This is a genomic window from Pseudomonas resinovorans NBRC 106553, from assembly GCF_000412695.1.
Taxonomy (GTDB): Bacteria; Pseudomonadota; Gammaproteobacteria; order Pseudomonadales; family Pseudomonadaceae; genus Metapseudomonas; species Metapseudomonas resinovorans_A.
The window spans coordinates 2,317,645-2,374,075 of sequence record NC_021499.1 but is presented as its reverse complement, the minus strand read 5'-3'; the positions used below and the strand labels follow the sequence as shown (position 1 = coordinate 2,374,075).

The window sequence follows — 56,431 nt, the reverse complement described above, 5'->3', positions numbered from 1 at the left end:
CACCCAGCAGGTGATGAACCAGATGATGGCCAGCAGGTGGGGCCAGTTGCGCAGAATGATCGACATGCCAATTCCTTGTAAGAACGCGGCGGATTATAGCGTTGCGTATGTATGTCCCTGTAGAGCGCGAGTGAAATCCCTGGGGCCCCTTAGAGGGCTCAGATGACGCTCCGGACAATTTTATATGGGCGCACTTGCCTGGCTCTGAGCCAGCGGACGCCGCCCTCTCCCCCCGCCCCTCTCCCGGAGGGAGAGGGGTGACGCACGCCGGCAGGCGCGAAACAGTCCTGATGCCTATGCCGGTCTGAAACGAAGCAGAGTGGATGACGCCGCGCAAACTGCCCCTTCAGGAGGCCGAGTGGAATCCATGTGGAGGGAGACGAGCGGCATGGATGCCGCGAGAGCCGCGCAGGGCCATGGATGGCCCTTCGCGGCGGGCTCCCGGAGCAAGGATGGAACGAGGGAAGTTTGGCGAAGCCAAACCCGGATGTCGGGGCAAGCCTTTTGCTTCCTTTGGGGCGACTGCCAAAGGGAGTCGCCCGGGAGGGCGAAACAGAACCCCATCACCCACTCGGCAATGAGCGAAAACCAACAAAAAAGGCCGCCCGAAGGCGGCCTTTCTGATCCATTGCGGCAGAATCAGGCGGCAACTTCCGCCGCCTTGCCCAGCACGTAGTCGCAGATGCTGGCCACGGCCAGGGTGGCGACGGCCGGCAGCAGCCAGGCCAGGCCCTGCTCGGACAGCGGCAGGTGGCTCAGCCACTGCGGCATCCAGCCGGCGAGGCCGGCGCCCTTGAGCGCGTCCACCAGGCCGAACAGCAGCGACACCAGCATCACCGGCGCCACCACTCGGCCCGGGGAATACCACAGCCCCCAGCAGAAACTCAGGGCCACCAGCACGATGCACGGCGGGTAGATGGCGGTGAGCACCGGTATGGACACCTGGATCAGCTTGGTCAGGCCGAGGTTCGACACCACCAGGCTGAAGCCGGCGAGGATCATCACCAGGCTGCGGTAGGACAGCGGCAGCAGGCGGCTGAAGTACTCGGCGCAGGCGCAGGTCAGGCCGACGGCGGTGACCAGGCAGGCCAGGGAGATCAGCAACGCGAGGAAGATGCTGCCCAGGTTGCCGAAGGTGTGTTGCACATAGGCATGCAGCACCGCGGCGCCGTTGGTGGCGTCGCCGGCGATGTCATGGCTGTTGGCGCCCAGGCGGAACAGGCTGATGTAAACCAGCGCCAGGCCGACACCGGCGATCAGCCCGGCGATGATGGCATAGCGGGTGATCAGGCGCGGCGACTCGACGCCCCGAGAGCGGATGGCGTTGACGATGACGATGCCGAACACCAGCGCGCCCAGGGTATCCATGGTCAGGTAGCCATTGATGAAGCCCTGGGAGAACGGCGCGGCCTGGTAGGCCGGGGTGGCGTCGCCGATTTCGCCCAGCGGCAGCATGAAGGCGGCGATGCCGAGGATCGCCAGGGCGACTATCTTCATCGGCGCCAGCACGCGGCCGACGGTGTCCAGCAGGCGCCCCGGGTAGAGCGAGACCGCCATAACCACCAGGAAGTACACCAGGCTGTAGGCGAACAGCGCGATCGGCGTGTCGCCGGTCAGCGGTGCCAGGCCCACTTCGAAGGACACGGTGGCGGTACGCGGGGTCGCGAACAGCGGGCCCACCGACAGGTAGCAGACCGCCGCGAGCAGTACGCCGGCCTTCTTGCCGATGGGGCTGCTGAGCGAATCCATGGCGCCGCCGACCTTGGCCAGGGCGATCACGGTGACGACCGGCAGGCCGACCGCGGTGATCAGGAAGCCCAGGGCCGCCATCCAGACATGGGGACCGGACTGCAGGCCGACGATGGGCGGGAAGATGATGTTGCCAGCCCCGACGAACAGGGCGAAGGTCATAAAGCCAAGCGCCAGGACATCCTGGCCTTTCAAGGATTTCATTGGGGAATTACCACATCGCTGAAACAGGGTTTGCCGAAGGGGTTTCCCGATTGGTTCGGGGGAAACGTCATCCATCCGTTTGGGATAGACCGCTGATGCCCGGCCCCTGCCCTTGTGGAGCGCGCCGTGCGGGATAGTTGCAAGCCTACCGATTTTACTGCGGGAATCAGCTGACGTGGGTCAGGTTGTCCTTGTAACAACCATTTCTGTCGCCTCTCCGACAGGCGGTTGCACTCCACGGCAAAAATGGTTGCACCAGAAACGACAAAGGCCACCCCGAGGGGTGGCCTCTGCTTCAGTCAGAATGCCTTAGGCTTTCTTGACTTCCCAGCCGGTCAGCTCGGCCAGGGCCTTGCCGATGTCGGCCAGGGAACGCACGGTTTTCACACCAGCGTCTTGCAGGGCGGCGAACTTCTCGTCCGCAGTGCCCTTGCCGCCGGAGATGATGGCGCCGGCGTGGCCCATGCGCTTGCCGGGCGGCGCGGTGACGCCAGCAATGTAGGACACCACCGGCTTGGTCACGTTGGCCTTGATGAAGGCAGCGGCTTCTTCTTCAGCGGAACCGCCGATCTCACCGATCATGACGATCGCTTCGGTCTTCGGGTCGTCCTGGAACAGCTTCAGGATGTCGATGAAGTTGGAGCCCGGGATCGGGTCGCCACCGATGCCCACGCAGGTGGACTGGCCGAAGCCGGCGTCGGTGGTCTGCTTCACGGCTTCATAGGTCAGGGTGCCGGAACGCGACACGATGCCTACTTTGCCCGGCAGGTGGATGTGACCCGGCATGATGCCGATCTTGCACTCGCCGGGAGTGATCACGCCCGGGCAGTTCGGGCCGATCAGGCGTACGCCCAGCTCGTCGCACTTGACCTTGGCTTCCAGCATGTCGATGGTCGGAATGCCTTCGGTGATGCAGACGATCAGCTTGATGCCGCCGTTGGCCGCTTCCAGGATCGAGTCCTTGCAGAAGGGAGCCGGAACGTAGATCACCGAAGCTTCGGCGCCGGTGGCTTCAACGGCTTCCTTGACGGTGTTGAACACCGGCAGGCCCAGGTGGGTGGTGCCACCCTTGCCGGGGGTCACGCCGCCAACCATCTTGGTGCCGTAGGCGATGGCTTGTTCGGAGTGGAAAGTACCCTGGCTACCGGTGAAGCCTTGGCAGATGACTTTGGTGTCTTTGTTGATCAGGACGCTCATTACTTGCCCTCCGCGGCCTTGACGACTTGCTGTGCAGCGTCGGTCAGGCTGGTCGCCGCGATGATGTTCAGACCGCTCTCGGCCAGTACTTTGGCGCCGAGGTCGGCATTGTTGCCTTCCAGACGTACGACGACCGGGATTTTCACGCCGACTTCCTTCACTGCGCCGATGATGCCTTCGGCAATCATGTCGCAACGAACGATACCGCCGAAGATGTTCACCAGAACGGCAGCTACGTTGCTGTCGGACAGGATGATCTTGAAGGCTTCGGTCACGCGCTCTTTGGTAGCGCCGCCGCCGACGTCGAGGAAGTTGGCAGGCTTGCCACCGTGCAGGTTGACGATGTCCATGGTGCCCATGGCCAGGCCAGCGCCGTTGACCATGCAGCCGATGTTGCCTTCCAGCGCGACGTAGTTCAGTTCCCACTTCTGCGCATGGGCTTCACGAGCGTCGTCCTGGGACGGGTCGTGCATGGCGCGCAGCTTGGGCTGACGGTACATGGCGTTGCTGTCGATGTTGATCTTGGCGTCCAGGCAGTGCAGGTTGCCATCGGCCTTGATCACCAGCGGGTTCACTTCCAGCAGAGCCAGGTCGTAGTCCTGGAACAGCTTGGCCAGGCCAACGAAGATGTGGGTGAACTGCTTGATCTGGTCGCCTTGCAGGCCCAGCTGGAAAGCCAGCTCGCGGCCCTGGTACGGCTGAGCGCCAACCAGCGGGTCAACGGTGGCCTTGAGGATCTTCTCGGGAGTCTCGTGGGCTACTTTCTCGATGTCCACGCCACCTTCGGTGGATGCCATGAACACGATGCGGCGGCTGGAACGATCTACCACGGCGCCCAGGTACAGTTCCTTGGCGATGTCGGTGCAGGATTCAACCAGGATTTTGCTGACCGGCTGACCGTTGGCGTCAGTCTGGTAAGTCACCAGACGCTTGCCCAGCCAGTTGGCGGCGAAGGCCTTGGCGTCTTCTTTGCTCTTGACCAGCTTCACGCCGCCCGCTTTACCGCGGCCACCAGCGTGGACCTGGGCCTTGACGACCCACTCGCTGCCGCCGATTTTTTCGCAGGCTGCTGCGGCTTCTTCCGGGGTGTCTACGGCAAAGCCCTTGGATACGGGCAGGCCGTATTCAGCGAACAGCTGCTTACCCTGATACTCGTGGAGATTCATGCTTGTCTACCGTCTTCGTTTAGGTATTGCGCATTCGGCGCTGCATTCGTGGTGCCGCGCCACCTGTGACTGCCTTGAAAGCAGTCCGGCGGGCTTTCCGCGGTGAGCCCCGAGGGGCTCACGGCACGGGCAGTCCGCCGTGGTTCTTCTTTGCTCTTAGCGCTTCTTGCGGTTGGCGATGTGGATGGCGTGGCCATTCACTGCCAGGGCCGCTTCGTGCAGCGCTTCGGACAGGGTCGGGTGGGAGAAGACCATCATGCCGAGGTCTTCGGCACTGGTGCCGAACTCCATGCCGATCGCGCCTTGCTGGACCAGCTCGGCGGCGCTCGGGCCGATCACGTGAACGCCCAGCACGCGGTCGGTCTTGGCATCGGCGATGACCTTGACGAAACCGGCGGTGTCGTTGGCAGCCATGGCACGGCCGCTGGCGGCGAACGGGAAGGTACCCACGTTGATTTCAACGCCTTCGGCCTTCAGCGACTGCTCGGTCTTGCCGACCCACGCGATTTCCGGGTGGGTGTAGATGACCGACGGGATCAGGTCGTAGTTCATCTGGGCTTTGTGGCCGGCGATACGCTCGGCAACCATGATGCCCTCTTCCGACGCCTTGTGGGCCAGCATGGCGCCACGTACCACGTCACCGATGGCGTATACGCCCGGAACGCTGGTCTTGCACTGGTCGTCGACGAAGATGAAGCCACGCTCGTCCAGGGTCACGCCGCTGTCGGCGGCCAGCAGGTCGGTGGTCACCGGGCGACGGCCCACGGCAACGATCAGCTTGTCGAAGACCAGCTTCTGCTCGCCTTCGGCGTCGGTGAAGCTGACGGTAACCTGCTTCTTCTTCACTTCGGAGCCGGTCACGCGGGCGCCCAGGCGAATCTTCAGGCCTTGCTTGGTGAGGACCTTCAGGGCTTCCTTGGCGACCTGGTCGTCGGCAGCCGGCAGGAACTTGTCCAGGGCTTCCAGTACGGTCACTTCAGCGCCCAGGCGAGCCCAGACGGAGCCCAGCTCGAGGCCGATCACGCCGGCGCCGATCACGCCCAGCTTCTTCGGCACGGCCTGGAAGTCCAGGGCACCGGTGGAGTCGACGATGACGTCCTGGTCGACCGGGGCCGGCGGGATGTCTACCGGCTTGGAGCCGGAAGCGAGGATCACGTTTTCAGCTTCGACGATCTGCACCTTGCCGTCGGAACCGGTGACTTCAACCTGCTTGTTGGCCAGCAGCTTGCCGTGGCCTTCCAGCAGGGTCACGCCGTTGGCCTTGAACAGAGTGCTCACGCCGCCGGTCAGGTTCTTCACGATGGTGTTCTTGCGACCGACCATCGCCGGTACGTCGATGGTGACGCCCTTGGCTTCGATACCATGGATTTTGAAGCCTTCGTGGGCCTCATGGTACTTGTAGGAGCTGTCCAGCAGCGCCTTCGACGGAATGCAACCGACGTTCAGGCAGGTGCCGCCCAGAGCGGTCTTGCCTTCCTTGTCCTGGTACTTCTCGATGCAGGCGGTCTTCAGACCGAGCTGGGCTGCCTTGATGGCGGCAACGTAGCCGCCGGGGCCCGCACCAATCACTACCACGTCGAATTTCTGGGTCATAACTCATTCCTTCTCGGATAAAACCGGACGACCCCTTTCACAAAGGGGTCGCCGTGGGAGAGGTTGGCGATCAGATGTCCAGCAGCAGACGAGCCGGGTCTTCCAGCAGGTTCTTGATGGTCACCAGGAAGCTCACTGCTTCCTTGCCGTCGATCAGGCGGTGATCGTAGGACAGGGCCAGGTACATCATCGGACGGATAACGACCTGACCGTTGATCGCCATCGGGCGCTGGATGATGTTGTGCATGCCGAGAATGGCCGCCTGCGGCGGGTTCACGATCGGGGTCGACATCATCGAACCAAAGGTACCGCCGTTGGTGATGGTGAAGGTGCCACCGGTCATCTCGTCGATGGACAGCTTGCCGTCACGGGCCTTCTTGCCGAAGGTGGCGATGCCGCTTTCGACTTCGGCCAGGCTCATCAGTTCGGCGTTACGCAGTACCGGTACCACCAGGCCACGGTCGCTGGATACGGCAACGCCGATGTCCTGGTAGCCGTGGTAGACGATGTCGGTGCCGTCGATCGAGGCGTTGACCGCCGGGAAGCGCTTCAGCGCTTCGACCGATGCCTTGACGAAGAAGGACATGAAGCCCAGGCGCACGCCATTGTGGGTCTTCTCGAACAGGTCCTTGTACTTCGAACGCAGGGCCATGACTTCGGTCATGTCGACTTCGTTGAAGGTGGTCAGCATGGCCATGTTCGACTGGGCTTCGACCAGACGCTCGGCAACCTTGGCGCGCAGGCGGGTCATCGGCACGCGCTTCTCGACGCGATCGCCAGCGGCGAAGATCGGCGCCTCGCCAGCCGGAGCGGCGGGCTTGGCGGCGGCCGGAGCGGCAGCCGGAGCGGATTTCTTGGCTTCAACGGCGGCAACCACGTCTTCCTTGGTTACACGACCGCCTTTGCCGGTGCCGGCGATGCTGTTCGGGTCGATGCCGTTCTCTTCGGCCAGCTTGCGAGCTGCCGGGGAGAGGATGGCGTCGTCACCGCCAGCGGCGGCGGGAGCAGCGGCAGCCGGAGCGGCAGCGGCTGCAGGGGCGGCGGCGGCGGTAGCGCCGGCGTTCAGCTTGCCGAGCAGTTCGCCGCTGAGGACGGTGTCGCCCTCGTTCTTGACGATTTCAGCCAGGACGCCGTCGGCCTCGGCCAGGACTTCCATGACCACCTTGTCGGTTTCGATGTCGACGATCGGCTCGTCGCGTTTTACCGCTTCACCCGGCTTCTTGTGCCAGGTGGCGACGGTGCCGTCGGCAACCGATTCCGGGAAAGTGGGGGCTTTGATCTCGATAGCCATTGTGTCGGGTTCCTATCTAATTCGGTTTCTTCAGCGCGAAGGCGTTAAACAGTAAAGGCGTCTTGCAGCAGTTTTTCCTGCTGCTCGGCGTGCATCGAGGCGTAGCCGCAGGCCGGGGCCGCGGAGCCTTCACGACCGGCGTACTCGAGGAACAGACCCTTCTTGTGGGCTGCCGCGACGCGACGCATGTGGTGCTGGCTGCAGTACCAGGCGCCCTGGTTCATCGGCTCTTCCTGGCACCAGACGATGTGCTTGAGGTTCTTGTACTGGGCCAGAACCTCCGCCAGGTCGTCCTCGGGGAACGGATAGAGCTGTTCGAGACGAACGATGGCGATGTCTTCGCGACCTTCGGCACGGCGCTTTTCCAGCAGGTCGTAGTAGACCTTGCCGCTGCACAGGATCAGACGCTCGACTTTCTTCGGTTCGATCGCATCGGTCTCGCCGATGACGGTCTGGAAGGAGCCTTCCGCCAGATCTTCCAGGGTCGAGATGGCCAGCTTGTGACGCAGCAGCGACTTCGGCGTGAGCACGACCAGCGGCTTGCGCAGCGGACGGATCACCTGACGACGCAGCAGATGGTAGATCTGCGCCGGGGTGGTCGGTACGCACACCTGGATGTTGTGCTCGGCGCACAGCTGCAGGTAGCGCTCCAGACGCGCGGAGGAGTGCTCCGGACCCTGGCCTTCGTAGCCGTGCGGCAGCAGCATGGTCAGACCGCAGAGACGGCCCCACTTGTGCTCGCCGCTGGTGATGAACTGGTCGACCACGACCTGCGCACCGTTGGCGAAGTCGCCGAACTGGGCTTCCCAGATCACCAGCGCGTTGGGCGTGGTGGTGGAGTAGCCGTATTCGAACGCCAGCACGGCCTCTTCCGAGAGGAAGGAGTCGTACAGGTCGAAGGTCGGCTGCTCGTTGAACAGGTGCTGCAGCGGCAGGTAGGTGTTGCCGTCCTTCTGGTTATGCAGCGCCGCATGGCGGTGCGAGAAGGTGCCGCGACCAACGTCCTGGCCGGTGATGCGTACCGGGTGGCCTTCGAACAACAGGGTGGCGTAGGCCATGGTCTCGGCGTAGCCCCAGTTGATCGGCATGGCGCCCGCGCCCATCTTCTGGCGGTCTTCGAGGATCTTGGCGACCTGGCGCTGAACCACGAAGCCTTCCGGGATCTCCAGCAGCTTGGCGGACAGTTCCTGCAGGGTCTTCAGCTCGAAGCTGGTGTCGTGACGCGCGGTCCAGACGTGGCCCAGGTAGGGGCGCCAGTCCACGAAGAGCTCCTTGTTGGGCTCCTTGACCAGGCTCTTGACCACGTGCTGGCCGTTGTCCAGGGCGGTGCGGTACTCGTCGACCTTGGCCTGGATGGCCGCGGTGTCGAGCACGCCGCCTTGGCTCAGGGCGTCGGCATAGAGCTCGCGAGTGGTGCGCTGCTTGGCGATCTGCTGGTACATCAGCGGCTGGGTGCCGTTCGGCTCGTCGGCCTCGTTGTGGCCGCGACGACGGTAGCAGACCAGGTCGATGACCACGTCACGCTTGAACTGCATGCGGTAGTCGACGGCCAGCTGGGTCACGAACAGCACGGCTTCCGGGTCATCGCCGTTCACGTGCAGGATCGGCGCCTGGATCATCTTGGCGACGTCGGTGGAGTACTCGGTGGAGCGCGAGTCTTCCGGACGGCTGGTGGTGAAACCAACCTGGTTGTTGATCACGATGTGGATGGTGCCGCCCGTCTTGTAGCCACGGGTCTGCGACATCTGGAAGGTTTCCATGACCACACCCTGGCCGGCGAATGCAGCGTCGCCGTGGAGGGAGATCGGCAGAACCTTGTCACCGTTGCTGTCCTGGCGACGGTCCTGACGGGCACGCACGGAACCCTCGACCACCGGGGAAACGATTTCCAGGTGGGACGGGTTGAACGCGAGCGCCAGGTGCACCTCGCCGCCGGAGGTCATGACGTTGGAGGAGAAGCCCTGGTGGTACTTCACGTCGCCGGAGGACAGGCCTTCGGTCTTCTTGCCTTCGAACTCGTCGAACAGGTCGCGCGGGTTCTTGCCGAAGGTGTTGACCAGTACGTTCAGACGGCCACGGTGGGCCATGCCGATGACGATTTCCTTCAGGCCGTAGGAGCCGGAACGCTGGATGATCTCGTCAAGCAGCGGAATCAGGCTCTCGCCGCCTTCCAGGCCGAAGCGCTTGGTGCCCGGGTACTTGGTGCCCAGGTACTTTTCCAGGCCTTCGGCGGCGGTCAGGCGCTCGAGCAGGTGGCTCTGCACTTCCGGCGAGAACGCCGGACGGCCGCGCACGCTTTCCAGGCGCTGCTGGAACCACTTGCGCTGCTCGGAATCGACGATGTGGGTGAACTCTGCCCCGATGGTGCGGCAATACGTCTCGTTGAGCGTCTGCTGGATCTCGCGTAGGGTCGCCTCCTCCTTGCCGATGTACAGCTCACCGGTGCGGAAGGTGGTATCGAGGTCGGCATCGGTCAGTCCGTAGTGACGGATCGACAGGTCAGCCGGAGCCGGACGCTGCCACAGGCCAAGCGGATCGAGCTTGGAAGCCTGGTGGCCGCGCATGCGGAATGCCTGGATCAGGCGCAGGACTTCAACCTGCTTCTTCTCGTGCTCACTGCTCACTGTCCCAGCGGAAACCGGCTGAGCACGGCGCTGGTTCTTGGCGAGCAGAACGAAATGATCGCGGACGGTGGAGTGCGAAACGTCGGTGGCAAGATTGCCGTCGGTCGGCAGCTTCTGGAAGTAGGTGCGCCACTCTTCGGGCACAGCGTTGGGATCGTGCAGGTAGAGCTCGTAGAGCTCCTCCACATAGGCAGCGTTACCACCGGATAGGTGGGCACTGTTCCACATGCGCTGCATTTCGCTTTCTTGCATGCTTTGTCACCCTCGATAAGGGGACACCATCGGCATGGACACTAGGGCTAAGAAGTCCTGGCACAGCGACTGAAGCCACCAAGGATCCCGCAGATAGTCCGGGCACCAGCCCGGTTGCCCCTGCTGGTCATCTATATATTTTTCAGATGAGGAACACGGCTTTGTGGGCTGCGTTCCTGGTTTTACTGCGGCGCCGACAAAGCCGGCGCCGCAGGTGTTACGGGTACAACGTCGTATCAGGTACCGCTTTGCAGCAGCATGTTACGTACGTGACCGATGGCCTTCGTCGGGTTCAGACCCTTGGGGCAGACGTTCACGCAGTTCATGATGCCGCGGCAACGGAATACGCTGAACGGATCGTCCAACGCAGCCAGTCGCTCTTCGGTCTTGTTGTCGCGGCTATCGGCCAGGAAACGATAGGCCTGCAGCAGCGCGGCGGGACCGAGGAACTTGTCGGGGTTCCACCAGAAGGACGGGCAGGAGGTCGAGCAGCAAGCGCACAGGATGCACTCGTACAGACCGTCGAGCTTCTCGCGCTCTTCCGGGGACTGCAGACGTTCGATGGCCGGAGCCGGAGTATCGTTCTGCAGGAAGGGTTTCACCTTCTCGTACTGCTTGTAGAAGATGCTCATATCGACGACCAGGTCACGAATGACCGGCAGGCCCGGCAGCGGGCGAATCACCAGCTTGCCGCCCTTCAGGCCGGCGGCGGACAGCGGAGTGATGCACGCCAGGCCGTTCTTGCCGTTGATGTTCATGCCGTCGGAACCGCAGACGCCTTCACGGCAGGAACGACGGTAGGAGAAACCCTCGTCCTGCTCTTTGATCAGCGCCAGTACGTCGAGGACCATGATGTCCTTGCCGTCGGTGTCGATCTGGAAGTCCTGCATGGCCGGAGCGCTGTCGCGCTCCGGGTTGTAGCGATAGACGCTGACAGTGAGAAGTTTGGACATGTCGGCCACCCTTAATAAGTACGTACTTTGGGTTCGAACGCCGGAACGGTCTTCGGCGCGAAGTTGACGGCGCGCTTGGTAACGCGCTTATCACCCGGGAAGTACAGGGTGTGGCACAGCCAGTTCTCGTCGTCGCGATCTTCGAAGTCTTCACGGGCGTGGGCGCCACGGGATTCCTTGCGAACTTCCGCAGCGATCGCGGTGGCTTCGGCGACTTCCAGCAGGTTCTGCAGCTCCAGCGCTTCGATACGCGCGGTGTTGAAGGCCTGGGACTTGTCGTTGATCTTGACGGTCGCGATGCGCTCACGCAGCTCGGCCAGCTGGGCGATGCCCTTCTGCATGTATTCGCCGGTACGGAACACACCGAAGTAGTTCTGCATGCACTGCTGCAGCTCGCGCTTCAGCGGAGCGACTTCTTCGCCGCTGGTGCGCTCGTTGACGCCGGACAGACGCTTGAGCGACAGCTCCAGGTCGGTCTCGCTGGCACCGCGAGTCTCGATGCCTTCCTTGAGCGCTTTTTCCAGGTGCAGGCCAGCTGCACGGCCGAATACAACCAGGTCGAGCAGCGAGTTGCCGCCCAGGCGGTTGGCGCCGTGTACCGACACGCAAGCCACTTCGCCCACGGCGAACAGGCCTTCGACGATGGTGTCGTTGCCGTTGGCGTCCTGGGTGATGGCCTGGCCATGAATGTTGGTGGCAACGCCGCCCATCATGTAGTGGCAGGTCGGGATAACCGGGATCGGCGCGACGACCGGGTCGACGTGCGCGAAGGTCTTGGACAGTTCGCAGATGCCGGGCAGGCGGCTGTGCAGGACTTCCTCGCCGAGGTGGTCGAGCTTCAGCAGTACGTGGTCCTTGTTCGGGCCCACGCCGTTGCCGGCGATCACTTCCTTGACCATCGAACGGGCGACCACGTCGCGGCCGGCCAGGTCCTTGGCGTTCGGAGCGTAACGCTCCATGAAGCGCTCGCCATGGGCGTTGATCAGGTAACCACCCTCACCACGGCAGCCTTCGGTAACCAGTACACCGGCGCCGGCGATGCCGGTCGGGTGGAACTGCCACATCTCGATGTCCTGAACCGGCACGCCAGCGCGCAGGGCCATGCCCACGCCGTCGCCGGTGTTGATCAGGGCGTTGGTGGTGGAGGCGTAGATACGGCCAGCACCGCCAGTGGCCAGAACCACGGCCTTGGAACGGATGTAGACGGTTTCACCGGTCTCGATGCAGATGGCGATGATGCCGACCACGGCGCCGTCCTGGTTCTTCACCAGGTCAACGGCGTACCACTCGTTGAGGAACGAGGTGCCGCTCTTCAGGTTGGCCTGGTACAGGGTGTGCAGCAGGGCGTGACCGGTACGGTCGGCCGCGGCGCAGGTACGGGCGGCCTGGCCACCCTTGCCGAAGTCCTTGGACTGGCCACCGAACGGACGCTGGTAGATGCGGCCCTGCTCGGTACGGGAGAACGGCAGGCCCATGTGTTCCAGCTCGAACACGGCTTCGGGGCCGACGGAGCACATGTATTCGATCGCGTCCTGGTCACCGATGTAGTCGGAGCCCTTGACGGTGTCGTACATGTGCCAGCGCCAATCGTCGTTCGGGTCGGACGAAGCGATGGCGCAGGTGATGCCGCCCTGGGCGGAAACGGTGTGGGAACGGGTCGGGAAGACCTTGGTCACCACGGCAGTCTTGTGACCGCCCTGAGCCAGTTGCAGCGCAGCGCGCATACCGGCACCGCCACCACCTACGATGATGGCGTCGAAAGAAAGAGTACGAATGCTAGCCATGGATCACACACCCCAGAGAATCTGCACGCCCCAGACGAAGAACGCGAACATCGCAATGCCGCATACCGCCTGGAACAGGAAACGCACCACAGTCGCCGCCTTGCCCAGCGCCATCGGCGTCAGGTAGTCGGTGGAGATGGTCCACATGCCGACCCAGGCGTGAACGCTCAGGGCGACCAGGGCCAGCAGGGCGAAGATGCGCATTGCGGTGTGGGAGAACAGACCGTGCCAGTCGGCGTAGGTCATACCCGGGTTGCAGACCACATAGCCCAGCAGGAACAGAGTGAAAGCCGCGAGAACGACCGCAGAAACGCGCTGGGCCATCCAGTCGTAGAGGCCCGAACGGGAGAAGTTCGTGACGTTGGTTACCATATCCACACCCCCAGCAGCACGATCAGCACCGCAGAAACTACGATGACGATTTTCGAGCCCAGCTTGCCGCCCTCGAGCGTCTCGCCGACGCCCGCATCCATTACCAGGTGGCGCACACCGGCGACCAGGTGGTAAAGCAGTGCGGACAGGAGGCCCCAAATCACCAGCTTGGCCAGCGGACTGGTCAGGCACGCCTTGACCTGCTCGAAGCCTTCCTCGGAGCTCAGCGATTTGTCGAGCCCGAACAGCAGCACGGCAATACCGAAGAAGAGGATGACACCAGAGATTCGATGCAGGATGGACGTATAAGCAGTGATGGGGAGTTTGATGGTCCTGAGATCTAGGTTTACAGGTCGTTGGCTATTCACGGCTTTTTTTCACACTGAGGCCCCTAACAAACAGGGCAAGTTGTCGGGAAGTGCACTGATCAGGTACCCCTCACCAAAGGGAGTGCCGACCTCCAGAAATACGAGCCCAAGGCCCCTGGCGATCGGGCGCTGAGTATAGACAGTTAGCTGACTAATGACAATGCGAAGACCCACCCCTAAAAGCTGATTGCGCTGCCTATATAAAAGGCGTAAATAGCGCCCTTTTTTGCACCGAAAAACCCACGCAAACCCCACTCCCACATGGGTTTCTTCAAATTGACATTCAAATTTATAGCTCTATAGTGTCCCGGGCCCTGCGTGGGGGGCTGTCTGATGATTTCAAGCATAACTAGGAGGCCGCTATGGCTGACAAAAAAGCGCAGTTGATCATCGAGGGCGCTGCCCCCGTAGAGCTGCCCGTTCTGTCCGGTTCCATGGGACCCGATGTAGTCGATGTGCGGGGCCTGACCTCCACGGGCTGCTTCACCTTTGATCCTGGCTTTATGTCGACCGCCTCTTGCGAGTCGAAGATCACCTACATCGACGGCGACAAGGGCGTACTGCTGCACCGGGGCTACCCGATCGAGCAGCTGGCAGAGAAATCCGACTACCTGGAAACCTGCTATCTGCTGCTGAACGGCGAACTGCCCAATGCCGAAGAAAAGGCCAAGTTCGTCAGCACCATCAAGAACCACACCATGGTTCACGAGCAGTTGAAGAGCTTCTTCAACGGCTTCCGCCGCGACGCCCATCCGATGGCGATCATGTGCGGCGTGGTCGGCGCCCTCTCCGCCTTCTACCACGACTCCCTGGACATCAATAACCCGCAGCATCGCGAAGTCTCGGCCATGCGCCTGGTCGCCAAGATGCCGACCATCGCGGCGATGGCCTACAAGTACTCCATGGGCCAGCCCATGATGTACCCGCGTAACGACCTGAACTACGCGGAAAACTTCCTGCACATGATGTTCAACACCCCGGCCGAGATCAAACCGATCAGCCCGGTGCTGGCCAAGGCCATGGACCGCATCTTCATCCTGCATGCGGACCACGAGCAGAACGCCTCCACCTCCACCGTTCGCCTGGCCGGCTCCTCCGGCGCCAACCCCTTCGCCTGTATCGCTGCCGGCATCGCGGCTCTCTGGGGCCCGGCCCACGGCGGTGCGAACGAAGCCGTGCTGAGCATGCTGGACGAGATCGGCGACGTGTCGAACATCGACAAGTTCATCGCCAAGGCGAAGGACAAGAACGATCCGTTCAAGCTGATGGGCTTCGGCCACCGCGTCTACAAGAACTTCGACCCTCGCGCCAAGGTCATGAAACAGACCTGCGACGAAGTACTGGCGGAGCTGGGCATCAACGACCCGCAGCTGGAACTGGCGATGAAGCTCGACGAGATCGCGCGCAACGATCCGTACTTCAAGGAACGCAACCTGTACCCGAACGTAGACTTCTACTCGGGCATCATCCTGAAGGCCATCGGCATCCCGACCAGCATGTTCACCGTGATCTTCGCCCTCGCTCGTACCGTTGGCTGGATCTCGCACTGGAAGGAAATGCTCTCCGGCCCGTACAAGATCGGCCGTCCGCGCCAGCTGTACACCGGTTACGAAAAGCGCGACTACGCGCCGCTGGAAGGCCGCAAGTAAGGCTGACCGCTCCATGAAAAAGGCTGCCAGAAGGCAGCCTTTTTTATTTCGACTTCGTCTAGCCTTTCAGCGCTTTTCCGCCCGCTGGCGCATCGCCTTCAGGGTATTGAACGGCGCATCCACCACGAAACTGTTGGCCAGCCACGACGGCACGCTGCCACCCGGCTCGGTGTGCACCTGATAGGTCACCTCCACCTGCCCTGCCCCCTTGGGCTCCAGCTTCCAGAACCCGTCCACTTCGGTCACCCGGACATAGCCATCAGCCTCGGGCAGATAGGTCGGGACGCCTTCGAGCACCCGCGTCACGCCGCCGCCCGCGTCCAGTTTCGAGGTGACGTGGATCACCGAATCCCGCGGCGTCACCGGCCAGGGCGTGCTGAAGCGGGTGTAGGTCCAGCTCTGCGGGCCATCGACCTTCAGGAGCTTCTGCTCCCTGCACTCGTGGATCCAGGCGCAGGAGCCCACAACATCCTCCTGCAGGGCACGCAGGGTGGCGATGTCGGTCTTCATGGTGGTGACCCCGCGGTAGGCCTTGTAGCGGGAACCGGGCACCTCGCTGAGGAATACCTTGATGCCGTCCTCGTCCTTGGCCAGCTTCCAGTCCTCGGCGTGGACGGCGGACGCCGCGCACAGACCCAGGGCACAGAGCGCCGCAATCTTGATACTCATGATCTCTCCTTGCTCGAGCGGGTGCCGGCTGCACGCCAGCGAATGTTCAGACTGCCGAAGTCGCCTGCTCCAGCCAGCCGATCAGACGGATCGCATCGTCGCGGCTGTCGCCGCAGACCTCGTGATCGGCATCGAATTCACCACACACTGCCGGGCGACGCGGGTCGCCGAACAACTGGCAGAGATTGTCCACGGACAGATGCAGGCAGCGCTCACCCGCTGGCTTGCCCGAAGGCATGCCGGGAATGGGGGAACTGATGGACGGCGCAATGCAGCAGGCACCACAGCCTGGACGGCAGAGCATGGCGGAGAACCTCGAGCGACGGGGATGGCGGCAGGAGGGTGCATTTTACTTGGGCGCGAGCGGCGTTGACACAGTTCCGACCACCGAAGCCTGACGCGCACGCAGCTCATCGACACTGTCACCCCGGAAGACGCGTGCCGTCAGCCGCCCTTCATGTACCTCGAGGCCGACACGCCGGGGGTCGCGGAGGTCGAACAGTTGATAGGCGACCGACTGGCTGTGAAAGGCCCGCAGGCGCGAGGTGAAGTAGAACGCCCGGGTTGCGGCGGCGCTCCATGCGGCCGGCTGCTGCGGCAGGCTGCGGGCGGCCGGCACCGCCACAAGGCGGCCGGACATGTCATAGGCGCCGGATCGTTCGCCAAAGCCGAAGAAACGCTCGTCCGACTCCCGACTCCAGGCCAGGTAGAGCCGATTGAGCCGGGACGCGCCCAAGCTCACGGCCAGCGCCAGGCCACGCTCGCCGTCATCCTCCAGCGTCAGCACATAAGGGCTCAGGCTGCCATCGGCGCAGCGCAAGCGCCCTTTCAGCAGGAGCTTGTCGCCCTGGCGCTCGAAGGCATCCAGGCTCTGCTCGCGGCAGAGCAGTTCACGCTGGTCGCGCAACTCGCCACTGGCCGTGGGCGGACGACTCCCGGGCTGGCCGATGCCGGCCGCGAGAAAACCGCCCTCGGCGCCCCAGAGCACTTCCTGCGGCCGATCCTGCCTGTAGACGACAAACCCCTGGCCGCGCCAGGACAGGCGATAGCGGCCGAAATCGAAGTCCCGCGCCACGGCGAATGCCGGGGGCAGATGCAATTCGGCGAGCACTGGCTGCTGCCGCCAGGCCTCGACCACACGCAAGCCCGCAACGGCCACCCCGAGCAGCACCAGCAGCACGAATCCCGCTACACGCCAGAAGGCCATGGCTCGCCCCTTTCCTTGAAAATCAGCACCCATTAGGCTTGCGCCTTTCAGCCCAACTCAGAGCCCCGATCATGCCTGTATGGATGCAGACCGCCGCCCTGCTCACCCTCTCCAACGTGTTCATGACCTTCGCCTGGTATGGCCACCTCAAGACCCTCAACACCAAGCCCTGGATAATCGCGGCACTGATCAGTTGGGGAATCGCGCTGTTCGAGTACCCGACCTACACCCAAGTTTTCCATTGATGGACATAGGACTTTTCTACCGAGATCAACGAGATAGTGATTCCTCACCTGTCCACTTGAACTCCCAGGCCTATGGACAATCCAGCTCATTTTGTCCATTTTCAAGACTGTACGCGGGTTCCGAAGCCCCCCAAGACAGCCAGGCAGTGAATCGCCCCTAGTTTCGTAGACACCTCCAAGCCTCATAATGAGGCCCATTAGGAGGTGCCATGAGCAACCAGCGTTACCCCGAAGAATTCAAAATCGAAGCGGTCAAACAAGTGACCGAGCGCGGCCTCCCCGTAGCCGAGGTGGCAGCGCGGTTAGGCATGTCGGTGCATAGCCTGTATGCCTGGATCAAGCGCTACGGCAAGCCCCAGGCGCAGCGGCAGCAAGACGACGATCAGCAGGCCGAACTGCGTCGTCTGCGCGCCGAACTCAAGCGAGTGACCGAAGAGCGAGACATCCTAAAAAAGGCCGCCGCGTACTTTGCCAAGGAGTCCGGCTGAAGTACGCCTTCATCAGCAAGCTGTCGGTGGAGTACCCGGTTCGACGTCTCTGCCAGACCCTGAAAGTGCATCCCAGCGGTTACTACGCCTGGCTGACCGAGCCGAAATCCGTACGCGCCAAGGAAGATCAGCGCCTACTCGGGTTGATCAAACATGCCTGGCTGGAAAGCGGTGGGGTCTACGGCTATCGCAAGATTCACGACGACCTGCGTGAGCTGGGGGAGTCCTGTGGCCGGCACCGCGTGGCTCGCCTGATGCGAGGAGAAGGGCTGCGCTCACAGACCGGCTATCGGCGGCGCCCCGGCTATTACGGCGGCCGGCCAACGGTGGCTTCGCCCAATCGCCTGGAGCGGCAATTCAACGTTAGTGAACCGAACAAGGTCTGGGTCACCGACATCACCTACATCCGCACCTATGAAGGCTGGCTGTATTTGGCGGTGGTGCTGGATCTGTTTTCACGCCAGGTGATCGGCTGGTCGATGAAGCCACGGATGTGCAGCGACCTGGCTATCGATGCCCTGTTGATGGCGGTGTGGCGGCGCAAGCCCAAGCAGGAAGTGATGATCCACTCCGACCAGGGCAGCCAGTTCAGCAGCTCGGACTGGCAGAGCTTCCTCAAGGCCAACAACCTGATCAGCAGCATGAGTCGACGCGGTAACTGCCACGACAACGCGGTGGCGGAAAGCTTTTTCCAGTTGCTGAAGCGGGAACGCATCCGACGAAAAACCTACGGCACCCGCGAAGAAGCCCGGAGTGATGTGTTCGATTACATCGAGATGTTTTATAACCCCAAACGCCGGCACAGCAGCGCTATGCAGCTATCGCCAGTGGAGTTTGAAAAGCGTTATTTCCAGAGCTTGGAGAGTGTCTAGGAAAGCCGGGGCGATTCAAACTGAGCAATCATGCCGAGCCTTCGCCTTATCCAGTAATGCTCGTCGGCATTCGCGGCGCTGATGATGGCTTGTGCCCTTGCGATGAGTTTCTTGGCCACCTTGCGCCGAGTTGACCGGACGCGTCCCATCGAATACCGATGCGCGATCTCGTCGGGGGTGGCGAGCCGACCGGAAGCAAAATCATAGGCCCAACAGGGGTACTTGTACTTTTCGCGCTCTGCGCCCCATTGGTGGGGAGGCAACTTCCACCTATGGATAGGGAAGAGCCAAAGGTGGTTATCCGCCCAACCAAGACTGGCGGGCAGTACCAATTTGTACGGGAAAGGCCTCTGCTCTAGCACTAAGTCGCATAAGCCGTCGAACAAGGCTTGATTGAGAGCCATTGCATGAGCGAAATCATGTGCAGCTAAGGGTTCGGTAGTACCAATGGGGTTCCATCGCTTTTTGATCTTGCGGGTGCCCCGTTGGATATTTTCGAGACCGGTCGTGGCTTCCAGAAGCTCGCCGATAAAATGAAGCCGCATATTATGCGTGTGTTCGGTTATCGCTTGTCGGCGGTATCGTTCGCGGGTGTAGTCTGCCCACTCTAGATAGGCGCCGCGGGTGGCTTCGCCACCGGAAAGACAGTCGTGTAAGCCGTTGGCATCGGCCCAATCGAGGAATGATTTGAGGCATTGTGCATAACCGCAAGCTGTCGCCATGCGCCTGCCGCCATCAGTGATCAGGCTGGAGAGTGCCTTTGTAAGCTGCAGAATTTGCGTGGGGCGTTGCCTGAGGAAAGAGTCGAGCACGACCTCTCGAGATTGGCCAAACCTGCGTGGCTTGCCTGAGCGCAAGGCGTAGCAGAAGGCACCGAAGTCGAGGGACCTGGCACCAAACTTCAAGATAACCTGCTCCACGTGCAGGATGCGGGTGGTCTTGGTAAGCGGCAACTCGAGAACAACTATCGGGTGCGTAGCGAAATTATGCTCAGTAGGCTTATTCATCTGCCAACTCGATGCCCTTCATCGCTTGGTCGATCCACGCTTGCAACTGCTTTCCATAGTCGTTAACCGCCTGGTAGATGACCTCCATCTGCTGGCGGTAGTCGAGGTACCGATCGGTGGTGGCAAAGCTCTCATGACAGAGTAAGTCCTTCACATACATCCGTGCTCGGCTCAGGGTGATCACCTTCTTGTTAACCGACTCCATTAACAATTCAGTCATGTTCATGCCAAAGCTCGCTCGGAGATCGTGGATGCGGTAGTTGAAGTGCCTGTCGTGATGCTCACGCACATAGGGAAGAACGTGCTCTTTCAGGAACTGGCGCACAGCCTGGCCGGTCTTCTCGTGGCGACGATCGAGGTTCGGATCGAAGCGCAGGGACTCGGCCTTGGCAGAGTAGTAGGGATTGCCCTGCTGAGTCAGGAACAGATAGGGGGTAGCGATTTCGCCATGTTTGGTCACGAACCGGCTGCGCCGCACTTCCGCGCGATTTGACAGGGAGTAGACGTGGAGCATTTCATAGATGGGGCGCGGGACCTGCAGTATGAAGCTCTTGTCGTTCTTGGTATCGATGCCAGTGCCTGGCCCGACCTTCAACTTGAAGACCTGACCATCGCCAGTCAGCGCCCGAGCGTAGACCGGATCGGGCTGCATAAAGTGCGTCATGCGGAGCGTGCCGGCCGTTTGGATACGTGCGCCAGTGGCCAGCATGAAGAGCTGGATCAGGTAGCACTCCGTATTGCCCTTTGTTGAGGTGGCTTCGAGAATCCAGTTCTGTTCTTTTCCGTTCAGAGGCCGTAACTTACCGCCATCCTGTATGGTCCCGGCAAAAGGATCCTCCGACTTAGGCGCTCGAATGCTCACATCCGTCGAAACGACTCTCTTGGATACCCCCCTACCAACAGTCGTTATGACGTTAAGCTGATACTCACTTTCCTCCCACGGTGGATACTCTGGTTGGAAGTAGTTGCTGTCGATAAGCCAGCGGTAAAAGGCAACCACAGTAACCATACGCCGCTTAGCGGTAGCTGGCGTAACTTCACCAGCATAAATTTGCTGCTGAAGGTAGCCGCGATAGCGATATGTTGAGCGCCGCAATTTGATCTTCGGAAACTGGAAGACCAGATCATCAGGACTCTCGTGAGTATCGAGCCACTCCTTGTAAGCACCCAGATCATCGGCCTTGACCTGGAAAGTTGTCATCGTTGGCCTTGTATCCGCCTCAAGTTTCGCGAGGATATAGAGATTACCGAGATGCCACGGCGCCGAATTCCTATCGAGGATCACAGGAAACAAGTTGTATTTGAAACCCTGGCCAACCTGATCGCCCTGAGTAAAGCGGTAAAAATAGGAAAAACCGGGATGCCCTTTACCCTGTTTGATGACCCGCTTGAGCGCACGCGGATCGTCAGCCATCGTCAGCTCCGACAACTGGAAGACTGGGAGGAGCACCTTGCGCCGCAACTCGTTCATCGGCCAACCTCCTGACTTGATCAGGTATCAAGCACGACCCTGAATGAGAGCTCAAGTATAGGAACGGCATCGATCAACCACGAGCAACTTAAAGAAATCTTTCTTATAACACCCACTCAAGCTGAAATCAGTTAAGTTACTTTTATTTACTCTAGCGATATAAATCCGAACAAACCTCAAAACCCTTCATATCGAAGCATTTTCCACTCCATTAAACCAAACTCTTCTTGTACCGCGCTCATTTCGCAATCGTGCATGGCATCAAACGGTATTTTTCAACGCAGAGCACTTAGCGCACCGAAAAGTGTGCCTATCGAAGATGAACCTCATGCGCCTAGCATGCTTTGAGCCAAACCCCATGCGCATGCAGGGGCCTTGTCCATTTCAGCGGCACTTACAAGACACACTAGGTGGTTGATTACTTGCATGTACTGATCATGGTGCCGGCCAACCGCATCGGCTACACGGAACTCTCGGTCGGCCAGCTGAAGATCATGCAGGAGGTCATCACCCTGGCGATCTTCGTTCCGTTCAGCGTGTACTTCATGCAGCAGCCGCTGAAACTGGACTATCTCTGGGCGGGGCTATGCCTCCTCGGCGCCGTCTACTTCATCTTCCGCAGCTAGGCGCGCCTGCGCTTCGGCCATGCGTTGTCAGAAATCGGCTCAGACTGCTCATTAACAGGCGTTAACTCCGCGTCTTCGCCGATTTCTTCCTAGCCTGGCCTTTGCTCGGCGGCCTAGAGGCCCCTATCGCTACGCAGGCTTCTTCAGTCGGGCGATCAGGCTGGAGGTGTCCCAGCGGCCGCCGCCCATGGCCTGGACCTCGGCGTAGAACTGGTCGACCAGGGCCGTTACCGGCAGTTGCGCGCCGTTGCGTTGGGCTTCGTCGAGGACGATGGAGAGGTCCTTGCGCATCCAGTCCACGGCGAAGCCGAAGTCGAACTTGCCTTCCTGCATGCTCTGGTGGCGGTGTTCCAGCTGCCAGGACTGGGCGGCCCCCTTGCTGATCACCTCCATCGCACCCTGGACATCCAGCCCGGCGCACTGGGCGAAATGCAGCGCCTCGGCCAGGCCCTGCAGCAGGCCTCCGACGCAGATCTGGTTGACCATCTTGGTCAGTTGGCCGCTGCCCACCGGCCCCATGCGCCGGATCATCTTGGCGTAGCTGTCGATCACCGGTGCCGCGCGGTCATAGAAGGCCTGCTCGCCACCGACCATCACCGATAGCATGCCCGCCTCGGCACCGGCCTGGCCGCCGGAAACCGGGGCATCGAGGAACCCCAGTTCGCGCTCGGCGGCCAGGGTGGCCAGCTCTCGCGCCAACTCCGCCGAAGCGGTGGTGTGATCCACCAGGATCGAGCCGGGCGCCATCCCGGCGTAGGCGCCGTCAGATCCCAGCAGCACCGTGCGCAGGTCGTCGTCATTGCCGACGCAGACCATCACGAACTCCGCTCCCTCGGCCGCCTCACGCGGCGAAGCGAAGGCATCGCCACCGAATTCGTCGCACCAGAGCTCTGCCTTGCCCGCCGTGCGGTTGTAGACCCGAACCGAATGGCCTTCGCAAGCCAGATGCCCGGCCATGTTGAAGCCCATCCCCCCCAGACCGATAAACGCAACTTCAGCCATTGTTGTTCTCCTTCGTCGACCTGCGGAAAAGCCTAACACGCAGTTTGCCGACCCGCGAAAGCGCCACCATACTCGCTCCAGGCCAGCACCCCACCCCGCCAAGGAGAACGCCATGCCGCACTGGCTGGTCATCGACCTCGAAGCCACCACCGAAGAGGGTGGCTGGCCACTGGAAGACATGGAAATCATCGAGATCGGCGCCAGCCTGGTCGGTGCCGACGGGCATGAGGTGGATCACTTCCAGCGCTTCGTACGCCCCGCAAGGCGCCCTTGCCTGACCGGCTTCTGCCGGCAACTCACCCATATCAACCAGGCAGACGTGGACAGCGCCGCCAGCCTGCCCCTGGTCTGGCCGGCCTTCGAGCGCTGGCTCGGCCACCACCGCCCGCGCCTCGCGGGCTGGGCCAGCTGGGGCGACTACGACCGCCGGCAACTGGAACAGGAATGGCAACTCCACGGCCTCGACAGCCTGCTGAACGCGGTGCCCCACCTGAACCTCAAGCAACGCTTCGCCGAGGTGCGCCAACTCAAGCGCGCCGTGGGCCTGCACACCGCCCTGCAACTGGCCGGCCTGAACTTCCAGGGCCAGCAGCACCGCGCCCTGGAAGACGCCCGCAACACCGCACGCCTGCTGCCCCTGGTGCTGCCTGCCTGAATGCGTGGGAGCTAGTGACGCTGGAACATGCCTTGGGCATACTGTCGGGCCCTTTCAGACCCTTTCAGCCCCCTTCAGGAGTCCAGCATGTTCAAGGTCAACGAGTACTTCGACGGCACCGTCAAATCCATCGCCTTCGGCATGACCGACGGCCCGGCCACCATCGGCGTGATGGCCCCCGGTGAATATGAATTCGGCACCAGCCAGCTGGAAGTGATGCACGTCGTCGCCGGCGCCCTGACCGTGAAACTGCCGGGCAGCGAAAACTGGGAAACCTTCGCCGCCGGTACCCAGTTCACCGTTCCGGCCAACAGCAAGTTCCAGCTGAAAGTGGCTCAAGACACCGCCTACCTCTGCGAATACCGCTGAAAGCCTGCTCACGATCAGCTGCGCGCCGGCCCTGCGGCGTTAAAAGCAGGCTCGGACTGCCTATTTACAGCTCGTAAACTCCGCGTCCTCGCCTGCTTTTGCCTTGCATGGCTCTAGCTCGCTGGATCGTGAACAGACTCTAAGGTTCGACCGCAGTGAAAAAGCCCCGCGATGCGGGGCTTTTTTGTGGGTATCGGATTAGCGGGGTTGTGTGATGGTCATTGCCAGGCTCCGCGTTGACGGATCGGACCGCCCGAAGGGCTAGCGGTGACTCGCGCCGGCGAGCGCCAAACAGTCTTGATGCCCATCCCGGACTGAAACGAAGCAGAGAAGATGACGCCGCGCAAAACGCCCCTTCAGGAGGCCGCGCGGAATCGTTGTGGAGGAGGACGAGCGGCATGGATGCCGCGAGAGCCGCGCAGGGCCATGGATGGCCCTTCGCGGCGGGCCTCCGGAACGGCGATGTAGCAAGGGAAGTTTGGCGAAGCCAAACCCGGATGGTGGGGCAAGCCCTCTTGGTTACTTCTGGGGCGACTGCCAGAAGTGACTCGCCCGGGAAGGCGAAACAGAAACCCGAAAGCCCCCTCGGCAATGAGCTGAACCACTATCTCCAAGCCAACGGAAAAACCGGCCCAAAGGCCGGCTCAACCACCACTCAGATCAGATTCGGCTCCATCTCCAGCTCCACGCCGAACTTCGCAAGGATATCCGCGCGGATACGCTCGGCGAGCGCGTGCAGCTGGCCGCCGGTGGCGCCGCCGTAGTTGACCAGCACCAGGGCCTGCAGCCGATGCACCCCGGCGTCGCCGTCGCGATAGCCCTTCCAGCCGGCCTTGTCGATCAACCAGCCGGCGGCCAGCTTCACCTGGCCGTCGGCCTGGGGATAGGCCACCAGGTCGGCGTGCTCACTGCGCAGGCGCTCGGCCAGCTGGGCGCTGACCAGGGGGTTCTTGAAGAAGCTGCCGGCGTTGCCCAGCACCGCCGGGTCCGGCAGCTTCTCGCTGCGAATGGCGCAAATGGCGCGACTGACGTCCGCCGGCGTCGGCGCCGCGATACCTTCGGCCTGCAGCCGCTGGCGAACCGGGCCGTAGTCCAGGTGCAGCATTGCTGCGCGGCTGAGGTTGAACCGCACCCGCAGGATCAGCCAGCGGCCGGGCTCACGCTTGAACAGGCTGTCGCGGTAGGCGAACTGGCACTGCTCCAGGCCGAATTCACGCAGCTCGCCGGTGGTCCGGTCCAGCGCGGTCAACCCGGCGAACACGTCCTTCAGCTCGACGCCATAGGCGCCGATGTTCTGCATGGGCGCGGCGCCCACGGTGCCGGGGATCAGGCTGAGGTTCTCCAGCCCGCCCAGCCCCTGCTCCAGGGTCCGGAGCACCAGCGGGTGCCAGGGTTCGCCGGCCTCGGCTTCCAGCAGCACCTTCATCCCGTCGTCGACCAGGATGCGAATGCCACGGCTGGCCATGCGCAGCACCAGGGCATCGACGTCGCGGGTCAGCAGCAGGTTGCTGCCACCGCCTATCACCAGCAGCGGCAGGCCGCGCTCGGCCGCCAGGGCAATGGCCGCGCGAACCTCGGCGTCGTTGTTGGCCTCGGCGAACAGACGCGCACTGACATCCACGCCGAAGGTGTTGAAGGGTTTCAGGGATTGGTTTTCTTGCAGGACCAGGCTCACAGGCGCCCCTTGATTTCCAGGATCAGCGCGTCGCAGGCCTGCTCCACCAGATCGAGCACCGCCTCGAAGCCATCTTCTCCGCCGTAGTAAGGGTCCGGCACCTCGTCCAGCTGCAGCTGGTAGCGACGCAGGAACAGGTCCACCTCGGCCACCGACTTGCCCGGATTCAGGCTGCGCAGGTTGGCCAGGTTGCTCTCGTCCATCGCCAGGATCAGGTCGAAGCCGCCGAAGTCTTCCACGGACACCTGCCGCGCGCGCAACTGGGACAGGTCATAACCGCGACGCTGCGCGGCCACGCGAGTGCGCGCATCCGGCGCCTTGCCCACGTGCCAGTCACCGGTGCCGGCCGAATCCACCTGCACCTGCTCGAGCAGGCCCGCCTCGCGCAGCTTGTGCCGCAGCACGCCTTCGGCGGTCGGTGAACGGCAGATATTGCCGAGGCAAACGAACAGAACGCGCATCAGGCCCCCAGCAAGCGCCGCACGCGCTCCAGGTCTTCAGCGGTATCGACGCCCGCAGGCGGTGCTTCCAGGGCATCGGCCACATGGATGCGCACGCCATGCCAGAGCGCACGCAGCTGCTCCAGGCATTCGGTGTTCTCCAGCCAGCACGGGCCCCAGGCGACGAAGTCGTGGAGGAAACCGGCGCGGTAGGCGTAGATGCCGATATGACGGCGATACGGCACCTCGGCCGGGAGCTGCTCGCGGCTGACGGCAAAGGCGTCGCGGGCCCAGGGCAGCGGCGCGCGGCTGAAGGTCAGGGCCAGGCCGTTGAGGTCGGCGGCCACCTTCACCACGTTGGGATTGAACAGTGCCTGCACGTCCTGGATCGGCTCGGCCAGGGTGGCGATGCCGGCTTCCGGGTGGGCGGCCAGGTTGGCGGCCACCTGGTCGATGATGGCCGGCGGAATCAACGGCTCGTCACCCTGCACGTTGACCACGATGGCGTCACTGGCCAGGCCCAGCTGGGTAGCCACTTCGGCGAGGCGATCGGTACCGGAGTTGTGGTCGACGCGGGTCAGCAGCACCTCGGCGCCAAAGGCCTGGCAGGCCTCGACGATGCGCGCATCATCGGTGGCCACCACCACGCGCTCGGCGGCGCTGCGCCGTGCCTGCTCCCAGACGTGCTGGACCATCGGCTTGCCGGCGATGTCCTGCAGCGGCTTGCCGGGCAGGCGGGTGGAGGCGTAGCGGGCCGGGATGACGACGGTGAAGGCCTGGGTCATTTGTCCAGTCGCTCGTCGACATTGAGGGTGCGCGCCTCGCCTTCGAGCATCACCGGGATGCCATCGCGCACCGGGAACGCCAGGGCGTCGGCCTTGCAGACCAGTTCGCTCTTGTCTTCAGCGAGCTTCAGCGGGCCCTTGCACAGGGGGCAGGCGAGGATATCGAGGAGTTTCGGGTCCATGGGGTGAATCCTTCAGAGGGCAGCCCTGGAGCTGCCTGGGTTAGAGATGGTCTGGCAGGAGGCGGGACAGCTGCCCGTCGAACCAAGCGACGAAGGCCGGCGACGGCGCGGCATCGACGGCCAGGTACCACCAATCGGCGGCGGCGAAGGCCCGGCATTTCACCGCATCCTTCTCGGTCATCAGCAACGGCAGCGCTGGTGCGAATTCCAGGGTCTGCGGGCTGTAGACCGCGTGATCGGCGAACGGGTGCGGAATCGGGCGCCAGTTTAGCGCCTCCAGGGTTGCGAAGAAACGCTGCGGGTTGCCGATGCCGGCCACGGCATGCACGGCCTGGCCCGGCGGGAAACGATCGAGCCCGACGCGCTCGCCGGTTCGCAGATTGACCAGCGCGCTCGGCTGCAAGGTGAAGGCGAAGCCGTCGGGGCTGTCGCTCGATGCGCCGTTGCGCAGGACCGCATCCACCGCAGCCAGGCGCTCCGGCGGCTCGCGCAGGGGGCCGGCCGGCAGGCAGCGGCGATTGCCCAGGCCCCGCGCGGCGTCGATCAGCACCAGTTCCAGGTCGCGACCCAGACGGTAATGCTGCAGGCCATCGTCGCTGAGGACCAGGTCCAGCTCTTCCTGCTCCAGCAGCGCGCGCACGGCACGGGAGCGGTCCGGATCGATCATCAGCGGCACGCCGCTGCGCTGGACGATCAGCAAGGGTTCGTCGCCGGCCTGTTCAGCGCCCTGCTCCGCGCGCACCCGCCAGGGCAGCTCCGGTGGCGTGGCGCCATAGCCACGACTGACCACGCCGACGCGCAGCCCGCGGGCGCGGCAGTGCTCGATCAACCAGAGGATCATGGGGGTCTTGCCGGTGCCGCCTACCGTGATGTTGCCCACGACTATGAGCGGTACCGGGGGCCGGTAGCTGTCGCTGCCCCCTGAGAGGAAGGCCGCGCGCTTGCGCACGGCCACCCGCCGGTAGAGCCACTCCAGCGGCCGCAGCAGGTGCAGGGCCGGGTGGCCCCGGTACCAGGCGTCCAGCAGACGGTCGGAGAAGGCCATCAGGGCTGCTTGGCCGCGTCGGCCTCGATGGTGGTCATGCGCAGCTGGCTGAAACCGAGTTTGCCGGCGGCATCCATGGCGGTGATCACCGACTGGTGGGTGGTGCGGGCATCGGCGTTGATCACCAGCGGCAGGCTGTTGTCGCCTTCCGACTCGCGGCCCAGGGCCGCGATCAGGGTCGCCAGGTCGCTTTTCACCAGGTTCTGGCCATTGAGCGAATACTGGCCATCGGCGCCGATGGAGAGCTCCAGGGTCTTGAGCTGGGTTTCCTCGGGCGGCGTGCCGCTCACCGCTTCCGGCAGCTCGATCTTCAGCTGGTTGGGCTTGCTGAAGGTGGTGGTAACCACGAAGAACAGCAACAGCACGAAGATCACGTCGATCAACGAAGTGAGGTTGAGGAACACCTCTTCGCGGGCGACATTGCCCGCCCGGCGGCGGAACTTCACGCTTTGGCTTCCTCTGCGAAGTCGACTTCGCGGTCACCCTGGACCACTTCCACCAGTTTGATCGCTTCCTGCTCCATGGCCACCACCAGCTCGTCGACGCGGCGCAGCAGGTAGCGATGGAAGAAGACCGCCGGGATGGCGACGATCAGGCCGGCCGCGGTGGTCACCAGGGCCTTGGCGATACCGCCGGCCAGGACCGGCGCGTTGGCCATGCCGTTTTCCATGAAGCCGCCGAAGATCTCGATCATGCCGAACACCGTGCCCAACAGGCCCAGTAGCGGTGCCATGGCGGCGATGGTGCCCAGGGCATTGAGGTAGCGTTCCAGCTCGTGGATGACCCGACTGGCGGCCTCCTCGATGCACTCCTTCATGATCTCGCGACCATGCTTGGAGTTGGCCAGGCCCGCGGCCAGTACTTCACCCAGGGGCGAGGAAGCGCGCAGCTCCTTGAGCTTCTGCGCGTTCAGCTGTTTGTCCTTGATCTGGCGCCAGACCTGACCCAGCAGATGCGGCGGCGAAACCCGGCTCAGACGCAGGGTCCACAGGCGCTCGGCAACGATCGCGGTAGCGGCGATGGAACTCAGAATGATCGGCAGCATCATCCAGCCACCGGCTTTGACCAACTCCCACACGGTAGGAAATCCCCTTCGGAAAAGTGGCGCCACTCTAGCATAGGGTCAGGCCCTCGCCGACCGCCCCCGTTCTCATTTTTCCCTCCAGAACACAGACTTTTCCCGCTCGGACTCAGGCTCGCCTCCGCGCCCCAGCTGCAGCAGCAACTGCCCCTCCACCGCCGTGTCATGGAGCCCAGCTGGCAAAGCCTCTATGCGCGAGACGACCAACGGATGCGGATGACCGTAGGCGTTCAAGTGGCCTCGGGAGATCAACACCTTCTCCGGTGCCACGGCACGCAGGAAGAAGCTGCTGGAGGATGTCCGGCTGCCATGGTGGCCGGCCACAAGCCAGCGTGCCGCCAGGGGCTGGCCGCTGGCGATCCAGGCCGCCTCGCCACGGGCGCTGAGATCGCCGGCGAGCAACAGCCGCTCGCCGCCGGCCTGGACCGCCAGGACGCAGGAACTGTCGTTGCTGTCGCCGCCCGGCGGCGGCTGCCAGATCCGGAAGTCCACCCCATCCCAACGCCAGGCCTCCCCCGCCGAACAGCGCTCGGCGCCCAGCACGACCGGCAGGCGCTCCGGCTCGCCGCTGAGCACCCGCTTCACCGCCAGCCCTCGCCCCACGGCCATGGCGCCACCGGCATGGTCGGCGTCGCCATGGCTGATCAGCATCAGGTCCAGCCGGCTCACCCCGAGGCCACGCAGGGTCGGCACCACCACCCGCTCGCCGAGATCGAAGTCGCCCCGGCGCAGACCGGCATCGTAGAGCAGCGCATGCTCGCGAGTTCGCACCAGCACCGAGAGCCCCTGCCCCACGTCCAGCACCCGTACCTCGGCTTCACCGTGGGCCGGACGGTCCAGGGGCGGAAACAGCATCGGCAGCAGCAGCGCCAGGCCAAGCGCGCGCACGGGCAGGCCGGCCGGCGCGATCAACAGCAGCGCACCAAGCGCGCCCAGCCCCCAGGCCCAGAAGGGGATCTGCGCTGGTATCCAGGCTGGTAGCTGCAGGGCGATCCAGGCCAGCACCAGGAACAGCAGCTCCAGCGCACCGCCGGCCAGCCAGAGCAGCGCCTCGCCGAGCAATGGCACGCCCAGCAACAGGGTTCCCAGCAATGCCAGGGGCAGTACCAGCAGGCTGATCCAGGGCACCGCCAGCAGGTTGGCCAGCGGGCCGCTGAAACTGATGGGCAGGGCCAGCGCCATCAACAGGGGCGCCAGGCCCAGCCCCATCACCCACTGGGCACGCCACCAGGTCAGCCACCAGGGCCAGGCCCCGAGGCGTCCGGCGAAGGCCAGCACCAGCAGCGCCACCGCGCCGAAGGACAACCAGAAACCCGGCTGCAACACCACCAGGGGTTCGGCCAGCAGTACCACGCAGAGAGCGGCCAGCAAGGGGGTCAGGACCCCGAGGTGACGAAAGCGCACGCGCCAGAGCAGGACCACGGCCAACATCACGCAGGCCCGTTGCACCGGCACTTCAAAGCCGGCCAACAGGCCATAGCCGAGCCCGCCGGCGAAGGCCAGGGTGCAGGCCCAGGGCAACCAGGGCAGGCGCCTCGGCCAAAGACCGAAACGCGCCAGCAGCGCCACCAGCCCATAGAGGACGCCGGCGAACAGTGTGATGTGCTGGCCGGAAATCACCATCAGGTGGGTGGTGCCGGTATCCCGCAACAATTGCCAGTCCGCGTCCCGGAGGCCGGAACCATCTCCCAGCACCAGCGCGGCGAGTCCGCCGGCGCGACCCTGCGCATCCACCGCCAGCAGACGCTGGCGCAGGGCTTCACGCCAGGCAACGGGGCCCTCCGCCGCCTGCAGGCGCTCGCCTGCTTTCACCGAGCCGGTGGCGCCGATGCGCCGGGCCAGCAACCAGGCCTCGTAGTCGAAGGTCGCCGGATTCACCAGGCCGCGCGGCCGCTTGAGGCTTACCGCCAGGCGCCAGCGCTCCCCGGCCAGCACAGGTGGCCCCTGGTGCCACGACAGGCGCAAGCGCCCGGGCAGGTGCGCCCGATCGGCGTGGATATCCTCCAGCTCGAAGCGCACCACGCCCTCGGCGCTGGCGGGCAAACCCACCACCCTCCCCTCCAACCAGCGCACCTGACCGTCGAGCCCGGGCGCCAGCCGATCATCCAGGGCCCACTGGGCACTCAGGCACGCCCAGCCGAGACCGAGCGCGAAGAGCCCCAGGCGCCAGGCGCGGGAGCCCAGCAGCAATAAGCCGAGAACGAGTTGCAGGTAGAGCCACCAGAGCGGTGGCAAGCCGGGCATCCAGCGCAGCATGAGCAGCCCGGCGGCGAGTGCGGCCAGGCCCGAGAGCATGGGCATCCGATCTCCCTTCCCTGGGACGGGATGCGTGCAATGCGTCGGACCACCTTGCGCAGGTCGATCCGGCCGCCACACTTCCCTTTAAATTTGCCGACACAAAGTGACCCGGCGATGTAATTTCCGTGTGTGCATAATACCCGGCGCTTCCGTCGCCAGAGACCGCCCATGCCGCGTCGTATCTTCAAACGCTACATGCCGAATCCGGACACTATCCGGGAACACAAGTCGCTGCGATTTCTCGGCGCCCTGATCCATGACCCGAACCTCTGGCACCTCAATCGTCATTCGGTTTCCCGCGCCATGGCCATGGGCCTTTTCGCCGCCTTCGTGCCCATTCCCATGCAGATGCTGCTGGCCGCCGCCCTCGCCATCATGGTGCGCGCGAACCTGCCGATTTCGGTGGGCCTGGTCTGGCTCACCAACCCCATCACCATGCCGCCGGTCTTCTACTGCACCTACAAGATGGGTGCCTGGATCATGCAGATCGCTCCGCGCGCGCTGCCCGACGAACTGACCTTTGAGTGGATCACGCAGGAACTTTCCACCCTGTGGCAGCCGTTCCTCCTAGGCTCTCTGGTCTGCGGCGTGCTGGTGGGCGCCCTGGGCTACATGCTGACCATGCTTTATTGGCGCTGGTGGGTGGGCCATAGCTGGCGCAAGCGCCAGAAAGCCCGGCGAGAAACCAGCCGCTGAAACGAAAAAACGCCGCATTAGATGCGGCGTTTTCTTTTCCTGCCTGTTGCCTTATTCGTACCGCAAGGCCTCGGCCGGATGGGTCTGGGCTGCGCGCCAGGCCGGGTAGAGGGTGGCCAGGAAGCTCAGCACCAGGGCAGCACCGCAGATCAGCAGTACGTCGCCCAGTTGCAGTTCGGATGGCAGGTAGCTGACGAAGTAGACGTCGGAGCTGAAGATCTGCCGGCCGCTGATACGCTCGAGCGCGGCGATCCAGGTGCTGACGTTGAGGGCGCTGATGACCCCCAGCACGGTACCGATCAAGGTACCGATCACGCCAATCACGCTGCCTTGGACCATGAACACCGCCATGATCTGCCGGGGCGTGGCGCCCAGGGTGCGAAGGATTGCGATATCCGCGCGCTTGTCGGCGACCACCATGATCAGGGTGGCGATGATATTGAAGGCGGCCACGGCGACGATCAGCAGCAGGAGCAGGCCGATCATGGTCTTCTCCATCTTCATGGCGCTGAACAGGCTGCCCTGGGTATGGGTCCAGTCATCGGCGCGGTAGCCCTGGCCCAGCTCGGCGACAATCTGCTTGGACACCTCCGGCGCCAGGAACAGGTCTTTCAGGGCGATGCGCACGCTTTGCACATGGCCCTCCGGCAAGCGTTGGATCGCCGAGGCGTCGGCGATATTGACCAGCGCGAGCGAGTTGTCCAGCTCGGCACCGACCTTGAATACCCCCACCACGCTGAAGCGCTGCATGCGCGGCGTGATGCCACCCGGCGCGCTACTCACCTCGGGCACGATCAGGGTCAGCTTGTCGCCGACGTTGAGGCGGAAGCGCCGCGCGGTGATCTCGCCGATAACGATGCCCGACTCACCTGGCTGCAGGGAGTTCAGGGCGCCCTGGACCATGTGCTGGCCGATGATGGAGACCTTGGTCTCCTCATTGGGGTCGATGCCGTTGATCTGCACCGGCTGCATCATGCCCTTGAAGGAGAGCATGCCCTCCAGCTCGGCGAAGGGCACCGCGCCCACCACCTGCGGATGCTTCAGGGCGACATCGGCCACCCGCCGCCAGTCGTCCAGGGGCTGCTCGGCGCTCAGCGTCGCATGGGACACCATGCCGAGGATGCGCGAGCGCATTTCCTTCTGGAAACCGTTCATCACCGAGAGCACCACGATCATGGCCAGCACGCCGAGGGCGAGGCCGATCATCGAGGTCAGGGAAATGAACGAGATGAAGTGGTTACGGCGCTTGGCGCGGGTATAGCGCGCACCGATGAAGATCGGGAGAGGTCTGAACATCTCAGGCAGCCACCAGTCGGCCTTCTTCCAGGCGCAGCACCCGGTCCATCTGGCGGGCCAGCTGCAGGTCATGGGTCACCACAAGGAAGGCGGTGCGCAGGGAACCGCTCAGTTCGAGCATCAGCTCCTGGATGCCATGGGCGGTGTGCTGGTCGAGGTTGCCGGTGGGCTCGTCGAGCAGCACCAGTGCCGGGTTGTTGACCAAGGCACGGGCAATGGCCACGCGCTGGCGCTCGCCGCCGGAGAGCTCCGCCGGCTTGTGCGACAGGCGATGGCCCAGGCCGACCCGCTCCAGCAGCGCGGTGGAGCGCTGGCGCGCCTCGGCGATGGTGGTGCGGCCGATCAGCAGCGGCATGCAGACGTTCTCCAGGGCGGTGAACTCCGGCAGCAGGTGGTGGAACTGGTAGACGAAGCCCAGGGCGCGGTTGCGCAGCAGGCCACGGGCGGTCTCGCTCAGGGCGGACAGCTCTTCGCCGGCCAGCCAGACGCTGCCCTTGCTCGGCGTATCCAGCCCGCCCAGCATGTTCAGCAGGGTGCTCTTGCCGGAGCCGGAGCTGCCCACGATCGCCACCCGCTCGCCCGGATGCAGTTCCAGCTCGACGCCGGACAGCACTTCGACCGATTGCGGGCCCTCCTCGTAGCTCTTGCCCAGGTTGCGGCAACTCAGGACTGCCTTGTTACTCATAGCGCAAAGCCTCTGCTGGCTGGGTGCGCGCGGCACGCCAGGCGGGATAAAGGGTGGCGAGGAAGCTCAGGACCAGCGCGGCGGAACAGACCAGCACCACGTCCTCGGCCATCAGCTGGGATGGCAGGTAATCGATGAAGTACACCTCGGCGCTGAGGAACTTGTGCCCCAGCAACCGCTCCAGCAGGGCGATGGCGCTGCTGACGTTGAGCGCGGCGAGTATGCCCAGCACGCCGCCGATGAAGGTGCCGACCACGCCGATCACCGTGCCCTGGACCATGAAGATGCCCATGATCTGCCTGGGGGTCGCTCCCAGGGTACGGAGGATGGCGATGTCGCCGCGCTTGTCGGTCACCACCATCACCAGGGTGGAGATGATGTTGAAGGCGGCCACCGCCACGATCAGCAGCAGGAGCAGGCCGATCATGGCTTTTTCCATCTTGATCGCCTGGTAGAGATTGCCGTGGGTACGGGTCCAGTCGCGGGCATAAAAGTCCTCGCCCTTCAGCTCGCCGGCGATCTGCCAGGCCACCCGGGGCGCCTGGAACAGGTCGTCGAGCTTCAGGCGCAGGCCCTGCACCTGATCCGGCTGCCAGCGTTTCAGGCGCGCCACGTCGGACAGGTTGGCGATGGCCAGGAAACCATCCAGCTCACCGGCGCCCACGTGGAAGATGCCGACCACGGTGAAGCGCTTCATGCGCGGGAACACGCCGGCCGGGGTAACCGCCACTTCCGGCAGCACGAAGGTGACCTTGTCACCCATGCCCACGCCGAGCTTGCTGGCGGCCCGGTCGCCGATGACGATGCCGAACTCGCCAGGCTTGAGCGCCGCCAGGCTGCCCTCGCGGAAGAAGTCGCCGATGATGGAGACCTTGGACTCTTCCTCGGGATCGACGGCATTGACCAGCGCCTTCTGCACCTTGCCGCCGGCGGTCAGCAGCCCCTGCACCTGGGTGTAGGGCGCCACGGCCTTGACTTCGGAATGGCGGGCCACGCCTTCGGCCAGCTTGCGCCAGTCGTTGATCGGCACGGCGGACTCCACCGTGGCGTGGGGCACCATGCCCAGCACGCGGGTGCGCATCTCGTAGTCGAAGCCGTTCATTACCGACAGCACCAGGATCATCACCAGCACACCGAGGGCCAGGCCGATCATGGAAGTCAGGGAAATGAACGAGACGAAATAGTTGCGGCGCTTGGCGCGGGTATAGCGGGCGCCTATGTACAGGGACAGCGGTCTGAACATGGAAATGGAGTTCGCTGGCGAAAGAAGGGACGTCCTTGTGGCGGGGCTTGGCAGGCAGCGTTTACACTCAAATCCGTTGGTGCCCTGCCGCGGTGCCCCGAGGCGGCGCAAACGGACATGCAAGCAACGCAACTGCTCTTCGACCACCACCGCTGCCATGGGTTCGCCATGTCGACACGAGACGCGGATGACCGCCGCGAATACTACCGTATCGAAGATACGATCGCACTCGAATTTCAGCCGCTGAAACAGGGCGAAACAGCTGATGGAAGCAGCTCTGGCGGCGCTTCCGAGCTCTTCGACCTGCTCAGCGAGCTGCACCTCATGGACTTCGAATCCCAGCACTTGCTGCGGCATATCCATGAGCGCGACCGCACCCTGGCCAGCTACCTGAAGGTGATCAACAAGCGCATCGACCTCCTCGGCCAGGCCCTGGCCAGGAGCCTGTTGCGGGACATAGGTCCGGCGCGCCAGGTCACCCTGTCCGAAGGCGGCCTGGGCTTCACCAGCGGCCAGCCCATCGAGCCCGGCACCCGTCTGGCGATCCGCATGGTGCTCATGCCCCAGGCCCTCGGCCTGCTGCTGAGCGCGCTGGTGATCCACAATCAGCCGCGCGAGGACGGCCAGTTCGATATCGGTACCGAGTTCGACGCCCTGACCGATGCCCAGCGCCAACTCCTGGCCCGACACATACTGCAGAAGCAGGCCCAGCAGAGACGCCAGGCCCGTGAACGCTCCTCCCCTTCCAGCTGAGACCCCTGCATGACGCGCCCCGGCCTGTTGCTGACCTGCTTGCTCCTCGCGCTGCCCGTGGCTGCCGAAACCATCGAGATCCCGGTCGGCGACCAGGGCGATCTCGGCCTCGTGCTGCCCGCCCGCGGCGATAGCCAGCGCGCGGTGCTGGAGCGCTTCGGCCTGCCGGACCAGGAGCACCCGGCGGTGGGCCAACCCCCCATCAGCCGTTGGGACTACCGTGAGTTCTCGGTCTACTTCGAAAGCGGCCGCGTGATCGACAGCGTCCGCCACCATCAACCCAGAGCACCAAGGGATTAAACGTGACCCTGATCTACGGCCATCGAGGCGCCAAGGGCGAAAGCCCGGAAAATACCCTGGCCAGCTTCCAGCACTGCCTGTCACACGGCGTGAAGCATTGCGAGCTGGACCTGCACCTTTCCCGCGACGGCGAGCTGATGGTGATCCACGACCCCAGCCTGAAGCGCACCACCGGCCGCCGCGGCAAGGTGGCAGAGCACGACGCCGAGGAACTGGAGACCTACGACGCGCGCAAGGGCGGCCCGGGTTGGCTGAGGCCCTGCCCCATCCCGCGCCTGGCGACCCTGTTCGAGCAGTGCGACTTCGAGCACTGGCAACTGGAGGTCAAGAGCGCCTCGCGGACACGCGCCGCGCGTACGGTGCTGGCGATCCAGGCATTGACCGAACGCTTCGGGCTGAAGGACAAGGTGACGGTCACCTCCAGCTCGCGCGAGGTGCTGCGCGCGCTGAACCGGCTGGCCCCCGAGCTGTCCCGTGGCCTGGTGGCGGAGTACGCCTGGCTGGACCCGCTGAAGGTGGCCAAGCACCACGGCTGCGACATGCTCGCGCTGAACTGGACCCTGTGCACCCCGGAGCGCCTGCTGCGAGCGCAGAAGCAAGGGCTGCACGTGTCGGTATGGACGGTCAACGAGCCGGCCCTGATGCGCCGCCTCGCCGACTTCGGCGCGGACAGCATCATCACCGACTTCCCCGGCGTGGCCGCCAAGACCCTCGGGCTGCGCTGAAACCCTGCGCCCCATTCCCCGGATTGCATCCGGGCTACCGAGAGGCAATCGATGGGATTCGCAGGCTCTACCCATCCTACCGGCTCAGCCTCGGCACGAGCTGGCTTCGTAGGATGGGTCGAGCGAAGCGATACCCATGCGGACAGGGCTGATGGGCATCGCAAGCTCAACCCATTCTACGTGGCTTCATCGGTCCACCTTGCAAGGTTTGGCCAGGCGCCGATGGTGTATGTGAAAAGCGACATCCACCCTACCGATCCCCCATGAAAAAACCGGCCGCAAGGGCCGGTTTTTTCATTCAAGGCGTCACCTGATCAGAAGCTCTCCCGGTTCGGCCAGCGCCAGTGCCGCGTATCACCGAGAGGGTCCTCGCCGGCCGGCTCAGGCGCCCGGCCGGTGCCGCTCAAAAAAGCCGGTTGAGGCCGTCGAACGCCGCCACCCGATAGGCTTCCGCCATGGTCGGGTAGTTGAAGGTGGTGTTGATGAAGTACTTGATGCTGTTCGCCTCGCCCTTCTGGTTCATGATCGCCTGGCCGATGTGGACGATTTCCGAGGCCTGATAGCCGAAGCAATGCACGCCGAGGATTTCCAGGGTCTCGCGGTGGAAGAGGATCTTCAGCATGCCCACCGGCTCGTGGGAAATCTGCGCGCGGGCCATGCCCTTGAAGAAGGCCTTGCCCACTTCGTAGGGGATCTTCGCCTGGGTCAGTTCCTTCTCGGTCTTGCCGAGGGAGCTGATCTCCGGAATGGTGTAGATGCCGGTAGGCACGTCGTCGACGAAGCGCCAGCTGTCGTTCTCCACCGCACTGCCGGCGGCCGAACGGCCCTGGTCGGCGGCGGCGCTGGCCAGGCTCGGCCAGCCGATCACGTCACCGGCGGCGAAGATGTTGCTGACCTCGGTGCGGTAGTACTGGTCGACATTGATCTGGCCACGGCTGTTGACCTTGATGCCGATGTTCTCCAGCCCCAGCTTGTCGGTGTTGCCGGTACGACCGTTGCACCACAACAGGCAGTCCGCCTTGATCTTCTTGCCGGATTTCAGGTGCAGGATCACACCGTTGTCCAGGCCCTCGATACGCTCGTACTCCTCGTTGTGGCGAATCAGCACGTTGTTGTTGCGCAGGTGGTAGCTGAGGGCGTCGGAAATCTCGTCGTCGAGGAAGCTGAGCAGTTGGTCGCGGTTGTCGATCAGGTCCACCAGCACGCCCAGGCCGCTGAAGATCGAGGCGTACTCGGAGCCGATCACGCCGGCACCGTAGATGATGATGCGGCGCGGAGTGTGGGTCAGGCTGAGGATGGTGTCGCTGTCGTAGATGCGCGGGTGGCCGAAGTCGACGTCCGACGGGCGATAGGGGCGCGAGCCGGTGGCGACGATGACCTGCTTGGCCACCAGTTTTTCCACCACACCGCTGGCGCAGACCACTTCCACGGTCTGTTCGTCGGAGAAGCTGGCGGTACCGAAGAACACGTCGACGCGGTTGCGCGCATAGAAGCCCGTGCGCGAAGCCACCTGCTTGGAGATGACCCGCTCGGCGCTCTTCAGCACGTCGGGGAAGGAGAACCAGCGCGGCTCGCCGATCTGGCGGAACAGCGGGTTGGTGTTGTACTGCATGATCTGCCGTACCGAGTGGCGCAGGGCCTTGGACGGGATGGTGCCGAGGTGGGTGCAGTTGCCGCCGACCAGCGGGCGGTTGTCCACCACCGCCACCTTGCGTCCGGCCTTGGCGGCGTTCATCGCCGCGCCCTCACCCGCCGGGCCTGAACCCAGCACCACTACGTCATAGTTGTAGACAGCCATGCTTACTCCTCATAACGGGCCGGGGCGCCCTCTGGCGCCCCCGGCAAGGTCCGCGGCACTCGCCACCGCGGAATTCGGAACCTGTTTCGGCGATCCCTGGCGGGACCTTGAACTGGCGTGCAGCTTAGCCGAGCCGCTTGGCGCTGCACATTAGCGCTTGGTCGCGTCGTAGGCGAGTTCTGAATCCACTACATCGCCCTCGCGGCGCACTTCTTCGCATTTCTCGCGATTGCCGCCACAGATAGAGCACTCCTTCTCTATCCCCAGGTTGGCGATGCCACCGCAGGAACCGGCGATGGGTTTGCGGCCCATGATCACGCCCACGGCCATGCCCAGCACCACCAGCAGCATGATCAGGAACACCAGCACGAAGGTCATTTCGATTTCTCCTGTTGCTCGAACAGCTCGCGGAAACGGCTGCTGCCATGGCTGACGAAGCCCTCGCCAGCACGGGTCACGAAGAAGGCGGCGATGCCTTGGCGTTCAGCATAGGCCTCGCCCGCCTCAGGTCCCAGCACCATCAGCAGGGTGGACAGGCCGTCCGCCCGCAGGGCCGACTCGTCCACCACCGTCACCGCCGCCAGGCTGTGGCTGATGGGCGCCCCCGTCTTGGGGTCGATGGTGTGGGAATAGCGCTTGCCGTTCTTTTCAAAGTAGTTGCGGTAGTCGCCCGAGGTGGAAACGCCCAGCCCATCGAGCTGGACGATCTTCTGCGCCACCTGGCGATCATCCCGTGGCGCCTCGATGGCGATGCGCCAGGGCATGCCGTCGGGCTTGCGGCCGACCGCCTTCAGCTCTCCTGTGATTTCCACCAGTGCGCTGCCCACGCCCAGCTCGCCCAGGCGCGCCACCACGCGGTCCACCGCATAGCCGGCGGCGATGCTGTTGAAGTCGAGCTGCACGGGGGCGTCCTTGCACAGCTCCTGGCCACGGACGGTCAGGTGCTGCTGGCCCACAACGGCCTTGGCGGCGGCAATGGCCTCAGGGCTGGGCACCTGGTCGCCACGGGACTGCGGGCCGAAGCCCCAGAGGTTGAGCAAGGGCTCCACCGTCATGTCGAAGGCGCCGTCGCTGTCCTTCGACAACTGCCCGGCGAAGGCCACCAGCTCCAGCATGGGCCCCGGCAGCGCCAGGCAGCTGCCGGCGGGCAAGGCATTGAAGCGTTCCACCTCGGAGTCGTTGCGGTAGGTGGACATCTGCCGGTCGATCTCGGCCAGTATGCCTTCCACCTCGCCGCGCGCCTGCTCCACCGACGGACCGGAGGCGCCGCGCACGTATTTCACCGAATAGCTGCTGCCCATGGTGGGGCCGCCGAACTGTTCCAGCGTTTCGCCGCACCCGGCCAGCAGCAGGCTGGCCGAGAGCAGCAGGACGAGCGATCTAGCCACCGAAATCGTCCAGCAGGATGTTCTCGCGCTCGACGCCGAGGTCGAGAAGCATCTTGATCACCGCGGCGTTCATCATCGGCGGGCCGCACATGTAGAACTCGCAGTCCTCGGGGGCCGGATGGTCCTTGAGGTAATTCTCGAAGAGCACGTTGTGGATGAAGCCCTTGAGGCCGGTCCAGTTGTCTTCCGGCTGCGGGTCGGACAGCGCCAGGTGCCACTGGAAGTTCGGGTTCTCGGCGGCCAGCTGGTCGTACTCTTCGGTGTAGAAGGCCTCGCGCAGTGAGCGCGCGCCGTACCAGAAGCTGATCTTGCGCTTGGAGCCGAGGCGCTTGAGCTGGTCGAAGATGTGCGAGCGCATGGGCGCCATGCCGGCGCCGCCGCCGATGAAGACCATCTCGGCATCGGTGTCCTTGGCGAAGAACTCGCCGAAGGGACCATAGACCGTGACCTTGTCACCGGGCTTGAGGCTGAATACCCAGGAAGACATCTGCCCCGGGGGCAGCGCATCCTTGCCGGGCGGCGGCGAGGCGATGCGGATGTTGAATTTGACGATGCCCTTCTCGTCCGGGTAGTTGGCCATGGAGTAGGCGCGGATCACCGTTTCGTCCACCTTGGACACGTACTTCCACTGGTTGAACTTGTCCCAGTCGCCCCGGTATTCCGGCTGGATGTCGAAGTCCTTGTAGGCCACCTGGTGCGGCGGGCACTCCAGCTGCACGTAGCCACCGGCGCGGAAGTCCACGCTCTCCCCTTCCGGCAGGCGCAGGGTCAGTTCCTTGATGAAGGTGGCCACGTTGGGGTTGGACTCCACCGTGCATTCCCACTTCTTCACGCCGAAGACTTCTTCCGGCACCTCGATGTGCATGTCCTGCTTCACCGGGGTCTGGCAGGACAGGCGCCAGCCTTCCTTCGCCTGGCGGCGGGTGAAGTGGGATTCCTCGGTGGGCAGCATCTCGCCACCACCGCTCTCGACGATGCACTTGCACTGGGCGCAGGTGCCGCCGCCGCCGCAGGCGGACGAGAGGAAGACGTTCTGCGCCGCGAGGGTCTGCAGCAGCTTGCCGCCGGCCGGGACGGTGATGGTCCGCTCGCCGTTGATCAGGATGTTCACGTCGCCGCTGGATACCAGCTTGGCGCGTGCCGCCAGGATGATCACCACCAGTCCGAGGACGATGGCAGTGAACATGCCGATGGCGAGGAAGATTTCGAAACTCAGCATGTCCTTTCCTTAGAGCTGTACACCGGAGAACGACATGAAGCCGAGGGACATCAGGCCGATGGTGATGAAGGTGATGCCGAGCCCCTGCAGGCCTTCGGGCACATCGCTGTACTTGAGCTTCTCGCGGATGCCCGCCAGCAGTGCGATGGCCAGCGCCCAGGAGAAGCCGGAGCCGATGCCGTAGACCACGCTTTCACCCAGGTTGTAGTCGCGCTCCACCATGAACAGCGAGCCGGCCATGATGGCGCAGTTCACCGTGATCAGCGGCAGGAACACGCCCAGGGCGTTGTAGAGCGAGGGCACATACTTGTCGAGCAGCATCTCGAGGATCTGCACGATGGCGGCGATCACGCCGATGTAGCTCAACAGGCCGAGGAACGACAGGTCCACCTCCGGCAGGCCGGCCCAGGCCAGGGCGCCGTCTTTCAGCAGCAGCGTGTAGAGCAGGTTGTTGGCCGGCACCGTGATGGCCTGCACCACGATCACGGCGATGCCGAGGCCGATGGCGGTTTCCACCTTCTTGGAAATGGCGATGAAGGTGCACATGCCGAGGAAGAACGCGAGCGCCATGTTCTCGACGAACACGGCCTTCACGAACAGGCTGAGGTAATGCTCCATCAGTAGGCCTCCTTGTTGGATACCTGGGGCGCGATCTTGTAGGACGGCGCCTCCTTCTGCTCGGTCTTCCAGCTGCGCAGGGCCCAGATGATCAGGCCGATCAGGAAGAACGCCGAAGGCGGCAGCAGCAGCAGGCCGTTGGGCTGGTACCAGCCGCCATCGTTGATCACCGGCAGCACTTCGAAGCCCAGCAGCTTGCCTGCGCCGAACAGCTCGCGAACGACGCCGAGGACGATCAGCATGGCGCTGTAGCCCAGGCCGTTGCCGATGCCGTCGAAGAACGACAGCACCGGCGGGTTGGCCATCGCGAAGGCCTCCGCGCGGCCCATCACGATGCAGTTGGTGATGATCAGCCCGACGAATACCGAGAGCTGCTTGGACAGACTGAAGGCGTAGGCCTTGAGCACCTGGTCCACCACTATCACCAGGGACGCGATGATCACCATCTGCACGATCATGCGGATGGAGCTCGGGATCTGGCTGCGGATCATCGAGATGAACAGGTTGGAGAAGCCGGTCACCAGGGTCAGGGCGATCGACATCACCAGCGCGGTCTTCAGGTTGGACGTCACCGCCAGGGCCGAGCAGATGCCGAGGATCTGCAGGCCGATGGGGTTGTTGTGCAGGACCGGGTCCAGCAGGACCGAGCGGATCGTGGGTTGCTGCGCCATGCTCATGCCTCCCCGTTATTCAGTTTGGCCAGGAAGGGGCCGAAGCCGTTCTTGCCGAGCCAGAAATGCAGCAGGTTGTTGACGCCCTTGCTGGTCAACGTGGCGCCGGCCAGGCCGTCGACCTTGTGGGCGGCGTTGGACGACTGCGGGTCGACGCTGCCCTTGATGATCTGGATGGCCAGCTGGCCCTGCTCGTCGAACAGGCTCTTGCCGTTCCACAGCGCCTTCCATTTGGGGTTGTCCACCTCACCGCCAAGACCCGGGGTCTCGCCATGCTGGTAGAAGCCCAGGCCCACCACGGTGTTCAGGTCGCCCTCGAGGGCGAGGAAGCCGTACAGGGTCGACCAGAGGCCGTAGCCGCGCACCGGCAGGATCACGGTCTGCAACTGGCCGTCCTGTTGCACCAGGTAGACCGTGCTGAAACGCTCGCGGCGCTTGATGGAGGCGATGTCCTGCTCCGCCGGGAGCGCGTCGGAAAGCTGCGGGTCCTTGGCGGCCTTCAGCGGATCGAAGCCGGCGGCCTGGATCTCGTCGGTGAAGTTGCCGCTGGCCAGGTCCACCACTCGCGCGGTGATGCGCTCGGCGTAGAGCGCCTTCACCTGCTCGGCGGACAGGCCCGGCTGGGCCAGGCCGGCGACGGTGAGGATGCTGCGTTGCTTGTCCAGCTCACGGTTGTCCACCTGCACCGGCTTCAGCGCGATGGCGGCGCCGGCGACGAACACCGAGCACACCAGACAGACCACCAGGGCCACCAGCAGGGTGCGGACAGTCGATTCTTTCTGCTCAGCCATTGCGTGCCAGCCTCCGCTTGATATTGGCCTGGACGACGAAATGGTCGATCAGCGGCGCGAACAGGTTGGCGAAGAGGATCGCCAGCATCATGCCTTCCGGGAAGGCCGGGTTGACCACGCGGATCAGCACCACCATCAGGCCGATCAGCGCGCCGAACAGCCATTTGCCGGTGTTGGTCATGGAGGCCGACACCGGGTCGGTGGCCATGAACATCATGCCGAAGGCGAAGCCGCCCAGGACCAGGTGCCAGTACCAGGGCATGGCGAACATCGGATTGGTCTCGGAGCCGATGGCGTTGAACAGCCAGCTGGTGGCGATCATGCCCAGCATCACGCCGGCGACGATGCGCCAGGCGGCGATACGGGTCACCAGCAGCACGCCGCCGCCGATGAGGATGGCCAGGGTGCTGGTCTCGCCGATGGAACCCTGGATGGTGCCGAGGAAGGCATCCATCCAGGTGATGCCGTGACCGACGATGTTCTCGACGCCGCCAGCGGCGCCGAGGCTCAGCGAGGTGGCACCGGCGAAGCCGTCCACCGCGGTCCACACCGCATCCCCGGAAATCTGCGCCGGGTAGGCGAAGAACAGGAAGGCGCGACCGGCCAGGGCCGGGTTGAGGAAGTTCTTGCCGGTACCGCCGAAGACTTCCTTGCCCAGCACCACGCCGAAGCTGATGCCGAGGGCCACCTGCCAGAGCGGAATGCTCGGCGGCAGGGTCAGGGCGAAGAGCACCGAGGTAACGAAGAAGCCTTCGTTCACTTCATGGCGGCGAATGGAGGCGAACAGCACTTCCCAGAAACCGCCGACGATGAAGGTCACTGCGTAGATGGGCAGGAACCAGGCGGCGCCCTGGATGAAGTTGTCCCACAGGCTGTTGGGGTCGAAGCCTGCCAGGGAACCGATCAGGGCGAAGCGCCAGCCGTCCTGGGCCGCCAGCAGGTCCGGGCTCTGGGCGAAGACCAGGTTGGCCTGGTAGCCGACGTTCCACATGCCGAAGAACATGGCCGGGAAGGTGCAGAGCCAGACGGTGATCATCATCCGCTTGAGGTCGATGCCGTCGCGCACATGGGCAGTGGTGCGGGTCACGCTGGCGGGGCGGTAGAAGAAGGTGTCCACCGCTTCATAGAGGGCGTACCACTTTTCATAGCGGCCGCCCTGCTCGAAGTTGTGCTCGATACGGTCGAGGAATTTACGCAGGCCCATCTCAGCCCTCCTTTTCGATACGGCTGAGGTTGTCCCGCAGGATCGGGCCGTACTCGTACTTGCCGGCGCAGACATAGCTGCACAGCGCCAGGTCTTCTTCGTCCAGTTCCAGGCAACCGAGCTTCTGCGCCATTTCGGTGTCGCCGACGATCAGGTAGCGCAGCAGCTGGGTGGGCAGGATATCCAGCGGCATCACGGCCTCGTAGTTGCCTACCGGCACCATGGCGCGCGGGCTGCCGTTGGTGGTGGTGCTGAACGGCAGCTTGCGGGCGCCCAGCAGTCTGGAAACGAAGATATTGAGCACCGAGTGCTTGTTCACCCCGGCGCGCAGGTAGTGCAGCAACTCGCGGTCATTGCCCTCGGTGAGGCAGGACACCTGCTGGTGATAGCGGCCGAGGTAGGCGCAAGCCCCACGGGACGTGCGGCCACCCAGCAGGGAGCCGGAGACCACGCGGTTGGCGCCGGGCTTGAGCTCGCCGGCGGTGAGTTCTTCCAGGCTGGCGCCCAGGCGGGTGCGCACCAGGCGAGGGTTCTCCACCACCGGGCCGGCCAGGGACACCACACGCTCGACCCAGAGACGGCCGCTGGCGAACAGCTTGCCGATGGCGATCACGTCCTGGTAGCCGATGTGCCAGACGCTCTTGTTGGCGCTCACCGGATCGAGGAAATGGATATGGGTACCGGGCAGGCCAGCCGGGTGCGGTCCGGCGAAGGACTCGCTGCGCACCTGGGCCAGGCCTTCGCCTGGCAGCGCGGAGCCATCGGCCTTGCAGAGGAACACCCGGGCCAGGCGGGCGAGGACCTTGAGGCCCTGCTCGAAGTCCGCGGCATGCTCGTCGATCACCAGGCGCGGATCGGCGGCCAGTGGGTGGGTATCCATGGCGGTGACGAAGATCGAGCTGGGTGTGGCGTCGATGGCCGGCACGGCGCTGAATGGCCGGGTACGCAGAGCGGTCCAGAGACCGGACCGCACTAGGTTGTCGCGCACTTGTTGCGGGTCCAGCTGGTCGATCTGCTCGGCGGAGTAGTGCTCGAAATGGACTTCGTCGTCGCCTTCGAGGTCGATCACCACCGACTGCAGCACGCGCTGCTCGCCCCGGTGAATGGCACTGATCACGCCGGCGCCCGGGGCCGTGTAGATCACGCCCGGGTTCCGCTTGTCGGCGAACAGCGGTTGACCGAGCTTGACCCGGTCCCCCACCTGGACGTCCATGGTCGGTTTCATGCCGTGGTAGTCGAAGCCGATGACGGCAATGCTGCGAACCGGGCGCCCGTCCTCGATTCGTTGGACTGGCTCACCCGCCACTGGAAGGTCCAGTCCACGCTTGATTCTGATCATAGGTTTCGCCTGAGACAGAAATGCTGCCCGTCCCAGCCCATCGGCAAATGCATGCCACCGCACCAGGTCTACCTAGTACGGATGTGCTGAGTTCGGAACGATTAAACGGCGAATTATAGAGAGCCCGACTCCCCCTCGCCACCCAAGCCTTTACTTTTCAGCGTCTTAGGAAACAACAGGCAGCAAGGCGTCCAGTTCTGAACAGTGGGTCGGCACGATCCGATCCCACCCTGCCCCGCTGACCAACCGGGCACCAGGCGCAAAAAAGGAAACGGGAGCCAAGGGCTCCCGTTTCGTTGCGACAAGCGGGCTGTCTCAGTGAGCGACAGCCCGCTCGGCGGTGCGCTTGAAGTAGTAGCAGACGGCGAGCAGGCCGAGCCAGAACGGAATGGCATAGACCGAGATGTTGATGCCCGGAATCATCAGCATCACACCCAGGATCAGCGCCACGAAGGCCAGGCACAGGTAGTTGCCGAACGGGTACCAGAGCGCCTTGAAGAACGGCTGGATACCCTGGGCGTCCATCTGCTTGCGGAACATCAGGTGAGACAGGCTGATCATCGCCCAGTTAATCACCAGGGCGGCCACCACCAGCGCCATCAGCAGCTCCAGGGCCTTCTGCGGGGCCAGGTAGTTGACCACCACGCAGAGCAGGGTGATCAGCGCCGACAAGCCGATGGCCAGCACCGGCACGCCACGGTCGTCCACCTTCATCAGCGCCTTGGGCGCGTTGCCCTGCTCGGCCAGGCCGTAGAGCATCCGGCTGTTGCAGTAGACGCCGCTGTTGTAGACCGACAGGGCCGCCGTGAGCACCACGAAGTTGAGGATGTGTGCAGCGGTATCGCTACCGATCAGCGAGAAGATCTGCACGAAGGGGCTGCCGCTGTACGGGTCGCCGGCGGCGCCCAGGGTCTCCAGCAGCTTGTCCCAGGGGTAGAGCATCAGCAGCACGCTGAGGGCGCCGATATAGAAGATCAGGATGCGGTAGATCACCTGGTTGATCGCCTTGGGGATCACCTTCTTCGGCTCGCTGGCCTCGGCGGCGGTGATACCCACCAGCTCCAGGCCGCCGAAGGAGAACATGATGATGGCCAACACCATCACCAGGCCTTCGATACCGTTGGGGAAGAAGCCGCCATGACTCCAGAGGTTGTCCACCGAGGCCTGCGGACCGCCGGTGCCACTGACCAGCATGTAGATGCCCAGGACGATCATGCCGATGATGGCCACCACCTTGATCAGCGCGAACCAGAACTCCGCCTCGCCGAACACCTTCACGTTGGCCAGGTTGATCAGGTTGATCAGCACGAAGAACGCCGCCGCCGACACCCAGGTGGGCACCTCGGGCCACCAGAACTGGATGTACTTGCCCACCGCCGTCAGCTCGGCCATGCCCACCAGCACGTAGAGCACCCAGTAGTTCCAGCCGGACAGGAAGCCGGCGTAGCCACCCCAGTACTTATGGGCGAAGTGGCTGAACGAACCTGCAACGGGTTCTTCGACGATCATTTCGCCCAGCTGGCGCATGATCAGGAACGCGAAGAAACCGGCGATGGCGTAGCCGAGGATCATCGACGGGCCCGCCGACTTGAGCACCCCGGCCGAACCCAGGAACAGGCCGGTACCGATGGCGCCGCCCAGCGCGATTAGCTGGATGTGACGGTTTTTCAGGCCCCTTTTGAGCGGCCCTTGGTGAAGGTGATGTCCTTCCATCCGGGAAATCCCCAAGTGATTCCAGTTGTTGGATTACAGACGCAAAAATGAAAAACGGGAGCCCGAAAGCTCCCGTTCTCGTGACGCGTTGGCTTAGCGCGGGAAGGACGGCGGGTTGACCCCGGCCATGTCTTCCATCACGCGTACCACCTGGCAGCTGTAACCGAACTCGTTGTCGTACCAGACGTAGAGGACGACGCGGTTATCGTTGCAGATGGTGGCTTCGGCATCGACCACACCGGCGTGGCGGGAGCCGACGAAGTCGGACGACACCACTTCCTGGGACGAAACGTAGTCGATCTGCTTGTGCAGATCCGAATGCATGGCCATCTGGCGCAGGTATTCGTTGATCTCGTCGCGGTTGGTGGCCTTCTCCAGGTTCAGGTTGAGGATGGCCATGGAGACGTTCGGCGTCGGCACGCGAATGGCGTTGCCGGTCAGCTTGCCCTTGAGCACCGGCAGAGCCTTGGCGGCTGCGGTGGCGGCGCCGGTCTCGGTGATCACCATGTTCAGCGGAGCGCTGCGACCACGGCGGCTGCCCTTGTGGAAGTTGTCGATCAGGTTCTGGTCGTTGGTGTACGAGTGAACGGTTTCGACGTGGCCGTTGACGATGCCGTACTGGTCGTCGACCGCCTTGAGCACCGGCACGATGGCGTTGGTGGTGCAGGAAGCGGCGGAAACGATCTTGTCGTCAGCGCTGATTTCGCCGTGGTTGATGCCGTGAACGATGTTCTTCAGGGCACCCTTGCCAGGAGCGGTCAGGACGACGCGGTCGATACCCGGGCACTTGAGGTGCTGGCCCAGGCCTTCGGCGTCGCGCCATTTGCCGGTGTTGTCCACCAGCAGGGCGTTCTTGATGCCGTAGGCGGTGTAGTCGATCGAGGCGGGATCGTTGGAGTAGATCACCTGGATCAGGTTGCCGTTGGCGGTCAGGGTGTTGTTTTCTTCGTCGATGACGATGGTGCCATCAAACGGGCCGTGAACGGAGTCGCGGCGCAGCAGGCTGGCGCGCTTGACCAGGTCATTCTCGGCACCCTTGCGCACCACGATGGCGCGCAGGCGCAGGCCGTCGCCGCCACCGGTCTTCTCGATCAGGATGCGTGCCAGCAGGCGGCCGATACGACCGAAACCGTACAGGACGACGTCAGTGCCTTCACGAGCGGAAGCGCTCTGCTTGCCGACTACATCGGCCAGCTCGTCCTTGGTGAACTGCTCGATGCTGCGGCCGTTACCTTCGGACTTGAACTTGGCGACCATCTTGCCCAGGTCCACGGAGGCGGCGCCCAGCTTGAGCTCGCTCATGGCCTTGAGGATCGGGAAGGTTTCGTGGACCGACAGCTCGGCCTCGTCCGTCAGGCGATGACGGGCAAAACGGTGGGCCTTGAGGATGGCGATCACGGAGCGATTGATCAGGCCACGGCCATAGATCGAGGTCACAACATTGTTGTTGCGATACAGCTGGCCAATCATCGGAATCATGGCTTCCGCGAGGGCTTCACGATCGATCCATTCACCGAGACACTGGTCGGGCTTCTGAGTCACGGGCAGTACCTTCCACATGTAGGGGATGAAAAAAGGGGCTACATTATGACGGCGCACGCAGGCGCCGGCAATCAGCAGCAGCCTCAACACTGACATCCGCTAGTCGGGATAGTTACAATCCGCCGATCTTTTTCGACCGGAGCCACCTTGCCCGTGTCCGTACTGCGCCTTCCCTCGTTGCCCACCGCCGCCGGCAAACAGCATTGGGGCAATCTGCCCGGTGCCGCGCTGAGCCTGGCCATCGCCGAAGCGGCGAGCGCCGGCAAGCGTTTCACCCTGCTGCTCACCGCCGACAGCCAGACCGCCGAACGCCTGGAACAGGAACTGGGTTTCTTCGCCCCCGACCTGGACGTCCTGCATTTCCCCGACTGGGAAACCCTGCCCTACGACCTCTTCTCGCCGCACCAGGACATCATTTCCCAGCGCGTCGACAGCCTGTACCGGCTGCCGGAGGTCAAGCGCGGCGTCTTGGTGGTGCCCATCACCACCGCCTTGCACCGCCTGGCGCCGACCCGCTTCCTGCTGGGCTCCAGCCTGGTGCTGGACGTGGGCCAGAAGCTCGACGTGGAACAGATGCGCCTGCGCCTGGAAGCCGCCGGCTACCGCTGCGTGGATACGGTCTACGAACATGGCGAGTTCGCCGTGCGCGGCGCGCTGATCGACCTCTTCCCCATGGGCAGCGAGGTGCCCTTCCGCATCGACCTGTTCGATGACGAGATCGAGACCCTGCGCACCTTCGACCCGGAAACCCAGCGCTCGGTGGACAAGGTGGAGTCGATCCGCTTGCTTCCGGCCCGCGAGTTCCCGCTGGACAAGAAGGCCGTCACCGATTTCCGCGGCCGCTTCCGCGAGCGTTTCGACGTCGACTTCCGCCGCTGCCCGATCTACCAGGACCTGGCCAGCGGCATCACCCCGGCCGGCATCGAGTACTACCTGCCGCTGTTCTTCGAAGAAACCGCCACCCTCTTCGACTACCTGCCGGCGGACACCCAGGTGTTCTCCCTGCCGGGCATCGAGCAGGCCGCCGAACAGTTCTGGACCGACGTGCGCAACCGCTATGAAGAGCGCCGCGTGGACCCGGAACGCCCGCTGGTGCCGCCGGCCGAGCTGTTCTTGCCGGTGGAGGACTGCTTCGCCCGCCTCAAGGGCTCGCCGCGCCTGGTGCTGAGCCAGGAGGATGTCGAGCCCGGTATCGGCCGCGAGCGTTTCGCCGCCCGCGCCCTGCCCGACCTGGCGATCCAGGCCAAGGCCAGCGAACCCATGGCGGCGCTGCGTCGCTTCATCGAAGAGTTCCCCGGCCGCGTGCTGTTCAGCGCCGAATCCGCCGGCCGCCGCGAAGTACTGCTGGAGATGCTCGCCCGCCTCAAGCTGCGCCCGCAGGAGGTCGAAGGCTGGGAGGCGTTCGTCGCCAGCGGCGAGCGCCTGGCCATCACCATCGCACCGTTGGACGAAGGCCTGCTGCTGGACGACCCGGGCCTGGCGCTGGTCGCCGAAAGCCCGCTGTTCGGCCAGCGCGTCATGCAGCGCCGCCGCCGCGAACGCCGCGGCGATGCCGGCGACAACGTGATCAAGAACCTCGCCGAGCTGCGCGAGGGCGCGCCCGTGGTGCATATCGACCACGGCGTTGGCCGCTACCTGGGCCTGATCACCCTGGAAATCGAAGGTCAGGTCGCCGAATTCCTCGCCCTGCAGTACGCCGAGGAAGCCAAGCTCTACGTGCCGGTGGCCAGCCTGCACCTGATCGCCCGCTACACCGGCAGCGACGACGCCCTGGCGCCGCTGCACCGCCTCGGCTCGGAAACCTGGCAGAAGGCCAAGCGCAAGGCCGCCGAGCAGGTCCGCGACGTGGCCGCCGAATTGCTGGACGTCTACGCCCGCCGCGCCGCCCGCGAAGGCTATGCGTTCCGCGACCCGAAGGCCGACTACGCGACCTTCTCCGCCGGTTTCCCCTTCGAGGAGACCCCGGACCAGCAGGCCGCCATCGAAGCGGTGCTGGCCGACATGCTGGCGCCCAAGCCCATGGACCGCCTGGTCTGCGGCGACGTCGGCTTCGGCAAGACGGAAGTGGCCATGCGCGCCGCCTTCGTGGCCGTGCACAGCGGCCGTCAGGTGGCTGTCCTGGTGCCCACCACCCTGCTCGCCCAGCAGCACTACAACAGCTTCCGCGACCGCTTCGCCGACTGGCCGGTGAGCGTGGAGGTGATGAGCCGCTTCAAATCGGCGAAGGAAGTGGAACAGGCGGCGCAACAGCTGTCCGAGGGCAAGATCGACATCATCATCGGCACCCACAAGCTGCTGCAGGGCGATGTGCGCTTCAAGGACCTGGGCCTGGCGATCATCGACGAGGAACACCGTTTCGGCGTGCGCCAGAAGGAACAACTGAAATCCCTGCGCAGCGAGGTGGACATCCTCACCCTCACCGCCACGCCCATCCCGCGCACCCTGAACATGGCCGTGGCGGGCATGCGCGACCTGTCCATCATCGCCACGCCGCCGGCGCGTCGCCTGTCGGTGCGCACCTTCGTCATGGAGCGGCAGAACACCGCGATCAAGGAGGCCCTGCTCCGCGAGCTGTTGCGCGGCGGCCAGGTCTACTACCTGCACAACGAGGTGGCGAGCATCGAGAAATGCGCCGCCGAACTGGCCGAGCTGGTGCCGGAGGCGCGCATCGCCGTCGGCCACGGGCAGATGCGCGAGCGCGAACTCGAACAGGTGATGAGCGACTTCTATCACAAGCGCTTCAACGTGCTGGTGGCGTCCACCATCATCGAAACCGGCATCGACGTGCCCAGCGCCAACACCATCGTCATCGAACGTGCCGACAAGTTCGGCCTGGCCCAGTTGCACCAGCTGCGCGGACGGGTAGGCCGCAGCCACCACCAGGCCTACGCCTACCTGCTGACGCCGCCACGCAAGCAGATGACCCCGGACGCCGAGAAGCGCCTGGAGGCCATCGCCAACGCCCAGGACCTGGGTGCCGGCTTCGTGCTGGCCACCCACGACCTGGAAATCCGCGGTGCCGGCGAGTTGCTCGGCGAAGGCCAGAGCGGGCAGATCCAGGCGGTGGGCTTCACCCTCTACATGGAAATGCTCGAGCGGGCGGTGAAGGCCATCCAGAAGGGCGAGCAGCCCAACCTGGAGCAGCCGCTGGGCGGCGGGCCGGAGATCAACCTGCGGGTACCAGCACTGATCCCCGAGGACTACCTGCCGGACGTGCATGCGCGCCTGATCCTCTACAAGCGCATCGCCTCGGCCGCCGACGAGGACGGCCTGAAGGAGCTGCAGGTGGAGATGATCGACCGCTTCGGCCTGCTGCCCGAACCGACGAAGCACCTGGTGCGCCTGACCCTGCTCAAGCTGCAGGCCGAAAAGCTCGGTATCCGCAAGGTGGACGCCGGCCCCCAGGGCGGCCGCATCGAGTTCGCCGCCGACACCTGCGTCGACCCGCTGGTGCTGATCAAGCTGATCCAGGGCCAGCCCAAGCGCTACAAGTTCGAAGGCGCCACCCTGTTCAAGTTCCAGGTGCCCATGGAGCGCCCGGAAGAACGCTTCAACACCCTAGAAGCGCTGTTCGAGCGCCTGACCCCGCAGTAGTCTGCGGAATGATTGCCCATACCAAGGAACAACCCATGCGCGCCATCCGTAACTTCGCCCTGTTGCTCGCCCTGCTGGCCCCGGCTGCTTTCGCCGACGGCCTCTATTCGGTGGAGATGATCATCTTCCGCCAGGCCGGCAACCCCGCCCCCGCCAGCCAACCGGCGCCGGACGACTGGGCGGCCGGCAGCCAATCCATCTCCGGCAGCGAGCGCGCCACCGCCCTGGATGGCGAAGCGGCCAAGCTCAGCCCCAACGCCGGCTACGAGGTACTGCTGCACAAGGCCTGGTCGCAGAACCTCTCCGCCATCCCCAGCAAGGTCGCGGTGAGCGCCGGCGAGCAACAGCTCGGCCACTTCCCGGTGGAAGGCACCCTGGCCCTCACCCTCGATCGCAGCATCGACGCCCAGGCCGACTTCTGGATCAACCAGTTCGATGGCAGCGGTCTGATGAACGGCAGCGAGCGCCTGCGCCAGGGAACCCGCCTGAAGAACGGCGAGCTGACTTACCTCGACCACGGCAACCTGGGCGTCCTGATCCGCATCAGCCCGCTCTAACGCGTCATGAACACCCTGCTCGAACAGCTGAGGGAACTGGACTGGCGCCTGGACTTCGACCCGGGCGCCCTCTCCCGGGGACTGGCCTACGCCTCGCAGGACCGCGTGCGCCTGCTCAGCCTTAGTGACAAGGCCATCGAAACCAGCTGCGAAGGCTCCGAAGGCCACTTCTACACCCAACTGATCCGCCTGGCGCCCAAGGGCCTGGGCGTGGTCGGCCGTTGCAGCTGCCCGGTGAACTTCAACTGCAAGCACTGCGTCGCCGCCATCGCGCACCTGCTGGCCCTGCCGCCGACCGGCTGGCAGGTTCCCATGCCGTTCAGCGAGCGCCAGGTCGACGACCTGCAGCCGGTTCCGCAACTGATCCTCGGCAGCCACGCCCAGAGCCAGTACGACCTGCGCAGCGGGCGCATGGTGGGCAGCCAGCAGCACCGCGCAGGGCTACTGTTCGACTACGGCGGCGCCCAGATCCACGGCAAGACGGCCAAACCGGAGCGTGTGCATCACCGCGTCAAGGGTGAACGCCTGGCCATCGCCCGCCAGCCGAAAGCCGAACAGGCCTGGCGCGACACCTTGCGCCAGCTGGGTTTCAAGGAAGCCCTGCGGCAAAGCCTGGCGCTACCGGCCAACAGCGCCGAGATGTTCGAGCTGCCCAGCGACGAGCACTGGCTCCACTTCATGCGCGAGCAGTTGCCGACCCTGCGCGAACAGGGCTGGCAGATCGATATCCGCCCGGGCTTCCAGTTCGACCTGACCCAAGTGGAAGGCTGGTACGCCGAGGTGGAGGAAGCGCCAGGCCGCGAATGGTTCGACCTGGAGCTGGGCATTGTGGTCGAAGGTCGCCGCATCAGCCTTTTGCCGGTGCTGTTGCGCCTGATCCAGCGCAACCCCGAACTGCTCAACCCGCAGCACCTGCAGCGGCGCAAGGACGACGAGCAACTGCGCCTGCAACTGGACGCCACCCGCGCAATCGACGGCCGCCCCTTGCAGGTGATGCTGCCGTTTTCCCGCCTCAAACCGGTATTGACCACCCTGGGCGAGCTCTACCATAGCGACCAGGACCCGACCCAGAGCCTGCGCCTTTCCCGTCCGGACGCCGCGCGCCTGAGCCAGCTGGAAGGCCTGGACCTGAACTGGCAGGGTGGCGAGCAAGTGCGCGAAATGGCGCGCAAGCTGCGCGATGGCGGCAAGACGGTGATCAACCCGCCCAAAGGCCTCAACGCCGAACTCCGACACTACCAGCTGGAAGGCCTCGCCTGGCTGCAGACCCTGCGGGAGGTCGGCGCTGGCGGGATACTGGGCGACGACATGGGCCTGGGCAAGACGCTGCAAACCCTGGCCCACCTGCTACTGGAAAAGGAAGCCGGCCGCCTGGACCGCCCGGCCCTGGTGGTAATGCCCACCAGCCTGATCCCGAACTGGCTGGACGAAACCGCACGCTTCGCGCCGGCCCTGCGGGTGCTCGCCCTGCACGGCCCGGGGCGCAAGAAGGCCTTCGAGCGCATGGCCGAGCATGACCTCCTGCTGACCACCTACGCCCTGCTCCCCCGCGACCTGGAGCAGTTCCGCGAACTGCCGCTGCACCTGCTGATCCTCGACGAGGCGCAGTACATCAAGAACCCCACCAGCAAGGCAGCCCAGGCGGTACGCCAACTGGAAGCGCGGCAGCGCCTGTGCCTGACCGGCACCCCACTGGAGAACCACCTGGGCGAACTCTGGTCGCTGTTCCACTTCCTCATGCCGGGCTGGCTGGGCGACAGCCAGGGCTTCCTGCGCAACTACCGCAACCCGATCGAGAAGCACGGCGACGCGACTCGCCTGGCGCACCTCAACGCCCGCCTCAAGCCCTTCCTCCTGCGCCGCAGCAAGGAAGCGGTGGCCACCGAGCTGCCGGCGAAGACCGAGATCACCCAGTGGGTGGAACTCAGCGATCGCCAACGCGACCTCTACGAGACGGTGCGGCTGGCCATGGACCACAAGGTGCGCGAGGAAATCGACCGCAAGGGCCTGGCGCGCAGCCAGATCGTCATCCTCGAGGCGTTGCTCAAGCTGCGCCAGGTCTGTTGCGACACGCGACTGATCGAGGACCGTGGCGCCCGCCCTCCTCGCGGAAGCAGTTCGGGCAAGCTGGACAGCCTGATGGAAATGCTCGAGGAACTGATCGCCGAGGGGCGCAAGGTGCTGCTGTTCTCGCAGTTCACCAGCATGCTGGCGTTGATCGAGGACGAACTGCGCAAGCGCGCCATCGAGTACGTGCAGATCACCGGCGACACCCGCGACCGGCGCACGCCGGTACAACGCTTCCAGGCCGGCGAAGTGCCGCTGTTCCTGATCAGCCTGAAAGCCGGCGGCACCGGCCTCAACCTGACCGCCGCCGACACCGTGATCCACTACGACCCCTGGTGGAACCCGGCGGTGGAACGCCAGGCCACCGACCGCGCCTATCGCATCGGCCAGGACAAGCCGGTGTTCGTCTACCGGATGATTTCGCGGGGCACCGTGGAAGAGAAGATCCAGCAATTGCAGGGGCAGAAGGCCGCACTGGCGCGGGGCATTCTCGACGGCCGCGAGAAGGAAGACTGGCGCCTGCAGGAAGAAGACATAGACGCCCTTTTTGCCCCCCTGCCGCGCCTGGCCTGAGTACGGACCTGTAGGAGCGGGCTCTGCTCGCTCCTACAAGCCCCAAGCCCTCCGGAAAAACCGAATCAGTGCTTCAGCACATGGGCCAGGACATCGCGCACCTTGCCGATGCCCTCGTCCAGGGCCGCTTCGATCTCGGCCATGGTGATGATGCCCTCGGACTTGCCGGCGGCCGGATTCACCACCAGCGACAGGCAGGCGTACGGCAGGTCCAGTTCGCGGGCCAATGCCGCCTCGGGCATGCCGGTCATGCCGACGATGTCGCAGCCATCACGCTCCAGCCGAGCGATCTCGGCCACGGTTTCCAGGCGTGGGCCCTGGGTGCAGGCGTAGACGCCGA

General features: G+C 64.1%; 51 protein-coding genes and 2 pseudogenes (2 of these 53 running past the window's edge). 13 read left to right on the top strand and 40 right to left on the bottom strand.

Annotated elements, in window-relative coordinates; translation table 11 throughout:
• The 11 genes from PCA10_RS10765 to sdhC all read right to left on the bottom strand — a co-directional run.
• On the bottom strand, positions 1 to 66 hold the 5' portion of the coding sequence (locus PCA10_RS10765; protein WP_016492104.1) for a DUF599 domain-containing protein. 669 nt of this gene lie to the left of the window's left edge; the window shows 66 of its 735 coding nt (coding positions 1-66); its start codon is at positions 64 to 66; the stop codon falls past the left edge of the window.
• A gap of 573 nt (positions 67 to 639) precedes the next feature.
• The gene (gene brnQ, locus PCA10_RS10760) at positions 640 to 1,953 is read right to left on the bottom strand and encodes a branched-chain amino acid transport system II carrier protein (protein WP_041770209.1); all 1,314 of its coding nucleotides are present in this window, start codon (positions 1,951 to 1,953) and stop codon (positions 640 to 642) included.
• A 309-nt stretch (positions 1,954 to 2,262) separates the two neighbouring features.
• The gene (sucD, locus tag PCA10_RS10755; protein WP_016492102.1) at positions 2,263 to 3,150 is read right to left on the bottom strand and encodes a succinate--CoA ligase subunit alpha; all 888 of its coding nucleotides are present in this window, start codon (positions 3,148 to 3,150) and stop codon (positions 2,263 to 2,265) included.
• Complete coding sequence (gene sucC / locus PCA10_RS10750; protein ID WP_016492101.1) at positions 3,150 to 4,316, bottom strand: ADP-forming succinate--CoA ligase subunit beta; 1,167 nt, start codon at positions 4,314 to 4,316, stop codon at positions 3,150 to 3,152. The genes sucD and sucC overlap by 1 nt, the downstream gene beginning before the upstream one ends.
• A gap of 156 nt (positions 4,317 to 4,472) precedes the next feature.
• Entirely contained in the window at positions 4,473 to 5,909 is a 1,437-nt protein-coding gene (gene lpdA / locus PCA10_RS10745) for a dihydrolipoyl dehydrogenase (protein WP_016492100.1), read from the bottom strand.
• A gap of 70 nt (positions 5,910 to 5,979) precedes the next feature.
• Positions 5,980 to 7,200, bottom strand: coding sequence for a 2-oxoglutarate dehydrogenase complex dihydrolipoyllysine-residue succinyltransferase (gene odhB, locus PCA10_RS10740; RefSeq protein ID WP_016492099.1), 1,221 nt, complete (start codon positions 7,198 to 7,200; stop codon positions 5,980 to 5,982).
• A 44-nt stretch (positions 7,201 to 7,244) separates the two neighbouring features.
• Positions 7,245 to 10,076, bottom strand: coding sequence for a 2-oxoglutarate dehydrogenase E1 component (locus PCA10_RS10735; RefSeq protein WP_016492098.1), 2,832 nt, complete (start codon positions 10,074 to 10,076; stop codon positions 7,245 to 7,247).
• 236 nt (positions 10,077 to 10,312) lie between these two features.
• Positions 10,313 to 11,029 carry a succinate dehydrogenase iron-sulfur subunit gene (locus PCA10_RS10730; protein ID WP_016492097.1) on the bottom strand — a complete coding sequence of 239 codons (717 nt, stop codon included), beginning with the start codon at positions 11,027 to 11,029 and terminating at the stop codon, positions 10,313 to 10,315.
• An 11-nt stretch (positions 11,030 to 11,040) separates the two neighbouring features.
• Entirely contained in the window at positions 11,041 to 12,813 is a 1,773-nt protein-coding gene (gene sdhA, locus PCA10_RS10725) for a succinate dehydrogenase flavoprotein subunit (protein ID WP_016492096.1), read from the bottom strand.
• 3 nt (positions 12,814 to 12,816) lie between these two features.
• Positions 12,817 to 13,185, bottom strand: a complete 369-nt coding sequence (gene sdhD / locus PCA10_RS10720; RefSeq protein WP_016492095.1) for a succinate dehydrogenase, hydrophobic membrane anchor protein — start codon at positions 13,183 to 13,185, stop codon at positions 12,817 to 12,819.
• Positions 13,179 to 13,553: a succinate dehydrogenase, cytochrome b556 subunit gene (gene sdhC, locus PCA10_RS10715; protein ID WP_041770208.1), complete on the bottom strand. Its 375-nt coding sequence runs from the start codon at positions 13,551 to 13,553 to the stop codon at positions 13,179 to 13,181. The genes sdhD and sdhC overlap by 7 nt, the downstream gene beginning before the upstream one ends.
• Positions 13,554 to 13,915: 362 nt before the next feature.
• On the opposite strand from sdhC, the gene gltA reads away from it, so the two are divergent.
• Positions 13,916 to 15,202, top strand: a complete 1,287-nt coding sequence (gltA, locus tag PCA10_RS10710; protein ID WP_016492093.1) for a citrate synthase — start codon at positions 13,916 to 13,918, stop codon at positions 15,200 to 15,202.
• 66 nt (positions 15,203 to 15,268) lie between these two features.
• Here gltA and PCA10_RS10705 read toward each other — a convergent pair whose 3' ends face one another.
• Genes PCA10_RS10705 through PCA10_RS10695 form a run of 3 tightly spaced genes read right to left on the bottom strand, consistent with a single transcriptional unit; the run spans position 15,269 to position 17,078 of the window.
• Positions 15,269 to 15,871, bottom strand: coding sequence for an START domain-containing protein (locus tag PCA10_RS10705; protein WP_016492092.1), 603 nt, complete (start codon positions 15,869 to 15,871; stop codon positions 15,269 to 15,271).
• Between the two features lie 46 nt (positions 15,872 to 15,917).
• Positions 15,918 to 16,175 carry a YkgJ family cysteine cluster protein gene (locus PCA10_RS10700; protein ID WP_016492091.1) on the bottom strand — a complete coding sequence of 86 codons (258 nt, stop codon included), beginning with the start codon at positions 16,173 to 16,175 and terminating at the stop codon, positions 15,918 to 15,920.
• Positions 16,176 to 16,220: 45 nt separating this feature from the next.
• Positions 16,221 to 17,078 carry a hypothetical protein gene (locus PCA10_RS10695; protein ID WP_016492090.1) on the bottom strand — a complete coding sequence of 286 codons (858 nt, stop codon included), beginning with the start codon at positions 17,076 to 17,078 and terminating at the stop codon, positions 16,221 to 16,223.
• Between the two features lie 71 nt (positions 17,079 to 17,149).
• Between PCA10_RS10695 and PCA10_RS30290 the strand changes: the two are divergent.
• Positions 17,150 to 17,296 (top strand): annotated as a pseudogene (locus PCA10_RS30290) (DMT family protein); the annotation flags it as partial.
• 236 nt (positions 17,297 to 17,532) lie between these two features.
• Positions 17,533 to 18,683 (top strand): IS3 family transposase gene (locus PCA10_RS10680; protein ID WP_144276949.1). Its coding sequence is split into 2 segments (ribosomal slippage): positions 17,533 to 17,770 and positions 17,770 to 18,683, totalling 1,152 coding nucleotides; the frame shifts between segments, so codons are not numbered across the junction.
• Here PCA10_RS10680 and PCA10_RS10675 read toward each other — a convergent pair.
• Together PCA10_RS10675 and PCA10_RS10670 are read right to left on the bottom strand one after the other, a co-directional pair.
• The gene (locus PCA10_RS10675) at positions 18,680 to 19,690 is read right to left on the bottom strand and encodes a hypothetical protein (RefSeq protein WP_016492088.1); all 1,011 of its coding nucleotides are present in this window, start codon (positions 19,688 to 19,690) and stop codon (positions 18,680 to 18,682) included. The genes PCA10_RS10680 and PCA10_RS10675 overlap by 4 nt on opposite strands.
• Positions 19,683 to 21,161: a site-specific integrase gene (locus PCA10_RS10670; RefSeq protein ID WP_016492087.1), complete on the bottom strand. Its 1,479-nt coding sequence runs from the start codon at positions 21,159 to 21,161 to the stop codon at positions 19,683 to 19,685. Before PCA10_RS10670 ends, PCA10_RS10675 begins: the two co-directional genes overlap by 8 nt.
• Before the next feature lie 431 nt (positions 21,162 to 21,592).
• Here PCA10_RS10670 and PCA10_RS10665 point away from each other — a divergent pair.
• A pseudogene (locus tag PCA10_RS10665) lies at positions 21,593 to 21,787 on the top strand (DMT family protein); the annotation flags it as partial.
• A 129-nt stretch (positions 21,788 to 21,916) separates the two neighbouring features.
• On the opposite strand, the gene PCA10_RS10660 reads toward PCA10_RS10665, so the two are convergent.
• Entirely contained in the window at positions 21,917 to 22,789 is an 873-nt protein-coding gene (locus PCA10_RS10660) for an NAD(P)-dependent oxidoreductase (protein WP_016492085.1), read from the bottom strand.
• Positions 22,790 to 22,901: 112 nt separating this feature from the next.
• Here PCA10_RS10660 and PCA10_RS10655 point away from each other — a divergent pair, with 112 nt between their 5' ends.
• Positions 22,902 to 23,444 (top strand): 3'-5' exonuclease, encoded by a 543-nt coding sequence (locus tag PCA10_RS10655; protein WP_016492084.1) that lies wholly within the window; start codon positions 22,902 to 22,904, stop codon positions 23,442 to 23,444.
• 87 nt (positions 23,445 to 23,531) lie between these two features.
• Positions 23,532 to 23,813 (top strand): pyrimidine/purine nucleoside phosphorylase, encoded by a 282-nt coding sequence (gene ppnP / locus PCA10_RS10650; RefSeq protein WP_016492083.1) that lies wholly within the window; start codon positions 23,532 to 23,534, stop codon positions 23,811 to 23,813.
• 655 nt (positions 23,814 to 24,468) lie between these two features.
• Here ppnP and murB read toward each other — a convergent pair.
• The 8 genes from murB to PCA10_RS10610 all read right to left on the bottom strand — a co-directional run bounded on the left by murB (position 24,469) and on the right by PCA10_RS10610 (position 31,316).
• On the bottom strand, positions 24,469 to 25,488 hold the full coding sequence (gene murB, locus PCA10_RS10645; RefSeq protein WP_016492082.1) for a UDP-N-acetylmuramate dehydrogenase: 1,020 nt from the start codon (positions 25,486 to 25,488) through the stop codon (positions 24,469 to 24,471).
• A complete protein-coding gene (locus tag PCA10_RS10640) occupies positions 25,485 to 25,949 on the bottom strand; it encodes a low molecular weight protein-tyrosine-phosphatase (RefSeq protein WP_016492081.1) in 465 nt (154 codons plus the stop codon). Before PCA10_RS10640 ends, murB begins: the two co-directional genes overlap by 4 nt.
• Positions 25,949 to 26,713 carry a 3-deoxy-manno-octulosonate cytidylyltransferase gene (gene kdsB, locus PCA10_RS10635; RefSeq protein ID WP_016492080.1) on the bottom strand — a complete coding sequence of 255 codons (765 nt, stop codon included), beginning with the start codon at positions 26,711 to 26,713 and terminating at the stop codon, positions 25,949 to 25,951. The genes PCA10_RS10640 and kdsB overlap by 1 nt, the downstream gene beginning before the upstream one ends.
• Positions 26,710 to 26,895, bottom strand: coding sequence for a Trm112 family protein (locus PCA10_RS10630; protein ID WP_016492079.1), 186 nt, complete (start codon positions 26,893 to 26,895; stop codon positions 26,710 to 26,712). Before PCA10_RS10630 ends, kdsB begins: the two co-directional genes overlap by 4 nt.
• A gap of 40 nt (positions 26,896 to 26,935) precedes the next feature.
• Complete coding sequence (gene lpxK / locus PCA10_RS10625; RefSeq protein WP_016492078.1) at positions 26,936 to 27,940, bottom strand: tetraacyldisaccharide 4'-kinase; 1,005 nt, start codon at positions 27,938 to 27,940, stop codon at positions 26,936 to 26,938.
• The gene (locus PCA10_RS10620; protein ID WP_016492077.1) at positions 27,940 to 28,386 is read right to left on the bottom strand and encodes an ExbD/TolR family protein; all 447 of its coding nucleotides are present in this window, start codon (positions 28,384 to 28,386) and stop codon (positions 27,940 to 27,942) included. Before PCA10_RS10620 ends, lpxK begins: the two co-directional genes overlap by 1 nt.
• Positions 28,383 to 29,018 carry a MotA/TolQ/ExbB proton channel family protein gene (locus PCA10_RS10615; protein WP_016492076.1) on the bottom strand — a complete coding sequence of 212 codons (636 nt, stop codon included), beginning with the start codon at positions 29,016 to 29,018 and terminating at the stop codon, positions 28,383 to 28,385. The genes PCA10_RS10620 and PCA10_RS10615 overlap by 4 nt, the downstream gene beginning before the upstream one ends.
• Before the next feature lie 72 nt (positions 29,019 to 29,090).
• Positions 29,091 to 31,316 carry a DNA internalization-related competence protein ComEC/Rec2 gene (locus PCA10_RS10610; protein ID WP_041770628.1) on the bottom strand — a complete coding sequence of 742 codons (2,226 nt, stop codon included), beginning with the start codon at positions 31,314 to 31,316 and terminating at the stop codon, positions 29,091 to 29,093.
• A 171-nt stretch (positions 31,317 to 31,487) separates the two neighbouring features.
• Between PCA10_RS10610 and PCA10_RS10605 the strand changes: the two genes are divergently transcribed.
• On the top strand, positions 31,488 to 32,015 hold the full coding sequence (locus PCA10_RS10605; RefSeq protein WP_016492074.1) for a DUF2062 domain-containing protein: 528 nt from the start codon (positions 31,488 to 31,490) through the stop codon (positions 32,013 to 32,015).
• A 51-nt stretch (positions 32,016 to 32,066) separates the two neighbouring features.
• Here the strand turns inward: PCA10_RS10605 and PCA10_RS10600 are convergent, their stop codons facing one another.
• From PCA10_RS10600 to PCA10_RS10590, 3 genes are read right to left on the bottom strand one after another with little or no spacing between them, the layout of a single operon-like run.
• A complete protein-coding gene (locus PCA10_RS10600; protein WP_016492073.1) occupies positions 32,067 to 33,311 on the bottom strand; it encodes a lipoprotein-releasing ABC transporter permease subunit in 1,245 nt (414 codons plus the stop codon).
• Position 33,312: 1 nt separating this feature from the next.
• On the bottom strand, positions 33,313 to 33,996 hold the full coding sequence (lolD, locus tag PCA10_RS10595; protein WP_016492072.1) for a lipoprotein-releasing ABC transporter ATP-binding protein LolD: 684 nt from the start codon (positions 33,994 to 33,996) through the stop codon (positions 33,313 to 33,315).
• Positions 33,989 to 35,239 carry a lipoprotein-releasing ABC transporter permease subunit gene (locus PCA10_RS10590; protein WP_016492071.1) on the bottom strand — a complete coding sequence of 417 codons (1,251 nt, stop codon included), beginning with the start codon at positions 35,237 to 35,239 and terminating at the stop codon, positions 33,989 to 33,991. Before PCA10_RS10590 ends, lolD begins: the two co-directional genes overlap by 8 nt.
• A 168-nt stretch (positions 35,240 to 35,407) precedes the next feature.
• Between PCA10_RS10590 and PCA10_RS10585 the strand changes: the two genes are divergently transcribed.
• From PCA10_RS10585 to PCA10_RS10575, 3 genes are read left to right on the top strand one after another with little or no spacing between them, the layout of a single operon-like run.
• On the top strand, positions 35,408 to 35,992 hold the full coding sequence (locus PCA10_RS10585) for a PilZ domain-containing protein (RefSeq protein ID WP_041770627.1): 585 nt from the start codon (positions 35,408 to 35,410) through the stop codon (positions 35,990 to 35,992).
• Between the two features lie 9 nt (positions 35,993 to 36,001).
• Positions 36,002 to 36,292, top strand: a complete 291-nt coding sequence (locus PCA10_RS10580) for a hypothetical protein (protein WP_016492069.1) — start codon at positions 36,002 to 36,004, stop codon at positions 36,290 to 36,292.
• 2 nt (positions 36,293 to 36,294) lie between these two features.
• Positions 36,295 to 37,017: a glycerophosphodiester phosphodiesterase gene (locus PCA10_RS10575; RefSeq protein WP_016492068.1), complete on the top strand. Its 723-nt coding sequence runs from the start codon at positions 36,295 to 36,297 to the stop codon at positions 37,015 to 37,017.
• Between the two features lie 403 nt (positions 37,018 to 37,420).
• Here PCA10_RS10575 and sthA read toward each other — a convergent pair whose 3' ends face one another.
• The 11 genes from sthA to PCA10_RS10520 form a co-directional block, all read right to left on the bottom strand.
• Positions 37,421 to 38,815: a Si-specific NAD(P)(+) transhydrogenase gene (sthA, locus tag PCA10_RS10570; protein ID WP_016492067.1), complete on the bottom strand. Its 1,395-nt coding sequence runs from the start codon at positions 38,813 to 38,815 to the stop codon at positions 37,421 to 37,423.
• Positions 38,816 to 38,965: 150 nt separating this feature from the next.
• A complete protein-coding gene (gene nqrM, locus PCA10_RS10565; RefSeq protein ID WP_016492066.1) occupies positions 38,966 to 39,193 on the bottom strand; it encodes a (Na+)-NQR maturation NqrM in 228 nt (75 codons plus the stop codon).
• A complete protein-coding gene (locus PCA10_RS10560) occupies positions 39,190 to 40,203 on the bottom strand; it encodes an FAD:protein FMN transferase (protein WP_016492065.1) in 1,014 nt (337 codons plus the stop codon). Before PCA10_RS10560 ends, nqrM begins: the two co-directional genes overlap by 4 nt.
• Positions 40,196 to 41,422, bottom strand: a complete 1,227-nt coding sequence (gene nqrF / locus PCA10_RS10555) for an NADH:ubiquinone reductase (Na(+)-transporting) subunit F (protein WP_016492064.1) — start codon at positions 41,420 to 41,422, stop codon at positions 40,196 to 40,198. Before nqrF ends, PCA10_RS10560 begins: the two co-directional genes overlap by 8 nt.
• A gap of 9 nt (positions 41,423 to 41,431) precedes the next feature.
• Positions 41,432 to 42,040: an NADH:ubiquinone reductase (Na(+)-transporting) subunit E gene (nqrE, locus tag PCA10_RS10550; RefSeq protein WP_016492063.1), complete on the bottom strand. Its 609-nt coding sequence runs from the start codon at positions 42,038 to 42,040 to the stop codon at positions 41,432 to 41,434.
• Entirely contained in the window at positions 42,040 to 42,711 is a 672-nt protein-coding gene (locus PCA10_RS10545) for an NADH:ubiquinone reductase (Na(+)-transporting) subunit D (protein WP_016492062.1), read from the bottom strand. Before PCA10_RS10545 ends, nqrE begins: the two co-directional genes overlap by 1 nt.
• A 2-nt stretch (positions 42,712 to 42,713) precedes the next feature.
• Positions 42,714 to 43,502, bottom strand: coding sequence for a Na(+)-translocating NADH-quinone reductase subunit C (locus PCA10_RS10540; protein WP_016492061.1), 789 nt, complete (start codon positions 43,500 to 43,502; stop codon positions 42,714 to 42,716).
• Positions 43,495 to 44,706, bottom strand: coding sequence for an NADH:ubiquinone reductase (Na(+)-transporting) subunit B (locus PCA10_RS10535; protein ID WP_016492060.1), 1,212 nt, complete (start codon positions 44,704 to 44,706; stop codon positions 43,495 to 43,497). The genes PCA10_RS10540 and PCA10_RS10535 overlap by 8 nt, the downstream gene beginning before the upstream one ends.
• Position 44,707: 1 nt before the next feature.
• Entirely contained in the window at positions 44,708 to 46,045 is a 1,338-nt protein-coding gene (locus PCA10_RS10530) for a Na(+)-translocating NADH-quinone reductase subunit A (RefSeq protein WP_016492059.1), read from the bottom strand.
• Between the two features lie 315 nt (positions 46,046 to 46,360).
• Positions 46,361 to 47,758, bottom strand: coding sequence for an amino acid permease (locus tag PCA10_RS10525; RefSeq protein WP_016492058.1), 1,398 nt, complete (start codon positions 47,756 to 47,758; stop codon positions 46,361 to 46,363).
• Between the two features lie 93 nt (positions 47,759 to 47,851).
• Positions 47,852 to 49,318 carry a glyceraldehyde-3-phosphate dehydrogenase gene (locus PCA10_RS10520; RefSeq protein WP_041770621.1) on the bottom strand — a complete coding sequence of 489 codons (1,467 nt, stop codon included), beginning with the start codon at positions 49,316 to 49,318 and terminating at the stop codon, positions 47,852 to 47,854.
• A 135-nt stretch (positions 49,319 to 49,453) separates the two neighbouring features.
• Here PCA10_RS10520 and mfd point away from each other — a divergent pair, with 135 nt between their 5' ends.
• From mfd to PCA10_RS10505, 3 genes are read left to right on the top strand one after another with little or no spacing between them, the layout of a single operon-like run.
• A complete protein-coding gene (gene mfd, locus PCA10_RS10515) occupies positions 49,454 to 52,894 on the top strand; it encodes a transcription-repair coupling factor (RefSeq protein ID WP_041770619.1) in 3,441 nt (1,146 codons plus the stop codon).
• A gap of 35 nt (positions 52,895 to 52,929) precedes the next feature.
• Entirely contained in the window at positions 52,930 to 53,451 is a 522-nt protein-coding gene (locus PCA10_RS10510; RefSeq protein ID WP_041770206.1) for a CsiV family protein, read from the top strand.
• A 6-nt stretch (positions 53,452 to 53,457) separates the two neighbouring features.
• Positions 53,458 to 56,091: a DEAD/DEAH box helicase gene (locus PCA10_RS10505; RefSeq protein WP_016492054.1), complete on the top strand. Its 2,634-nt coding sequence runs from the start codon at positions 53,458 to 53,460 to the stop codon at positions 56,089 to 56,091.
• 65 nt (positions 56,092 to 56,156) lie between these two features.
• On the opposite strand, the gene PCA10_RS10500 is transcribed toward PCA10_RS10505, so the two are convergent.
• On the bottom strand, positions 56,157 to 56,431 hold the final stretch of the coding sequence (locus PCA10_RS10500) for an S-methyl-5'-thioinosine phosphorylase (protein ID WP_016492053.1). It continues 463 nt past the right edge of the window; the window shows 275 of its 738 coding nt (coding positions 464-738); its start codon lies off the right edge, out of view; the stop codon is at positions 56,157 to 56,159.

What these genes read in the sequence shown, in the direction of transcription:
- PCA10_RS10505 (WP_016492054.1), top strand. Translation starts at nt 53,458, where the DNA reads ATGAACACCCTGCTCGAACAGCTGAGGGAACTGGACTGGCGCCTGGAC.
- PCA10_RS10600 (WP_016492073.1), bottom strand. Translation starts at nt 33,311, where the DNA reads ATGTTCAGACCTCTCCCGATCTTCATCGGTGCGCGCTATACCCGCGCC.
- PCA10_RS10670 (WP_016492087.1), bottom strand. Translation starts at nt 21,161, where the DNA reads ATGAACGAGTTGCGGCGCAAGGTGCTCCTCCCAGTCTTCCAGTTGTCG.
- PCA10_RS10590 (WP_016492071.1), bottom strand. Translation starts at nt 35,239, where the DNA reads ATGTTCAGACCGCTGTCCCTGTACATAGGCGCCCGCTATACCCGCGCC.
- PCA10_RS10655 (WP_016492084.1), top strand. Translation starts at nt 22,902, where the DNA reads ATGCCGCACTGGCTGGTCATCGACCTCGAAGCCACCACCGAAGAGGGT.
- PCA10_RS10530 (WP_016492059.1), bottom strand. Translation starts at nt 46,045, where the DNA reads ATGATCAGAATCAAGCGTGGACTGGACCTTCCAGTGGCGGGTGAGCCA.
- nqrF (WP_016492064.1), bottom strand. Translation starts at nt 41,422, where the DNA reads ATGCTGAGTTTCGAAATCTTCCTCGCCATCGGCATGTTCACTGCCATC.
- PCA10_RS10735 (WP_016492098.1), bottom strand. Translation starts at nt 10,076, where the DNA reads ATGCAAGAAAGCGAAATGCAGCGCATGTGGAACAGTGCCCACCTATCC.
- PCA10_RS10545 (WP_016492062.1), bottom strand. Translation starts at nt 42,711, where the DNA reads ATGGCGCAGCAACCCACGATCCGCTCGGTCCTGCTGGACCCGGTCCTG.
- PCA10_RS10580 (WP_016492069.1), top strand. Translation starts at nt 36,002, where the DNA reads ATGACGCGCCCCGGCCTGTTGCTGACCTGCTTGCTCCTCGCGCTGCCC.
- nqrE (WP_016492063.1), bottom strand. Translation starts at nt 42,040, where the DNA reads ATGGAGCATTACCTCAGCCTGTTCGTGAAGGCCGTGTTCGTCGAGAAC.
- PCA10_RS10520 (WP_041770621.1), bottom strand. Translation starts at nt 49,318, where the DNA reads ATGTGGAAGGTACTGCCCGTGACTCAGAAGCCCGACCAGTGTCTCGGT.
- lpdA (WP_016492100.1), bottom strand. Translation starts at nt 5,909, where the DNA reads ATGACCCAGAAATTCGACGTGGTAGTGATTGGTGCGGGCCCCGGCGGC.
- PCA10_RS10705 (WP_016492092.1), bottom strand. Translation starts at nt 15,871, where the DNA reads ATGAGTATCAAGATTGCGGCGCTCTGTGCCCTGGGTCTGTGCGCGGCG.
- sucC (WP_016492101.1), bottom strand. Translation starts at nt 4,316, where the DNA reads ATGAATCTCCACGAGTATCAGGGTAAGCAGCTGTTCGCTGAATACGGC.
- PCA10_RS10660 (WP_016492085.1), bottom strand. Translation starts at nt 22,789, where the DNA reads ATGGCTGAAGTTGCGTTTATCGGTCTGGGGGGGATGGGCTTCAACATG.
- gltA (WP_016492093.1), top strand. Translation starts at nt 13,916, where the DNA reads ATGGCTGACAAAAAAGCGCAGTTGATCATCGAGGGCGCTGCCCCCGTA.
- brnQ (WP_041770209.1), bottom strand. Translation starts at nt 1,953, where the DNA reads ATGAAATCCTTGAAAGGCCAGGATGTCCTGGCGCTTGGCTTTATGACC.
- PCA10_RS10730 (WP_016492097.1), bottom strand. Translation starts at nt 11,029, where the DNA reads ATGTCCAAACTTCTCACTGTCAGCGTCTATCGCTACAACCCGGAGCGC.
- PCA10_RS10510 (WP_041770206.1), top strand. Translation starts at nt 52,930, where the DNA reads ATGCGCGCCATCCGTAACTTCGCCCTGTTGCTCGCCCTGCTGGCCCCG.
- kdsB (WP_016492080.1), bottom strand. Translation starts at nt 26,713, where the DNA reads ATGACCCAGGCCTTCACCGTCGTCATCCCGGCCCGCTACGCCTCCACC.
- odhB (WP_016492099.1), bottom strand. Translation starts at nt 7,200, where the DNA reads ATGGCTATCGAGATCAAAGCCCCCACTTTCCCGGAATCGGTTGCCGAC.
- PCA10_RS10675 (WP_016492088.1), bottom strand. Translation starts at nt 19,690, where the DNA reads ATGAATAAGCCTACTGAGCATAATTTCGCTACGCACCCGATAGTTGTT.
- sthA (WP_016492067.1), bottom strand. Translation starts at nt 38,815, where the DNA reads ATGGCTGTCTACAACTATGACGTAGTGGTGCTGGGTTCAGGCCCGGCG.
- PCA10_RS10700 (WP_016492091.1), bottom strand. Translation starts at nt 16,175, where the DNA reads ATGCTCTGCCGTCCAGGCTGTGGTGCCTGCTGCATTGCGCCGTCCATC.
- PCA10_RS10630 (WP_016492079.1), bottom strand. Translation starts at nt 26,895, where the DNA reads ATGGACCCGAAACTCCTCGATATCCTCGCCTGCCCCCTGTGCAAGGGC.
- sucD (WP_016492102.1), bottom strand. Translation starts at nt 3,150, where the DNA reads ATGAGCGTCCTGATCAACAAAGACACCAAAGTCATCTGCCAAGGCTTC.
- PCA10_RS10525 (WP_016492058.1), bottom strand. Translation starts at nt 47,758, where the DNA reads ATGGAAGGACATCACCTTCACCAAGGGCCGCTCAAAAGGGGCCTGAAA.
- sdhD (WP_016492095.1), bottom strand. Translation starts at nt 13,185, where the DNA reads ATGGTAACCAACGTCACGAACTTCTCCCGTTCGGGCCTCTACGACTGG.
- lolD (WP_016492072.1), bottom strand. Translation starts at nt 33,996, where the DNA reads ATGAGTAACAAGGCAGTCCTGAGTTGCCGCAACCTGGGCAAGAGCTAC.
- PCA10_RS10640 (WP_016492081.1), bottom strand. Translation starts at nt 25,949, where the DNA reads ATGCGCGTTCTGTTCGTTTGCCTCGGCAATATCTGCCGTTCACCGACC.
- PCA10_RS10540 (WP_016492061.1), bottom strand. Translation starts at nt 43,502, where the DNA reads ATGGCTGAGCAGAAAGAATCGACTGTCCGCACCCTGCTGGTGGCCCTG.
- PCA10_RS10585 (WP_041770627.1), top strand. Translation starts at nt 35,408, where the DNA reads ATGTCGACACGAGACGCGGATGACCGCCGCGAATACTACCGTATCGAA.
- ppnP (WP_016492083.1), top strand. Translation starts at nt 23,532, where the DNA reads ATGTTCAAGGTCAACGAGTACTTCGACGGCACCGTCAAATCCATCGCC.
- sdhA (WP_016492096.1), bottom strand. Translation starts at nt 12,813, where the DNA reads ATGGCTAGCATTCGTACTCTTTCTTTCGACGCCATCATCGTAGGTGGT.
- lpxK (WP_016492078.1), bottom strand. Translation starts at nt 27,940, where the DNA reads ATGGCCTTCTCCGACCGTCTGCTGGACGCCTGGTACCGGGGCCACCCG.
- nqrM (WP_016492066.1), bottom strand. Translation starts at nt 39,193, where the DNA reads ATGACCTTCGTGCTGGTGTTCCTGATCATGCTGCTGGTGGTGCTGGGC.
- PCA10_RS10695 (WP_016492090.1), bottom strand. Translation starts at nt 17,078, where the DNA reads ATGGCCTTCTGGCGTGTAGCGGGATTCGTGCTGCTGGTGCTGCTCGGG.
- PCA10_RS10605 (WP_016492074.1), top strand. Translation starts at nt 31,488, where the DNA reads ATGCCGCGTCGTATCTTCAAACGCTACATGCCGAATCCGGACACTATC.
- PCA10_RS10610 (WP_041770628.1), bottom strand. Translation starts at nt 31,316, where the DNA reads ATGCTCTCGGGCCTGGCCGCACTCGCCGCCGGGCTGCTCATGCTGCGC.
- PCA10_RS10535 (WP_016492060.1), bottom strand. Translation starts at nt 44,706, where the DNA reads ATGGGCCTGCGTAAATTCCTCGACCGTATCGAGCACAACTTCGAGCAG.